51 protein-coding genes and 1 pseudogene (1 of these 52 only partly in view) are annotated in these 57,108 nt (G+C 57.8%); 16 read left to right on the forward strand and 36 right to left on the reverse strand.

The window, feature by feature from the left end; genetic code table 11:
• From DC3_RS09010 to DC3_RS09020, 3 genes and pseudogenes are all read left to right on the forward strand, one after another.
• Positions 1 to 259 (forward strand): annotated as a pseudogene (locus DC3_RS09010) (carbohydrate ABC transporter permease); the annotation flags it as partial.
• Entirely contained in the window at positions 256 to 1,293 is a 1,038-nt protein-coding gene (locus DC3_RS09015; protein WP_222594726.1) for a zinc-dependent alcohol dehydrogenase family protein, read from the forward strand. The pseudogene DC3_RS09010 and the gene DC3_RS09015, both read left to right, overlap by 4 nt.
• Positions 1,294 to 1,488: 195 nt before the next feature.
• The gene (locus tag DC3_RS09020; RefSeq protein WP_146884034.1) at positions 1,489 to 1,965 is read left to right on the forward strand and encodes a hypothetical protein; all 477 of its coding nucleotides are present in this window, start codon (positions 1,489 to 1,491) and stop codon (positions 1,963 to 1,965) included.
• Positions 1,966 to 2,000: 35 nt separating this feature from the next.
• Here DC3_RS09020 and DC3_RS09025 read toward each other — a convergent pair whose 3' ends face one another.
• The 4 genes from DC3_RS09025 to DC3_RS09040 all read right to left on the reverse strand — a co-directional run bounded on the left by DC3_RS09025 (position 2,001) and on the right by DC3_RS09040 (position 6,105).
• Positions 2,001 to 3,854 (reverse strand): ATP-binding protein, encoded by a 1,854-nt coding sequence (locus tag DC3_RS09025; RefSeq protein WP_146884035.1) that lies wholly within the window; start codon positions 3,852 to 3,854, stop codon positions 2,001 to 2,003.
• Between the two features lie 508 nt (positions 3,855 to 4,362).
• Positions 4,363 to 4,839: an SRPBCC family protein gene (locus DC3_RS09030; protein WP_146884036.1), complete on the reverse strand. Its 477-nt coding sequence runs from the start codon at positions 4,837 to 4,839 to the stop codon at positions 4,363 to 4,365.
• A gap of 442 nt (positions 4,840 to 5,281) precedes the next feature.
• The gene (locus DC3_RS09035; protein WP_146884037.1) at positions 5,282 to 5,770 is read right to left on the reverse strand and encodes an SRPBCC family protein; all 489 of its coding nucleotides are present in this window, start codon (positions 5,768 to 5,770) and stop codon (positions 5,282 to 5,284) included.
• A complete protein-coding gene (locus DC3_RS09040; protein WP_146884038.1) occupies positions 5,767 to 6,105 on the reverse strand; it encodes an ArsR/SmtB family transcription factor in 339 nt (112 codons plus the stop codon). The genes DC3_RS09035 and DC3_RS09040 overlap by 4 nt, the downstream gene beginning before the upstream one ends.
• A 165-nt stretch (positions 6,106 to 6,270) precedes the next feature.
• On the opposite strand from DC3_RS09040, the gene xth reads away from it, so the two are divergent.
• Positions 6,271 to 7,038: an exodeoxyribonuclease III gene (xth, locus tag DC3_RS09045; protein ID WP_146884039.1), complete on the forward strand. Its 768-nt coding sequence runs from the start codon at positions 6,271 to 6,273 to the stop codon at positions 7,036 to 7,038.
• 66 nt (positions 7,039 to 7,104) lie between these two features.
• Here xth and DC3_RS09050 read toward each other — a convergent pair whose 3' ends face one another.
• The 6 genes from DC3_RS09050 to DC3_RS09075 all read right to left on the reverse strand — a co-directional run bounded on the left by DC3_RS09050 (position 7,105) and on the right by DC3_RS09075 (position 11,969).
• Positions 7,105 to 7,650: a DUF305 domain-containing protein gene (locus DC3_RS09050; protein ID WP_146884040.1), complete on the reverse strand. Its 546-nt coding sequence runs from the start codon at positions 7,648 to 7,650 to the stop codon at positions 7,105 to 7,107.
• A gap of 74 nt (positions 7,651 to 7,724) precedes the next feature.
• Positions 7,725 to 9,113: a chromate efflux transporter gene (chrA, locus tag DC3_RS09055; protein ID WP_146884041.1), complete on the reverse strand. Its 1,389-nt coding sequence runs from the start codon at positions 9,111 to 9,113 to the stop codon at positions 7,725 to 7,727.
• Positions 9,110 to 10,009 (reverse strand): chromate resistance protein ChrB domain-containing protein, encoded by a 900-nt coding sequence (locus tag DC3_RS09060; RefSeq protein WP_146884042.1) that lies wholly within the window; start codon positions 10,007 to 10,009, stop codon positions 9,110 to 9,112. The genes chrA and DC3_RS09060 overlap by 4 nt, the downstream gene beginning before the upstream one ends.
• A gap of 185 nt (positions 10,010 to 10,194) precedes the next feature.
• Positions 10,195 to 10,662 carry a DUF6803 family protein gene (locus tag DC3_RS09065; RefSeq protein WP_146884043.1) on the reverse strand — a complete coding sequence of 156 codons (468 nt, stop codon included), beginning with the start codon at positions 10,660 to 10,662 and terminating at the stop codon, positions 10,195 to 10,197.
• 13 nt (positions 10,663 to 10,675) lie between these two features.
• A complete protein-coding gene (locus DC3_RS09070) occupies positions 10,676 to 11,191 on the reverse strand; it encodes a CueP family metal-binding protein (RefSeq protein ID WP_146884044.1) in 516 nt (171 codons plus the stop codon).
• 136 nt (positions 11,192 to 11,327) lie between these two features.
• Entirely contained in the window at positions 11,328 to 11,969 is a 642-nt protein-coding gene (locus DC3_RS09075; protein ID WP_146884045.1) for a hypothetical protein, read from the reverse strand.
• Between the two features lie 42 nt (positions 11,970 to 12,011).
• Between DC3_RS09075 and DC3_RS09080 the strand changes: the two genes are divergently transcribed.
• The gene (locus DC3_RS09080; protein WP_146884046.1) at positions 12,012 to 12,725 is read left to right on the forward strand and encodes an MBL fold metallo-hydrolase; all 714 of its coding nucleotides are present in this window, start codon (positions 12,012 to 12,014) and stop codon (positions 12,723 to 12,725) included.
• Between the two features lie 79 nt (positions 12,726 to 12,804).
• Here the strand turns inward: DC3_RS09080 and DC3_RS09085 are convergent, their stop codons facing one another.
• The 4 genes from DC3_RS09085 to DC3_RS09100 form a co-directional block, all read right to left on the reverse strand.
• On the reverse strand, positions 12,805 to 13,857 hold the full coding sequence (locus DC3_RS09085; RefSeq protein WP_146884047.1) for a glycoside hydrolase family 43 protein: 1,053 nt from the start codon (positions 13,855 to 13,857) through the stop codon (positions 12,805 to 12,807).
• Positions 13,858 to 13,945: 88 nt separating this feature from the next.
• Entirely contained in the window at positions 13,946 to 15,019 is a 1,074-nt protein-coding gene (locus DC3_RS09090) for a glycoside hydrolase family 43 protein (RefSeq protein ID WP_146884048.1), read from the reverse strand.
• Between the two features lie 101 nt (positions 15,020 to 15,120).
• Positions 15,121 to 15,339 (reverse strand): hypothetical protein, encoded by a 219-nt coding sequence (locus DC3_RS09095; protein ID WP_146884049.1) that lies wholly within the window; start codon positions 15,337 to 15,339, stop codon positions 15,121 to 15,123.
• Between the two features lie 84 nt (positions 15,340 to 15,423).
• Entirely contained in the window at positions 15,424 to 16,560 is a 1,137-nt protein-coding gene (locus tag DC3_RS09100) for a GGDEF domain-containing protein (RefSeq protein ID WP_146884050.1), read from the reverse strand.
• 343 nt (positions 16,561 to 16,903) lie between these two features.
• Between DC3_RS09100 and DC3_RS09105 the strand changes: the two genes are divergently transcribed.
• A complete protein-coding gene (locus tag DC3_RS09105) occupies positions 16,904 to 17,461 on the forward strand; it encodes a DUF2239 family protein (RefSeq protein ID WP_146884051.1) in 558 nt (185 codons plus the stop codon).
• A 223-nt stretch (positions 17,462 to 17,684) separates the two neighbouring features.
• Here DC3_RS09105 and DC3_RS09110 read toward each other — a convergent pair whose 3' ends face one another.
• The 4 genes from DC3_RS09110 to DC3_RS09125 form a co-directional block, all read right to left on the reverse strand.
• Positions 17,685 to 18,638 (reverse strand): DNA-processing protein DprA, encoded by a 954-nt coding sequence (locus tag DC3_RS09110; RefSeq protein ID WP_186815930.1) that lies wholly within the window; start codon positions 18,636 to 18,638, stop codon positions 17,685 to 17,687.
• Between the two features lie 40 nt (positions 18,639 to 18,678).
• Positions 18,679 to 23,607 carry a diguanylate cyclase domain-containing protein gene (locus DC3_RS09115; protein WP_146884053.1) on the reverse strand — a complete coding sequence of 1,643 codons (4,929 nt, stop codon included), beginning with the start codon at positions 23,605 to 23,607 and terminating at the stop codon, positions 18,679 to 18,681.
• A gap of 488 nt (positions 23,608 to 24,095) precedes the next feature.
• Complete coding sequence (locus tag DC3_RS09120) at positions 24,096 to 25,520, reverse strand: GAF domain-containing protein (RefSeq protein ID WP_146884054.1); 1,425 nt, start codon at positions 25,518 to 25,520, stop codon at positions 24,096 to 24,098.
• A 74-nt stretch (positions 25,521 to 25,594) separates the two neighbouring features.
• Entirely contained in the window at positions 25,595 to 26,341 is a 747-nt protein-coding gene (locus DC3_RS09125) for an AraC family transcriptional regulator (RefSeq protein WP_146884055.1), read from the reverse strand.
• A 94-nt stretch (positions 26,342 to 26,435) separates the two neighbouring features.
• On the opposite strand from DC3_RS09125, the gene DC3_RS09130 reads away from it, so the two are divergent.
• Positions 26,436 to 27,560: an NAD(P)/FAD-dependent oxidoreductase gene (locus DC3_RS09130; RefSeq protein WP_146884056.1), complete on the forward strand. Its 1,125-nt coding sequence runs from the start codon at positions 26,436 to 26,438 to the stop codon at positions 27,558 to 27,560.
• A gap of 210 nt (positions 27,561 to 27,770) precedes the next feature.
• On the opposite strand, the gene DC3_RS09135 is transcribed toward DC3_RS09130, so the two are convergent.
• Entirely contained in the window at positions 27,771 to 28,142 is a 372-nt protein-coding gene (locus tag DC3_RS09135) for a nuclear transport factor 2 family protein (protein ID WP_146884057.1), read from the reverse strand.
• Positions 28,143 to 28,270: 128 nt separating this feature from the next.
• Between DC3_RS09135 and DC3_RS09140 the strand changes: the two genes are divergently transcribed.
• Positions 28,271 to 29,062 (forward strand): helix-turn-helix domain-containing protein, encoded by a 792-nt coding sequence (locus DC3_RS09140; protein ID WP_222594727.1) that lies wholly within the window; start codon positions 28,271 to 28,273, stop codon positions 29,060 to 29,062.
• A 33-nt stretch (positions 29,063 to 29,095) separates the two neighbouring features.
• Here the strand turns inward: DC3_RS09140 and DC3_RS09145 are convergent, their stop codons facing one another.
• The gene (locus DC3_RS09145; RefSeq protein WP_222594728.1) at positions 29,096 to 29,488 is read right to left on the reverse strand and encodes a hypothetical protein; all 393 of its coding nucleotides are present in this window, start codon (positions 29,486 to 29,488) and stop codon (positions 29,096 to 29,098) included.
• 264 nt (positions 29,489 to 29,752) lie between these two features.
• Here DC3_RS09145 and DC3_RS09150 point away from each other — a divergent pair, with 264 nt between their 5' ends.
• Positions 29,753 to 30,508 (forward strand): DeoR/GlpR family DNA-binding transcription regulator, encoded by a 756-nt coding sequence (locus tag DC3_RS09150; RefSeq protein WP_146884058.1) that lies wholly within the window; start codon positions 29,753 to 29,755, stop codon positions 30,506 to 30,508.
• 97 nt (positions 30,509 to 30,605) lie between these two features.
• Positions 30,606 to 33,356: a PAS domain S-box protein gene (locus tag DC3_RS09155; protein WP_146884059.1), complete on the forward strand. Its 2,751-nt coding sequence runs from the start codon at positions 30,606 to 30,608 to the stop codon at positions 33,354 to 33,356.
• A 3-nt stretch (positions 33,357 to 33,359) separates the two neighbouring features.
• Here DC3_RS09155 and DC3_RS09160 read toward each other — a convergent pair whose 3' ends face one another.
• Complete coding sequence (locus tag DC3_RS09160) at positions 33,360 to 33,959, reverse strand: TetR/AcrR family transcriptional regulator (RefSeq protein ID WP_146884060.1); 600 nt, start codon at positions 33,957 to 33,959, stop codon at positions 33,360 to 33,362.
• Positions 33,960 to 34,292: 333 nt separating this feature from the next.
• Between DC3_RS09160 and DC3_RS09165 the strand changes: the two genes are divergently transcribed.
• Positions 34,293 to 34,889, forward strand: coding sequence for a dihydrofolate reductase family protein (locus DC3_RS09165; protein ID WP_186815931.1), 597 nt, complete (start codon positions 34,293 to 34,295; stop codon positions 34,887 to 34,889).
• On the opposite strand, the gene DC3_RS29950 is transcribed toward DC3_RS09165, so the two are convergent.
• Positions 34,881 to 35,966, reverse strand: a complete 1,086-nt coding sequence (locus DC3_RS29950) for a bifunctional transcriptional activator/DNA repair enzyme AdaA (protein ID WP_222594729.1) — start codon at positions 35,964 to 35,966, stop codon at positions 34,881 to 34,883. The genes DC3_RS09165 and DC3_RS29950 overlap by 9 nt on opposite strands.
• Before the next feature lie 187 nt (positions 35,967 to 36,153).
• Between DC3_RS29950 and DC3_RS09175 the strand changes: the two genes are divergently transcribed.
• A complete protein-coding gene (locus DC3_RS09175; RefSeq protein ID WP_146884062.1) occupies positions 36,154 to 38,982 on the forward strand; it encodes an AfsR/SARP family transcriptional regulator in 2,829 nt (942 codons plus the stop codon).
• 146 nt (positions 38,983 to 39,128) lie between these two features.
• On the opposite strand, the gene DC3_RS09180 is transcribed toward DC3_RS09175, so the two are convergent.
• From DC3_RS09180 to DC3_RS09190, 3 genes are all read right to left on the reverse strand, one after another.
• Complete coding sequence (locus tag DC3_RS09180; protein ID WP_246130614.1) at positions 39,129 to 41,450, reverse strand: carbohydrate-binding domain-containing protein; 2,322 nt, start codon at positions 41,448 to 41,450, stop codon at positions 39,129 to 39,131.
• Between the two features lie 196 nt (positions 41,451 to 41,646).
• Entirely contained in the window at positions 41,647 to 43,350 is a 1,704-nt protein-coding gene (locus DC3_RS09185; RefSeq protein WP_186815932.1) for a GGDEF domain-containing protein, read from the reverse strand.
• Positions 43,351 to 43,596: 246 nt separating this feature from the next.
• The gene (locus tag DC3_RS09190; RefSeq protein ID WP_146884064.1) at positions 43,597 to 44,892 is read right to left on the reverse strand and encodes a dicarboxylate/amino acid:cation symporter; all 1,296 of its coding nucleotides are present in this window, start codon (positions 44,890 to 44,892) and stop codon (positions 43,597 to 43,599) included.
• Between the two features lie 307 nt (positions 44,893 to 45,199).
• On the opposite strand from DC3_RS09190, the gene DC3_RS09195 reads away from it, so the two are divergent.
• The 3 genes from DC3_RS09195 (at position 45,200) to DC3_RS09205 (ending at position 47,815) form a co-directional block, all read left to right on the forward strand.
• Complete coding sequence (locus tag DC3_RS09195) at positions 45,200 to 46,753, forward strand: ATP-binding protein (RefSeq protein ID WP_186815933.1); 1,554 nt, start codon at positions 45,200 to 45,202, stop codon at positions 46,751 to 46,753.
• Positions 46,750 to 47,406 (forward strand): response regulator, encoded by a 657-nt coding sequence (locus DC3_RS09200; RefSeq protein ID WP_146884066.1) that lies wholly within the window; start codon positions 46,750 to 46,752, stop codon positions 47,404 to 47,406. The genes DC3_RS09195 and DC3_RS09200 overlap by 4 nt, the downstream gene beginning before the upstream one ends.
• 127 nt (positions 47,407 to 47,533) lie before the next feature.
• Positions 47,534 to 47,815, forward strand: coding sequence for a hypothetical protein (locus DC3_RS09205; protein ID WP_146884067.1), 282 nt, complete (start codon positions 47,534 to 47,536; stop codon positions 47,813 to 47,815).
• On the opposite strand, the gene DC3_RS09210 is transcribed toward DC3_RS09205, so the two are convergent.
• The 3 genes from DC3_RS09210 to DC3_RS09220 all read right to left on the reverse strand — a co-directional run bounded on the left by DC3_RS09210 (position 47,807) and on the right by DC3_RS09220 (position 49,884).
• Positions 47,807 to 48,418: a GNAT family N-acetyltransferase gene (locus DC3_RS09210; protein ID WP_146884068.1), complete on the reverse strand. Its 612-nt coding sequence runs from the start codon at positions 48,416 to 48,418 to the stop codon at positions 47,807 to 47,809. The two genes, DC3_RS09205 and DC3_RS09210, sit on opposite strands and share 9 nt — an antisense overlap.
• 69 nt (positions 48,419 to 48,487) lie before the next feature.
• Positions 48,488 to 49,192 (reverse strand): hypothetical protein, encoded by a 705-nt coding sequence (locus DC3_RS09215; RefSeq protein ID WP_146884069.1) that lies wholly within the window; start codon positions 49,190 to 49,192, stop codon positions 48,488 to 48,490.
• 20 nt (positions 49,193 to 49,212) lie between these two features.
• Positions 49,213 to 49,884, reverse strand: a complete 672-nt coding sequence (locus tag DC3_RS09220) for a hypothetical protein (RefSeq protein ID WP_146884070.1) — start codon at positions 49,882 to 49,884, stop codon at positions 49,213 to 49,215.
• A 114-nt stretch (positions 49,885 to 49,998) separates the two neighbouring features.
• On the opposite strand from DC3_RS09220, the gene DC3_RS09225 reads away from it, so the two are divergent.
• The gene (locus DC3_RS09225) at positions 49,999 to 50,187 is read left to right on the forward strand and encodes a hypothetical protein (RefSeq protein ID WP_146884071.1); all 189 of its coding nucleotides are present in this window, start codon (positions 49,999 to 50,001) and stop codon (positions 50,185 to 50,187) included.
• Positions 50,188 to 50,358: 171 nt separating this feature from the next.
• On the opposite strand, the gene DC3_RS09230 is transcribed toward DC3_RS09225, so the two are convergent.
• The 8 genes from DC3_RS09230 to DC3_RS09265 form a co-directional block, all read right to left on the reverse strand.
• Complete coding sequence (locus DC3_RS09230; RefSeq protein ID WP_146884072.1) at positions 50,359 to 51,279, reverse strand: hypothetical protein; 921 nt, start codon at positions 51,277 to 51,279, stop codon at positions 50,359 to 50,361.
• A 183-nt stretch (positions 51,280 to 51,462) separates the two neighbouring features.
• A complete protein-coding gene (locus DC3_RS09235; RefSeq protein ID WP_146884073.1) occupies positions 51,463 to 51,729 on the reverse strand; it encodes a hypothetical protein in 267 nt (88 codons plus the stop codon).
• Between the two features lie 61 nt (positions 51,730 to 51,790).
• The gene (locus DC3_RS09240; RefSeq protein ID WP_146884074.1) at positions 51,791 to 52,015 is read right to left on the reverse strand and encodes a hypothetical protein; all 225 of its coding nucleotides are present in this window, start codon (positions 52,013 to 52,015) and stop codon (positions 51,791 to 51,793) included.
• Positions 52,016 to 52,018: 3 nt separating this feature from the next.
• Positions 52,019 to 53,014: a LacI family DNA-binding transcriptional regulator gene (locus tag DC3_RS09245; RefSeq protein ID WP_186815934.1), complete on the reverse strand. Its 996-nt coding sequence runs from the start codon at positions 53,012 to 53,014 to the stop codon at positions 52,019 to 52,021.
• Between the two features lie 255 nt (positions 53,015 to 53,269).
• A complete protein-coding gene (locus DC3_RS09250) occupies positions 53,270 to 53,473 on the reverse strand; it encodes a hypothetical protein (RefSeq protein WP_146884076.1) in 204 nt (67 codons plus the stop codon).
• Between the two features lie 192 nt (positions 53,474 to 53,665).
• The gene (locus tag DC3_RS09255) at positions 53,666 to 54,544 is read right to left on the reverse strand and encodes a carbohydrate ABC transporter permease (RefSeq protein WP_222594730.1); all 879 of its coding nucleotides are present in this window, start codon (positions 54,542 to 54,544) and stop codon (positions 53,666 to 53,668) included.
• The gene (locus DC3_RS09260) at positions 54,544 to 55,527 is read right to left on the reverse strand and encodes a carbohydrate ABC transporter permease (protein WP_222594731.1); all 984 of its coding nucleotides are present in this window, start codon (positions 55,525 to 55,527) and stop codon (positions 54,544 to 54,546) included. Before DC3_RS09260 ends, DC3_RS09255 begins: the two co-directional genes overlap by 1 nt.
• Positions 55,528 to 55,821: 294 nt before the next feature.
• Positions 55,822 to 57,108, reverse strand: partial view of an ABC transporter substrate-binding protein gene (locus DC3_RS09265; protein ID WP_146884077.1) — the 3' portion only. It continues 39 nt past the right edge of the window; 1,287 of the gene's 1,326 nt are visible here — the last part of the coding sequence; its start codon lies off the right edge, out of view — the gene reads right to left on this strand; the stop codon is at positions 55,822 to 55,824.

Genomic DNA, 57,108 nt, shown 5'->3' on the forward strand with positions numbered 1-57,108 from the left:
GCTGGCCCTTCCAGGGATTGCCTCCACAGCGCTGTTGTGCGTGATTTTTGCCTGGAACGAGGTGTTCTTTGCCCTCAACCTCACTTCCAGCGACGCCTCTCCACTGTCGGTGTTCATCAGTTCGTTCAAGACATCTGAAGGTCTCTTCTGGGCCAAGATGTCTGCTGCAGCCACCCTCACCATAGCCCCCGTGATGATATTCGGCTGGTTCGCCCAGAAACAGCTGATTCGCGGTCTCACCTTTGGGGCCGTCAAATGACCTCAGACCATGGACGGACCATGCATGCTGCCCTGATCACTGCTCCCCACACCATCGAGTATCAGGAGGTGTCCATTCCAGAGCCTCAGGCAGGAGAGGTGCGCATTCGTGTGCATCTGGCAGGGGTGTGTGGAACAGATGCCCACCTGCTCGAAGGTCACTTTCAGGCGAAACTCCCCCTCATTCCCGGTCACGAAATTGTGGGTTACATTGATGCACTCGGATCAGGGGTGCGGGGTTTCACGGAAGGGCAACGGGTGGTGCTGGACCCGGACCTGAATTGTGGGACCTGCATCATGTGCCAGAAAGGCATGCGTCACCAGTGCCTGCACTACGAGGCCATCGGGGTGACCCGTGCTGGAGGGTTTGCAGAGTACGTGGTGGCCCCATCAAGTGTGGTGTATGACGCCAGTGACCTTGATCCTGAAATGGCGGTGTTCGCTGAACCGCTCGGTTGTGTGGCCTGGGGCATCACCCGACTCAGGCCCGAACCTGGCTCTACAGCCTTGCTTTATGGGGCTGGAGGGATCGGGCTCCTGCTGATGCAGGCGTTGCTGGCCTCTGGCGTCAGTGAGATCACTGTGGTGGACCCGCAAACTGCCCGCCTTGAACTTGCGCGAAAGCTGGGAGCAAAACATGTGCTGCAGGCCTCTGCAGAAACAGGTGGGCAACTCAGGGACCTGTACCCTCATGGGTTTGACGTGGTGACCGAGGCCACAGGCGTGCCGAGGGTGCAGCAGGGAATGATCGATCAGGCGATTGCCGGAGGGAAGATTCTGGTGTTCGGGGTGGCCCCCGAGGAGGCGAAGATTGAGGTGAGCCCTTACGACATCTTCAGAAAAGACCTCTCCATTCTGGGCAGTTTTTCGCTGAATGCCACGATTCCTCTGGCCTTGAAGTGGATGCGCAGTGGTCAGGTGAAAACCAGTGAACTGATCACCGACACCGTGCCCCTGGGTCAACTGCATGAGGCCATCAGGCAGAAGATCATCGCCTCTCCAGAGTCTATCAAGGCCACTGTGGCTTTGCTTTGAGAACGTTCACAAGTTTTTTTGAGGTGCAAATGGATTTTTTCTGGTTCTCCACCTTCAGGCTGGGACTGAATTCCTCATCGGAAGTGGTCCCGGCCTCTCCCCAAAATCAATTGAAAGCGCTTACAATTCTGGCTCAATCTTCCCCTTTGTTTGATTTCCACCACCTCCAGAAAATCCATCTCCTATCATCTTCGTATGTCCCTCCCGCCGGGTCGTCCTGGGCCCCAGAAACCTTTGCCCGAATTGAGAATCAAACGGGTTTTGCAGGTGTCACCCCTCGTGGTGGTGCTGGTGGTCTTTCTGGTGATTGCAGACGTGCTGGTGATGAAAGACGAGCTGGATCATGTGCTGTCTCCCAGAACGGTGCACCAGAGCACACTGGTGGATGCTCCTCCAGCTTTTCCCAGAGGAGCGTACAGGGTTCGGCCTGTGGTGGAAATCGCAGGACAGCAGATCACCCTGGACGCGGTGATGAAACCAGAAGACGTGCCTCCCATCGGAAAACAGCTGGAGGTGTCGTGCACAGCATCCATGCGTTGCCGTCCTGAAGGGTTCTGGTCACAGTATGGCTTTCTGATCAACTGGATTTTGCCCGGGCATCTGGTGATTCTGGGTTTGCTGGTCTGGCACTTGCGTTTCGGGGCATTCCGTGAAGTGAAGGTCGGTCTCTGAAACAGTCTTCAATCATGCTGCCTGGAAGGACACCTTTAATCATCCAGGGGACAGGCAGGCAACCTGACCCGCACAGTGGTTCCTTTGCCAGATTCACTTTCCAGCACGATCTGGCCTCCATGCTGTTCTACGATCCAGCGGGCAATCGGCAGCCCCAGACCGGTCCCTCCCGGATCTTTCCCCAGAGCAGAGTGGTCTGCTCTGAAGTAGCGTTCGAAGACCTTTGGAAGGTCCTCCTGACGGATGCCAATTCCGGTGTCTTTTACAACAAGTTCCACCTCATCGCCGTGGCACTCCAGCGTGAGGGTGACCGTCCCACCATCGGGGGTGTATTTCAGGGCATTGCCTGTGAGGATCACCAGAAGCTGTTTCAGGCGGTCCGGGTCGCCCAGAACCGTGCAGGAAGACACCTCGCCCACCTTCAATTCATGCTGGCCTTTGATGGACTCAAAGTCCCGCACGGTATCCAGCACCAGATGGTCAAAACGCAGCTCGGTTTCCAGCATCAGGAGGCCGTGCCCTGTGCGGGCCATGCTGAGCAGGTCGGTGACCAGGCGACCCAGGCGCACCGCCTCCCGGTAGCAGTCCTGGATGATCTCCCGTTTTTCCTCTGCAGGAATGTTGTCGTAACGCAACAACACCTCCAGGTTGCCCTGGATGCCTGCCAGTGGGGTTTTGATTTCATGGCTGGTGTCGGACACAAAACGGGTGTGCCCTTCGATGAGGCCCTGCAAACGCTGCTCGCTTTCTGCAAGCTGCAGCTCAGCCTGCTTGCGGTCGGTGATGTCCAGACCCACACTCAGGGCATGCAGAGGCTCTCCGTCTTCGGTCCACTCAAAGATGCTGGTGCGCACCAGAAACCAGCGCCAGCCTCCATCTTTGTGCCTGAGACGGTATTCATCTTCAATGCTTTCTCCTGGCTGGAGTGCTCTCACCTGCTGGGCCACTTCCATGATTCTGGGAAGGTCTTCTGGAGGGGCCATCGCCAGCACTTCATCCAGGGTCATGCGGTCCACTTCCTCACGGGTGTAGCCCAGAGCCGTGTACGTGTGACGGTTGGAAAACAGGGTGGTGTAATCCTGAATTTTCCGAATCTGGATGGTTGCAGGAATCTCATCGGTGAGGCGCTGCAGGAATGCCCGCTCCTGCTCAAGGTGCTTCTGGGCTTCTTTGAGTTCACGGATGTTGTCCGAGACAAAACCCGCCCCGAGCAACTGCTGTCCCTTGCTCCGCACGGGAAAATACCTGACCCGCCAGTGCACTGGAGGCCTTCCTGGCACAGGATGCTGGGACTCGAATTCCAGAGGAGGTGAGGGCTCGCCACGCTGAAAGACAGCATCAATGTGAGGCTGCACTTGGTGAAATGATCCCTGATACAGCGTGTTGAGGCTGCTCTGTTGCAGCTCGGCCCTGGAAAAAGGCAGATCTTCCAGCAGCCTGGAGTTGAGCAGGCGCACCCGGTAATCCTGATCGATCAATCCAAGGCCAACAGGGGCATTTTCCATCAGGGCTTCCAGATAGCCTTCCGTTTCTCTGAGTTCATGCAGAATGCCCATCCACGCTTCAAGCGTTTTGCTCTGGTGGATTGGCGTGACCTTCAGCTCGTGCCACACAGCCTCCTGCTTCATGATCAGGCGGAAAGTCAAGGTGAAGTCCGTTCCTGCGGCAATCCCCGCCCTGAAGTCCTCCAGCACACGTTTACGGTCCGGCTCTGGAATCAGGTGCTGCAACCTCTCCAGAGTGAAATCCTCCGTCTGGAAACAGGCACGGTACGCCTGATTGATGAGGAAGACCTCTCCAGAAGGGTTGGAAATCCAGGCTGGATCGGGGAGCACATCCAGCACCTTGTGGACCGACAGGTTTTGAAGCAGTTGCAATTCTCGATTCATCAGCCGTCCTGTGTCTTTACAGTTTACCGAAAAACCTGACTGGAACCACAGGAGATCTTACGCTGTGACAGGGTAAGCGCAAAGCCCGACCTTGCAGATGGTGTAGAGCACTCAGCTTTCAGCGGTCAGCGAGCAAGCCCCACTGAAGGGTGCTGTTCTGCTCAAGAAGCCATCAGCAAAAGAGGTCCTGATGCCAAAGCATCAGGCACATTGCAAGTATGCGCTGTACTGGAGGGTCAAATGTTGGTTCTGTCTGGATCAAGTGAAAGCGTGGTTGAGGTTTTTGCTGACGGCATTCAGCAAGGATATCGCCCCATCAGCGACTTTGCACTTACCCTGTACGCCGTGAAGGAGAGAGCAAAAAAATCAGCATTGGTGGTGAGATCACCCGCACACCAGAAAACAAAATGCCTTCAGGTGATCCAGGAGGCAACAGAACGTGGCCTCCTGCACCTGAGGTCCACGTCAACCATGCGCTCAGACGGCAGTATTGATGGATTGAACGGATTCAGTGCCCCACCTGTCGGGTGGAAGCATAAGCGCTGCTTTCACCCACAGGTTTTCTCTGTCCTTCCAGCAGGTCAAGTGTTCGCTGCATCTGCTGTCTGGCGGCATCACGCAGGATTTCCCGGTGCCCCCCCATCATCATCTTGGTGAGGAAAGTGCCAGACAGGGTGACGTCCTGCTCGAAATGCAAAACCTCCCCTTCCTGGCGCAAATCGCGCTTGACCAGCACTTCGGTTCCTCTGGCGTAAGAAATGCAGATCACCAGGCTTTCGAGCACCTGCAGTTTGATCACGGTAAAAGTGCGTCTGGTGCCATCCTGATACACCAGAGTGCCCGTGCCCCCCTGTTTGAAGGCCCCATCCAGGGTGACCTCCTGAAGGTTGGTGTCCCAGGCAGGCCAGTGTTTTGACTGGGTCCACAGGGTCCACAGGGCCTGTGCGGTGGTGTGGGTCTGGGCTTTGAAGGTGCAGATGTGCATGGCTCCTCCTTCCGGGGTGGTGACAGGTGCAGCTGAACACACCCACCTCTGGCAAGGCACGTGAATTCAGGGCTCACCATGAAAGAACCCAAAACAGAATTCTTTCGTTCTGGACTTTGTTGATCTCGTGCCCATAGTGTGTCACACTTCAGGACTTTTGTCCATGCACTTAAAGCCCATCCAGACACCCCTCAGGACCATTTTCAGAAGGTCTGGAGGTGTCATCAGGGTGCAAGGGCTTCCAGAAACTTTCAGGATGTCCTGAAAAACACCCTCAAAACTCTGAAAGACGATTCGAAAACGTTTCCAGCAATGTGGTGGTGACCTCCAGACTGAAAAAGTCGAAAAGCGACAGATTCGATCAAAATTCGTGAATCCCTCAGGGAAACACCCAATGGAAAATCAGGTCTTTGTTCAAGACCTGATTCCAGAGGGACAGCATTTATTTCTCTGCCAGGGCAACGTGCTCCAGAAAGTTCAGGGCTTTCTGCAGTCCTTTTTCCATGCCAGATTGCAGGTGCAGGTCTCTGGATTGCTGGGTGCGGTGTTCGATGTGCAAGGTGAGGAGGGTGCCCTGGGGGAGGTCTGTGAACACTGCCGTGTTCATGGACGCCTCTTCAGGCATGCCCTCATAGATTTCGGTGCTGGTGATGCGTTCATTGGGAACAATGTCCTGAAATTCACCATGAAAAGCGACTTCCATGCCGTGATGGGTGACCATCACATCACGCCACTGGCCTCCCACACGCAGGTCAATCTCTGCGATGGTCATTTCTCCGAGGTCTGAAGCCCACCAGCGCTTCACCAGCTCCGGGGTGGTCCAGGCCCGGTAGACCAGGTGCCTGGGGGCGTGAAAGGTCCGGACAGTCTGGATCTGTGTGGGGGCAGGAAGGGTGAGGATGGCGCTGTTTAACAAATGCACTCCGGTCATGAATGTTCCTCCTTTTTGAGCCCTTCCAGCACTTGCTCCAGGTGGTCCAGCCTGCGGGACCACAGCTGCTCGAAGGGCCTCAGCCAGTCATGGATGGGCTTCAAATTCTCGCTGTTGAGGTGGTAGACGCGTTGCCGTCCCTCTTCCCGCACGGTGATCAGGTCCACTTCTTTCAGGACCTTCAGGTGCTTGGACACCTGGGGCTGGTTCATACCCAGTCTGGATGCGAGTTCCGTGACGTTGAAGTCTCCGGTCATGAGCAGGTCCAGGATCTTCCTGCGCTGCGGTTCGGCCACAGCATTGAAAGGGTCTGAAGTGGTTGCTGCCCGGGCCATACACTTATTATATTCCTATATAGGAATATGTCAAGAGCAGAATGACATCTGCCCTGAAGGTGTTTCCAGTGGCTTTGCACCCGTTGCCAGAACAAAATCTGTGGAATGATCAGACATGCACCTCCATTCACACCCCATGTTGCTGGATTCTGAGAGGCCCACCAGATGAAACTTGCCACCTGGAACGTCAATTCCCTGAAAGTGCGTCTCCCGCAGGTGGAGCACTTTCTGGACACCCACAAACCTGATGTGCTGGCCCTGCAGGAAACCAAACTCACAGATGACCTGTTTCCACTCGAGGCCCTGCAGGAACAGGGGTACCATGCTGCATTCGCAGGCCAGAAAGCCTACAACGGGGTGGCGGTGCTGTCCCGCACACCTCTGGAAGACCTCCTGATCGGACTTCCCGGATTTGAAGACCCCCAGAAGCGGGTGCTTGCTGCCACCACCGCAGGCGTGAGGATCATCTGCCTGTATGTGCCCAACGGTCAGGCCGTCGGGACAGACAAATACCAGTACAAACTGGAGTGGATGAATGCCGCCCGAACGTGGCTTTCCGAAGAGGTGCAAAAACACCCCCTGGTGGCAGTGATGGGTGATTTCAATGTGGCCCCTGAAGACCGGGACGTGCACAGCCCAAAACGCTGGGAAGGCCAGGTGCTGGTCAGTGAACCTGAACGCACAGCCTTTCGGGCGCTGCTGGACGTGGGTTTGCAGGATGCCTTCAGGCTCTTTCCACAACCAGAGCGCACCTTCAGCTGGTGGAATTACGGGCGTCTGGCATTCTCCCGCAACTGGGGCCTGAGAATTGACCACGTGCTGGTGTCTCAAGATCTTGCTGCACGCTGCACCTCCTGCACCATTGACGCTGTTCCCAGAGCCCATGAAAGGCCCTCAGACCATGCACCTGTGCTTGCCACCTTTGATGTTTAAAGGGGACACCTCTGACAAACCCTGTTGAAAAAACCGCCCCTGCAACGGGGCGGCCTGTCTGGCAAATCAGTTCTTCAGCCATATTTTGAAGCTGTAGATCTCCCCTGCCTGCGCCACCACAATGTCCCGGGCAAGCTTCAGCACCGTTTCATTGTCACTGACTTCCAGAGCGATGTTGGCCATCAAGATGGCACTGGCGTGGTGAGGGATCATGCCTTCCACAAAAGCCCGGTCTGGGTCCTTCGCGGATTTCACCATGCCACCCATGCCAGACATGCTCTTTTTCATCATCTGTTGCATTTTGCTGTCTGGCCCACCAAGGGTTTTCAAGAGGGCCTGCATCTCCAGGATCTCTTTTTGCTGGTCCTCAACAATCGCCTCGGCCCATTTTTTCACCTGGGCGTCTTTGCTTTTTGGCAGCACGGCCTTTGCCATTGAAATGGCCTCCTGGTGGTGGGGAATCATCATGCTGACAAACGCCCGATCAAAGGCTTTGCCAGACCGTTTCTCCAGCCCGCCCATTTTCATGGTGCCCATGTTCATGTTGCTGTGGTCCATCTGTGCCATGGCTCCACCCAGCGCCAAAGCCAGCACGATCAGAAATCGTTTCATGCGCACCTCCTGCCTCTCAGGGTAGCCAGGGTGTGTGTAAATTCTGTAAAGCCCTCAAGGCCCTGCCGACACCCTCATGGCTTCAGGCCCAGCACGATGGTGAACAGGATGCCCAGTCCACAGGTCATCCCCAGGGTGAAAAAGGTGCTTTTCTTCAGGCGGAACAGAAGGACCCACGCCACCAGACTCAGGGCCAGGGTGGGCAAGCTCAGGGTGCCCCACACCGGAATCTCCAGCCTGAGCAGCCCCATGTGCCTTTCAACCACCTTTCCAAACAGCGTGTGCAATGCGAACCAGACCGACAGGTTGAGGATCACGCCCACCACCGCAGCGGTGATGGCAGTCAGTGCCCCTGAGAGCCGCTGGTTTCCCCTGAGTTTCTCAATGTAAGGGGCACCCAGGAAGATCCAAAGAAAGCATGGCACGTAGGTCACCCAGGTCACCAGCACCGAGGAGAGCACTGCCGCGCCCATCGGGCTCAGGGGTGCAGCTTCACGGTAAGCTCCCAGAAAGCCCACGAATTGCACCACCTGGATGAGAGGACCGGGGGTGGTTTCAGCAAAACCCAGTCCGGTGAGCATTTCGCCGGGGGCCAGCCAGCCGTACACCTCAACCGCCTGCTGCGCCACATAAGACAGGACCGCATAGGCACCCCCAAAGGTCACCACCGCCATTTTGCTGAAAAACACCATCTGGTCCACGAAGACCGATTGCCAGCTGAGGGTCAGTCCGACCACCAGCAGGGGAATGAACCAGATCAGCAGACCCAGGGTGGTCACCCGCAACGCCCGACCGGCACTGGGTTGCACGGCAGGAGCAGTCTCGCGGGTGATCACATACTGGCTTTCATCATCGTCGGTTTTTGCACTGCCGTGACCCCCACCCCCCTTGAACAGGTCTGGTCTGGTCTGACTGCCGGAATAGCCCAGTGCTCCTGCCAGCAAGATGATGTAAGGGAAAGGCACCTGGAAGAAGAAAATCAGCACGAAGGCAGCTGCAGCAATTCCGTACATCACATTGTTTTTTAATGCCCGTCTGGAGATGCGCGAGAGGGCTTCCAGCACAATGATCAGCACAGCGGCTTTCAGGCCGAAGAAGATCGCCCCGATGATGGTGGTGTCACTGTACAGAACGTAGATGACGCTCAGCAGCAAGATGGCCAGGAATCCGGGCAGCACAAAGAGGCTTCCGGCCACCAGCCCTCCACGGGTGCCGTGGAGCAGCCACCCGATGTACGTGGCGAGTTGCTGGGCTTCCGGTCCGGGAAGGAGCATGCAGTAATTCAGTGCATGGAGGAAACGCTCCTCGCTGATCCACTTCTTCTCTTCCACCAGGATTCTGTGCATCACCGCGATCTGTCCCGCAGGACCCCCGAAGCTCTGGGCGGCCACCCTGAGCCACACCGACACGGCTTCGCGGAAAGGCACCTGTGGATGGGCGGCATCAGGTCTGCCCCGGCTCATTGCAACACCTCCAGGCCAGCCATCTGCGCCTTGAAATGGGCCAGCAAAGCCGAGAGCACCTGTCCACCCTGCTCTGCCCGGTCATGGTCTGGAAGCCCCTGGGCAATGTAACCATTGAAAATGGCTTTCAACCCTTCGGCTTCCGGTGGGGTGACCCCTGCTTCTTCCACGTCCAGGGCGTGGATGATTTCTGCAAGTTTCAGCATCTCTGGAGAGGTTTCCTCAAAGCTGTGGACCAGCACCTCGAAGGTGCACAGGTCGGCAACATGGGTGAAGTCTGCATCCAGCAGGTCAAAGGTGATTTCTCCCTCCCTGGATTCGTCGCTGTAATGGATCACGGCATGGGGGTCCAGAAAGGTTCGGATGAACCAAGCGGAGGCAATGCGGTCCACAAAAATACCGGGCCTCGTGCGCCAGGTCCTGCCCTGAAAATCGGCTTTTTTCTTCAGTGGCAGCTGAACCCTGGGGTTGTGCTGTTCCCGGAGTTTCTGCAGGAGCCTGGCGGTTTTCTGTCCTTCGGGGCTGTTGAAGTGATCGCGGCTTTGGAGGTCCTGGAACCGTTTAAGCAGTCTGCGGAAATCCAGATCTGCAGGTGGGTTTTTCAGTTCATCTTGCAGTTTGAGGTAATCTCCTCTCATCTCCTGGTGAAACAACTGTTTCAGGTCCTCGTCACTGAAGCCCTGCAGTCGGTCGCTGTGGACCAGCAGCGTGTCCCCCCCGTCTTCTTTGACGGTCTGCAACAGCCACTGGAAACCTTCGAGACAGTCGGGGGTGTCGGGGAGGATGTGGGTGCCCTGGATGGGGCTGATGGCCCCGAGTTTTTTGATGCGCCGCCAGAGGGTGACGCGGCTTTTGTGGTCTCTGGGCAGGGTGTACTGGAAAATCAGCCAGTTCATGGATTCAGCGTAAAGGGTGTTTCCAGATCACGCAACAAGTATTACAACAATATACAGGAACATGGGCTTTCTGGAGTTTCGGACCTCCCAGGGCCAGCACACCCAACTTTGGGAGCTGGTGATCGGCTGACCCTGAATCAACAAAAAGTCCAGAGGATTGCCTCTGGACGCTGGGAGTCTTTGGTTTATGCCATCAGCAGGTGGGGACTGAGCATGCCAAAGATCATGGCAATGTGGGCCACCACCAGGAAAATCCCGACCATCACCGCATGGTTTTTGAGTTTCACCTGCTCCTCCTGGCCTCTGAGCACCAACCCGGAGTCAATGAGGGCCATGCCAACAAGGGGCACCACGCCCAGCAGGTAGAAACCCACAGCGATCACATCAAAGGGACCACGCCACAGACCCTGGGTGGTCAGGGGAACGACAGCGGTGCTGAAGAGATACACGAAGATCCCCAGGAAGTACACCCCAACAAACATGCTGGCATAACGGTTCCAGCGTTTGAGACCACCTGAAGTGTTGCGGGTGAAAAGCACATACAGTTCCGTGACCGCAATGAATTCTGCCAGGATCACCGGAATGGCCATGAAGAGGATCAGGTTCCACGGCTGGTTGCTGGCCAGCAGTTCCATGTAGTGGGTCATCGTCATGTTGTCCACAACATCACCTCAATTGCATGTTGGTGACACAGGTGTCACTTCCAGAGAAGGTTCTGAGCATTCCGGTGGCCGACTTGCCCTGGGCACTGAGGATGACGGTGAAGGTGCCGTCTCTGGGAAGCCAGACCTCCAGGAAACCATTGGCGTGGGTTCTGTAGGTGCGTTTGATGATGGTTTTGCTGTTCTGATCTTTGATGAGCACATCCACAGGCTGGTTTTGCATTTCTCCGGTGCAGCTGGACATGTAGTGCGTCTTGCAGGGGTGGGTTTGCTGGAGGTAGGGAGCGATGGCAATGACCATCTGGTTCTGTGGCAGTTTCACTTCAGCAACCTGTCCATCCGGGAAGGTGAACTGGATTTTCTCACTGGTCACGAAGCTTCTCACGCCAGTGGTGCTGGTGCGCCAGAGGTTGGCGAGTTTGAGGGCCTGCTGGGGGGTGGTGTTCTGGAGTTGTTGCGGGGTGGGTGCAGCAAGTGCAGAGAGGGCAAGGAAGGGGATCAGGGCGAGGAGGGGTTTCATGGCGTTCTCCTTTTGCTTTTTCCGGAGGTCCGGTTCGGCTCTCAGGGTAGCGAATCCGTGTGAAGCTTGTGTAAAGATTCACGACATGGCAGGATGACAGCCATTCTGCACAAACCCGGACCTCTGGTCCGAAAGGTCAAGACAGTGTGGGGGTCAGGGCAAGCCGCAACAGGTGTTGCTGCGGTCCCTGAAGCTGCTGGTACCTGTGCAACATCTCCAGCAGCTCATGCTGCAATCTCTTGGCGTCCTCTGGCGAAAGGGAAAGCACATGCCATTCGGTGAGGAGGGCTGGAGCCTCTTTTGCCTGCAACTGGTCGTGCAGGGCCTGATCTTCACCGTACAGGTCAATGTGCAACTGCCTCTGGCCAGTGATGCGCAAACTGTGCTGGTGCACGTCCGGGACATGCCGGGTGGTGGCCCGCACCAGGTGGTGGTTCAGCAGGTCCTCCCAGGGCCTCCCGAAGTGGGCCAGCAGTTCCTTAAGGGAGGCCTGAGAAATGTGCCTGAAAGGAACCAGAAAGGTGCCTGCAGTGGTCTGGTAACGTGGGATGGATCTGCCGTGCAGAACAAGATTTCCATGGACTTCAATGAGGCCGGCATCACGAAATTTTCTGGTCCAGTACATCATGTGGTGCACCGAGACCTGCAACTTCCGGGCGGCCTCGCTGGTGGTGCTGGCCTCAGAGAAAAAGGGCTGCAGGTGCCGCAGGCTGCGCGGATCGGTGAGCAGCTTCACCTGCACATCACCCGTGACGGTACGTAAAATCTGAGCGTCCATTTTACCCAGCTTAACCTTAGATTAAGTCAACGGAGGAACCGGATGAAACTCAACGACCACGTTTTTGCACTCCCCATCACATGGACGGCTGGCCCCATCACCCGAACCTTTCATCTGACGGCCCTGGTGGATGCCACTGGCGTGACCCTGGTGGACGCAGGATTGCCAGGAATGCTGCCAGAAGTGCGCCGTTCCCTGCAGGAAGTTGGACTGCAGCTGTCAGACCTTCGACAGGTGATCCTCACCCACAGTGACATCGACCATGCTGGTGGAGCACGGGAACTGGTGGAAGCGACAGGGGCTTCAGTGTGGGCTTCTGACCTGGAAGTCCCTTACCTTCAGGGTTCCCTGCCCGCCCTGAAACCCTTGCCCGTCCGGTTGCTGGAGCAACTGGACCCCAGAACCCGCCAGCGAATAGAAAAGGGAGCACCACCAGTTGAGGTGAACCGCACCCTGATGGATGGTGAATGGCTGCCCATTGCCGGTGGGGTGCAGGTTCTGTTCACCCCTGGGCACACCCCAGGGCACCTGAGTTTGTGGGCCGAAGGTGTGCTGGTTGCAGGGGACGCTGTGATGGTCAAAGGTGGGCAGGTGATGCTTCCAGAAAACACCCTCGATCCCATGGTGGCCCTTGCCTCTTTGCGTTCCCTCGGCCACCTGAATGTGCGTTCCCTCCTTGCCCACCATGGCGGGCTGTTGCGAGGGGAAGACCTGCTTGGAGGGTGGAGAGACCCTGGCCAGGAGGCACTGGCATGAGAATACCCATCCAGAGTTGAGCCTGCAAAAAAAGAATGCAAGGAAGCAAAAACTTCCTCGCATGTCATGTGGACCAGATTCAGGGTGCGCCGGGATCACCTGAGGGCAAAGGCAGATCGGTCCAGAGGGGAACGGCTTCTCCAAACACCGGCATGCCGCTCTGGTCCCAGGTGATCTTCTGGGCACGGGCCACGCGAGATTCACCACACTGCTGGCCCGGAGCAGGGTTGGCGTGGTACACCACCCAGTCTTCGGTGCCATCTGGAGACTTGAAAAATCCGTTGTGACCAGGGCCATACACCTGCCCGGCGTCATTGCGTTCCAGGACAGGCTCGGGCAGTTTGGTCCATGAAGCAGGATTCAAAAGGTCTGCATTTGCACTGGCCTTCAGGAGGCCCAGACTGTAATCATCGGTCCAGCATCCACTGCCTGAGAAAGCCAGAAAAATCTGGTCGTTGTGATAAAGCGCCACAGGTCCTTCGTTCACCGGGCCACCCATGCGCTCCCAGATGAAAGTCGGGGAGGAAATCTCCACCCGTTCGCTTTTCAGGGTCCAGGGGTTCGCCATTTCTGCGATGTACAGGTGCTGGGGTTTCTCGTGGGGCATGAAGTCTTCAGGGGTTCCGCTGTACACCAGATACAGGTGGTCTCTGGTTTGCACCACAGAAGCATCAATGGCCCAGAAGTCGTGTCTGGGATCGGCAATCTTGCCTTTGAAGGTGTAGGGTCCCATGGGGTCCTCAGTGGCACTCTCGGCAACGTACATGCGCTGATGGGCACAGCAGTCTTTCGGACCAGCGGTGTAATAGATGTACCAGCGCTTGCCTGAAGGACCCTCCAGCAGGTGGAACTCGGGAGCCCAGACGTGGCAGCAGGACGCTTCCCCTTCGGGCTGAAACACCACTTTCATCTCTGCCTGGTCCAGGGTGGCCAGGCTTCTGGATTTGCGGATCTGGATGTCTCGACCTGTGGTGTAGGTCATGTAATACCAGCCGTCATGAAAAACGATGTGTGGGTCTGCACCCGCAAACACCAGCAGCGGGTTCTGGAAGGTTTTGCCCTGGGCAGATGCGCCTCCAGAGACGACAAGCAGGATCAGGCAGAGCAGGCGAAAAAGCATGGAACGAAACATCTTCAGGACTTCCTTTCTTCAAAAAACGCAGGGGCAAAACAACACGAAAAGCCAGGGAGACAGCTGTCTCCCTGACCCGAATGGGGATTCACTCGAAGAATTTGAGGCTCCATCCGGTGTTGCTTTCACTGCCACGGGTGTAGGTGGTGTTGCCCCACCAGGCGAAACTGCCTGCGTACCAGTAGCGGGCGGCCCAGAAGTTGCTGGGGTTCTGGTTCATGGGCACCCCGTGGTACATCATCGGGAAGGTGGGTCCGGCGGGTGGACTGGTGTTCACATCTCCATCGAGCAGCACGAAGGAGTGGTGTCCAACCCCTTTGGCGTACAGGGTGGTGTTCCAGCCGGACATCATGGGTGCATGGGAGGAGAACAGGCATCCGTTGGATTTGAAGTAATCCCACACGTATGTGACGTTGCCGTTCAGTTTGAGCCTCAGGTCTGCCAGGCAGTAATTCACCCCCCAGCTTCCGTTCGCGGAGTACACGATGTGAAGCTGCCCAGACGGGTCCACGATGGGTTGAGGTCCTTCATTGACCCGGGTGGGGGGGTTCGGATCAACTTTCTCCCACCATTCTCTGGGCTGGGAGATGATGTGGCGGGGTCCGGTCACGGTGGTGGGACTGGACATGGTGGCGATGTAGATGTTCTGCTCGCCGTTGGTGTCCCCGGCCCATCCCGACCAGGTGAAGTACCACTGGTTTTTGTATTTGAAGGCCACCCCATCAATCGCCCATTTGTTGTCCGGCAAAGCCATCTGCACAGCTCCCGAATACCCGCTCTGTGGGGCGTTGGATTTGATGTAATACATGCGGTGGCCTGCCCCTGCCCCACCCGCGAAGTAGATGTAGTAGGTGCCCGTTGCAGGGTCCCGGATGATTTCGGGAGCCCAGATCTCGGGAAGGTTTGCCGGGTTTCCCCACACCTGCACCCTGGGGGCACTGCCAAGGTTCTGGATGCTGCTGGCGGCCCGCACGAAGATCAGGCGTCCATCGCTTTCCACCGAGTAATAGGTGCTGCCCACCCGGATCACGCTGGGGTCCGCATTGTTGATGGAGGTCTGGGCCTGGGAGGTCACTCCAGGAGCAGGTTGAATTGGGGTGGTGGTGCAGGCGGCAAGGGTGCAGAGGGCAAGTGACATCAGGGGCAGTTTGAGACTTTGCATGGGGGCTCCTTCAGGAAAGCAGTTGCTGGGGGGTGCAGCAGAACCTTTCCTGGCATGGGGAATGCAGATGAACTTTGACTTTTGGCTTCAGGTGAAGCATATCAGAAAAACTTGTTAATTGTCAATTTATCTTCAATAAAACCTGCTGCTTTCGCACTTCCTGGACTGTGTGGGATAAATTTCTGCAGCACAGCAAAAAACAGCGCACCAGAGCCCTGAAGGGCACTCAAGAACTGAAAATGCCGCAGCAAAGGGCAGGATTTGCAGGCCTTTCCAGCAACTTGGAGGCCACACAAACAGCAGATTTTCAGCAGCTCCAACAACAAATTTGATTAATGTCAAGTTTTTTTGCTGGTTTAACTTCAAAAAAGGGCCGGGATGTCCGGCCCAGAAGTGTGGATGCCTCAATTCAGGTCATGGCGCAACAGGTTCTCGTCCTCACTGGGCAACACCAGCCGGGCAGTGGCAGCCTCTTTGCGGGTTTCAGACTGACAGGTGCGGTTGCGGCCCTGTGATTTGGCCTGGTAAAGCAGTTCGTCTGCACGGGACAGGGCCACATGAAAACCCTCTCCTGCAGCCATTCTGACCAGCCCAGCACTGACGGTGACAGGCTCCGGCAGGTGTTTGTGCATCATCTCCACCCGTTCGGTGAAAGCGGCCCGGATGTCTTCCGCCCAGCGATAGGCCTGACGGTCCGTTTTGTTGCGCAACACCACCACGAACTCTTCCCCACCCATGCGGTAGGCCCGGTGCTGCAGCCCGAGACTTTCACGCAACACCGTTCCGAGGGTGCCCAGCACATCATCCCCCACCTGATGGCCGAAACGGTCGTTGATGGACTTGAAGCGGTCCACATCCAGCGTCAGAACATGGTTTCCCCCATAAAACTGCACGGTGTCATGCTCCAGGCCCCGGCGGTTGAGGAGCCCGGTGAGGGGATCGGTGAGCGAATCCTGGGCCACCACTTCATTGGCACGAAGTTGCATCTGGCGGGAGTCCAGCACCATCATGGCAAGGCAAAGGGTCAGGGAACAACCCAGATAAAACACCGGAAACACCTTCCACAACAGAGTGGGTCCTTCGGGCAACATCAGAATGCCTGCAACCACGGGCAAAAACAACACCCAGGGAAGCCACTTGATGCTCTGGATGCTCTGGTGACTGCGCACCGACCACGCCCAGGCCACAGTCAGCACCAGCAAAAGGCCACCCAGAGACACCATCGCAGGAAGCATCCCCACCCCTCCCAGGTACATGCGGTACAGGGCAGACGGAACGGCAGCCAGCAGGGCCTGTGCCGGACCGTAACGCAGACCAAGGAGGGCGATGGGAACCATGCGCAGGTCCAGGAGAAAACCTTCTTGCAACTCAATGGGGTAGCGCATCAGAACGAGGGCAATCAGGGTGGCCATGCCCAGTTCCAGCATCTGGTGCTGTGCAGGCTGATCTGCTGTCCTTGAGTTTTTGAGCAACAGGCTCCACCCGAAGGTCAGGCTGGTCAAAAGCGCCAGCTGAAAGATGATGTTGTCAAAAGTCCCCACAGCACACCTCCCACAAAGGTTGAAAAGCTCTCAGGTTCAGGGTACTGCGCAGGTTCTGTCTGTCTTCTTTTCATCAAGTGTTAAAACGCATTCACACACTTTGGAGCATGGAAAGACAGGCCAGGACAAAGCTCTCAGACCCATCCATCAAGTTCGGGACATTCATCAGGGGAGCCAGACGTACCATGATGTCACGAGAGCGCAGGTCAGTGCGGCACGCTGACCCGTCAAAAAACTTCTTCTTCTTCCTCTCCTTCTTGAAGATGGCCCCGGATGCAGACCGGGGCTGTTCTTTTGAGGTCTTCCGTTTGCATTTGGCAATTTACCCGGGTAAAATACAGGCATGGACCAGAACCCCACCTACACCGTCTTTCATGGCACCTCCCTGCTGCTCCAGGGACCCCTTTCCACTGTCTTGCAAGACCTCAAGAAGCAACAGGGCCAGCTTGACCCCCACCTTCCCGTGCTGATTTTTGAAGACCAGACCGGAAGGACCGTGGATTTCAACCTGCAAGACCCCATCCCCGGCCCTGCCCCTGAACCCAGACGCACGGGAGCAGGCAGGCCGAAACTGGGTGTGGTGGCCCGCGAAGTCACCCTGCTCCCCCGTCACTGGGAATGGCTGGAGCGACAACCCAGTGGAGCATCCGCCACCCTGCGGCGTCTGATCGACGAGGCCCGCAAAGCCCAACCGGACCGGGAACGCATCCAGCAGGCCCAGGCCGCCACAGACCGCTTCATGCATGCCATTGCCGGAGATTTGCCTGGATATCAGGAGGCTTCCCGTGCCCTCTATGCCTGCAATGCAGAACTCTTTCGTGAGCACATCAAAAACTGGCCTGCAGACATCCGGGAGCATGCTCTAAAACTCTCCGAAGGTGCTTTTTTGCAGGAAAGCTGAAACCCTTTTTCAGGCTCTGTCATAGATCAGGGTAAGCGCAATGCCATGCCATCTCATGGTGTGGAGCGATCAGCCATCAGCAAAAGAGGTCTTGATGCTTTCGCAACAGGCAACAGAAAGATGTGTACTGTCCTGGAGGACAAATCAGCAGTTTGGTCTGGCTGAGGTGAAAGCGAAGTTGTGTTTTGGTGCTGACGGCTGAACGCTGAGAGCTGACCGCTTCCTAAGGCTTCTGCATGGCCTCCTCGAACACCTGATAGTCGTCTTTGCTGTGCAGCAAGAGCACCTGTTCCAGCTCAGCCTGGGGCACCTCCAGCACCTGTGAGGCCTGCGGGTCCCGGGACAAAAGCAAACGGTTCACCTGTGTGACCGGATGCTGTTCCTGCAGGTCTTTCTGGCTCAGGGCCGGCACCGCAACAGGCCGGCCCAGGCGCAATGCAGAGCGCATGGGATGCAGGCTGGTGCCATCTGTACCACTCTGAACCACCAGCAAACCTCTGGAAAGGCCCGCCAGCATGCGGTCCCTGAGGGCCTGCTGGTGGTTGCGCAGCACAGTCCCTGGAGCAAATGGAGACATCAGTACCCCACCCTGCTTCAGCATCTGGTCTGAGAGCTGTTTCAGGGCTGGTGCAAATGGTTGATCCAGGCCCGCTGGCAGCAAAGCCATGGAGTATGCGCTGGCTTCTACAGCAGACTGCAGGGCAAGAGTGGCACACCCTGGCATCAGACCTGCCAAAATCCCAAATCCCTCTTCTGCAAAATGCCTGGAAATGCGCTGGGCCGTCAGTGCACCATGGGGGGTCGGAGAGCGGGTGCCGACCACACCAAGCCAGTGCAGGTCTCCTGGCAATTCACCCCTCACATAGAGCACCAGAGGGGCATCAGGGGTGGGTTTCAGGGTGGCGGGATACTCGGGGTCATCAAAACCAATGGCCGAGAGGTCCAGCCGTTTCAGGTTTTCTTCAATTTTGTTTGCTTCCTCCTGTGCCTGCTGCACCACAGCAGCATCGGACAGGGCCTGATAAAGCCGGGGGTCCAGAAATCCCACAGCTGTCAGGTCATGGACCTCCTGCAAGGATTTGTGCTGCAGAACCTTCTTCACGGTCTGCTGGCCCACTTTTGGCAGGGCCAGCAACGTCAGGATGTTGAGGGTGGACGGTGAGACGGGCCTGGACATGAATACATTGTGCACGCAAAGCCTGATCAAAACTGAGATCTCAGGCTTCTCCAGGCCCAGCATCCAGCACCCAGCGGTTTTTGCCCTGGCGTTTTGCCACGTACATGGCGTTGTCTGCCCGTTGCATCAGGGCTTCGGGGGTGTCTTCTTCGCGCCTGAGGCTGAGGCCCAGACTGGAGCGCAAGTGCAGCACCTCACCTTTGATGGTGACGGTGGGCTGGAACCCCTGCAGGATGCGGGAGGCCACCAGTTGCAGTTCCTCTGTGGAAATCACCGGTTCGAGCAGCACCACAAATTCATCTCCGCCCATGCGGGCCACCGTGTCGGTTTCCCGCACCACCTGAAGCAAACGGCTGGCCACCTCGATGAGAAGCTGGTCTCCAGCATCGTGCCCCAGGGTGTCATTGACCCCTTTGAAGCCGTCCAGGTCAAGGTAGACCATGCCCACCGAGCCGCCATGCCTGCGGCAGCGTGCAAAAGCTTTTTCAAGGCGGTCAGAGAGCAGTTTGCGATTCGGCAGGCCTGTGAGGGCGTCATGGTAGGCCATGTGCCTGATGGCCTCCTGGGATTTCTGCAGTTCCTGGTAGGCCATTTCCAGATCGTGGGTGCGTTCCTGCACGAGGTCTTCGAGGTGGCTGTACAGCCGGGCATGCTCAATGGAAATCGCCATCTGCGAAGAGAGCAGTTGCAGCACCTGCACCTGACGCTCTGTGAAGACATGGCTGGCGAGGTTGTTTTCCAGATACAACACACCTTTCACCTCGCCCTGGTGCAGGATGGGAGTGCACAGCATGGAGCGGGTCTCATGGGTCCTGAAGTGGAGCTCGGACTGGAAACGCTGGCTGGTGCGGGCATTGCCCTCCACCACTGTTTCTCGGGTCTGCAGCACGTACTGAATGACCGACAGAGGCAGGTCATGGATGGGTTCATGCATGAGAACCTGTGGCTGCTCCTGCCGGGCATCGTGGGTCGCCTCGATGAAGAACTGCTCCTGGTCTTTCAAAAGCAGCACCACCCGCTGTGCCCCTGCACTCTGGGTCACCGTGACCATCATCCTGTTCAGCAGGTTCTCCAGCACGATCTCGCTGGAAATCACCAGGGAGGCCTGCGTGAAGGCCAGCACATCCAGCCGGGAGGACTGGTGCTGTTCGGAGACGGTGGTGATGCTGGTCATGCGACTGGATGGGCGCAGCGCTGCATCCTGCACAAACAGCTGTGGATAAAGCCGTTCCAGTTGCAGGGCCTTGACCCTGGCACCCCATCTCCGGTAGGCCTGATGGGCCTCTTTGAGGTAGAGGTCTGCACTCGAACGGTTGCCCTGTGCCCGCAGAAATTCGGAGAAACGCTCCAGGGTGAGGGCAGTGTCCTTGTGGTTGACCGAGCCCTGCAGGCTGTTGAGGGCCTCCTCAAAGCGGTCTCTGGCTTCATGCATCTGGCCCTGTGCCCGGGCGAGTTCGGCGGCCACCAGCAGGGCCTGATGGCGGTAATTCATGGGGGCATGGTGGGACCAGGATTCCAGCATCTGCAGGTTTTCTCGCACCTGTTCAAGGTCAGCCGTTCTCTGTTCTGCAATGCGTGTGGGATGGAGGGCCAGCAGGATCAGGGCCTGCATCATGGTGTCCTCCACGTTCATCTGCACACCCATCGAAACGTTCTTCTGGCGGTACAGGTGGCAGATTTCGGTGTGCTTCAGGGCCGCCTCCAGATCACCACTGAGGTACTGCAGCACCGTCTGCAGGCTGTGGTACCGGTGCTCGACCGGAAGGTTTTTCATGGCGACGATGGCGTTTTCCATGTGTTGCTGGTAAATCAGGCTGCAGGATTCGAGCTGTTCGGTGTGGTCCCCGCGCATCAGTTCCACGAACATCTCCTGCATGCGGGTCATCAGGAGGGCGTGGGGTTTGGCCTTCACCACCTCCAGATGCTCCTGAATGCAGCGCTCCAGGTGCTCCAGATGATGCCCTGCATTGTAATGGGCATAATACATCGGCAGAATGGAAAACACTGTGTAGGTGGGATCTCCACTCTCACGAGCCAGATCCCTGGCTGCATCCAGAAAAGGAAGGCTGCTCAGGGGAGGTTGTTTCCAGTGACACAACAGGGTCCCGAAAACCTGTTTTGCACGGCTCAGGAAAAACGGGTGCCCATAGCGTTCAGCGAGGGCCAGAGACACCTGCATCATGCCCCAGGCGAGGTCGATGTTCCCACTCGAAACCAGCATCAGGGCGGTTCCGTAATACGCCACCACCGACTGCTGGCTGTTGCCATGCTGCAAGGTGAGCTTCAGCTGTTCCACCAGCACGAACATCATGAATGCTGGATGGCTGAAGTATCCCACCGTCACCAGGGTGGTGAGGAGCCGCATCTGGACCTGCAAGGCTGGATCATCTGGCATTTCACTCTGGGTGAGGAGGCCTGGCAAGCCCCTTTTCATCACCTCTCCCAGCAGTGGGCGCAGAGCAGCAATGCTGGCCTCCTGGAGTCCGGTTTCAGGCACCTGAATCCCAAACAGGCCCAGGGCCTGAATGCCCAGTTGAACACACTCGGGGTAGCGGTTCAGGTAGGTGAGGAGGTCGATCTTCGAGGCGTACACCTCTGCCAGATCCACCGGGTCTTTCACATGCTGGACCAGCGACTGGAAATGGATTTCTGCCCCTTCAGGGTCATGCAGCAGGAACCGGGCCTGCAGGGCTTCAAGGGTGAGGTCAAATGCAAGTTTGCCATTGTGGGTCCAGGCCACATCACCAAGGGCCAGAAGTCCGGCATCCAGAAAAGCCATGGCCGTGCGGTAAGCCGTGGAGGTGCGGGCTTTGCGGGCCGCCTGCAAACAGAGTTCAGCCACCTGAATGCGCTCTGTGGGGTCCTCGATCAGTGGGAGGCCCAGAATCAGGTGGTGCACCTGCTGAAACAATTCAGCATCTGTCTGCTCAGGGGTAACCTCAAAACTGCGTCCCAGCTGGAGGTGCAAGGCAGCCTGTTCATTTGACGGAATCTGCTGGTACACCTGCTGCAGGATGCGGTCATGGGTGAAGCGCACCTCTTCCCCGGTCAGGATCAGCAGTCCTGCATCCAGGGCAGGAAAAAGGGCCTGCATGGTGTGGTCTGCAGATTCCTGACGGAGCTTTGCCAGATGCCCGATCTCCACAGGCTGTCCGAGCACGGCAAGCCAGAACAGGGTCTGTCGGGTGGCTTCCGGGAATTCCTGGACCCTGCGGGAAAGCCGGTCCAGGGTGTTGTCCGTGGCGTGCTGCTGATTTGCTTTTTCCAGGTCCCACTGCCAGGTTCCCAGGTCATGGTCGAAATGCAGGACTTCATTTTCGATCAGGGCCTCAATGAATTCCAGCATGAAGAAGGGCATTCCAGCGGTCTTGTCTGCGACCACCTGCGCAAGAGAAGCCACGGCTTCCGCAGGCATGTTCAGGGTGTCTGCCAGGAAATGCTGCACATCAGGCAGGTCCAGAGGCTGCAACACCAACTCGGTGATCAGGGGGTGATCCTGCACGTACCCCAACAGGGTGTGCACAGGCAGATTGTTCTGGATTGCGGTGTCCTGATGTGCAGTCAGCAGCAGCACATGGTGGGTGTCTGCACTGGTGATCAGGTGATTGAGCACCCGCACAGAGAGGGGATCGGCCCACTGCAGGTCATCAAGCACCAGAACCAGTGGAGCGTCCTGCATGGCAAAACCCTGCAAGAGCCGGACGAAGGCGTCCATGAAGCGGTTCTCGTGCTCCTGAAAAGGCAGTTCTGGCACAGGAGGTTGAGGCCCCAGCAGCCATTCCAGCTCGGGAACCACAGGCAGCATCACCCCGACCAGGGGACCGAGGGCCTGTTGCAGGTTCAGGGTCCAGCGGGAACGCACCATGTCGCTTTCCGCCATCAGTTGCCGGATCAACTGCTGCACCGCCTGAATCAGGCCACTGGCTGGAACCTGTTGAAGGGGGCTGTACTTGCCAGCCACGAAATGCCCCTGCTGCTTGATGACCTGCCCCTGCAATTGAAGCAGCAGTTCGGATTTGCCCACCCCAGCGTCACCCGAAACCTGCACCCACTGGGAACCCCCGTGCCGCACCACCGACAGCAGTTGCTCCAGATGCCTGAGGTCAGGGTCTCTGCCATAGAGCTTCTGGGGAAACTGGTGCTGCTCCATGCGGTCAAAAGCACCCACAGGAGCATCTTTTGTTTCAGGGGACAGGGCACGCTGCAGGTCCTGAACCACACCGTAAGCACTCTGGTAACGGTCCTCGGGGTTCTTGCTCAGGAGTTTCAGGATCACCTGAGAGAGAAACCCAGGGAGCGCCGGGTTCAACTGATCTGGTGGGACTGGAGCCACTGCCATGTGCAGGTGCACCCACTCCACTGCATGGTCTGCCTGAAAAGGCAGGCGTCCAGTGAACATCCAGTACAGCACCACTCCAAGGGAATACAGATCTGAACGCTGGTCGATGCTGCGGTTCACCCGACCCGTCTGCTCCGGAGACATGAAAGGAAAAGACCCTTCCATCACGGCCAGTTCGGTGTTGCGGGTGCGGCCCCGGGCCAGTGGACTCGACAGCCCGAAATCGATCAGGTGAACCCTTCCATCTTCACCCACAATCACGTTGTGGTACCCCACATCCTTGTGGACAATCCCCTGCTGGTGCACCAGTCCAAGCTGGCGGGCAAGGCCTGCCGCAAGTTCCAGTTTGTGTTCCAGGGAGTGTTCGTGCTCAAAGTGGTCCTGCAGGGTTTCTCCTGGCACATATTCCAGGTACAGGGCAGGTTGCCCCTGGTATTCCCCGTAATCCAGGGCTTTGCGGAACCCCGCTTTTTCCATTCGGCGGGTCATTTCGAATTCTCGCTGCAAGAGGGCCAGTCCGGAGGTGCGTTGCTGACCGGTCAGCACCTTCACCACCACAGGCTGGTCCCGGGCCTCATCCCAGACCCGGTATATCACTGTGTTTCTGGAAGCGTAAAGAAGGGATTGCATTGGATGGAGCTGCACAGCCTGCACCTTTCAAGATCTGACCCCAAACTGGGCGGGAGAGGAAAGAGATGCACCTGTGTGCATCTGGCAGGAACAGCATATCGGGGAGATCCCAACACAAATCTTAAGGCCCGGGACAAATAAGTGCTGTAAGGCTTTGTGCAGTGTCAGGGTGGGGGCAAGGTCGGGGTAGGGGCAAGGTCGGGGTGGGGGCAGGGTCGCTGAGGGGATGTGGTCCCTGTAAAAAGCCGTCAGCCGTCAGCTTTCAGCATAAAAACACCTGTGTGCTTTCACTTCAGCCAGGTGAAACAGAAGTTTGACTTTCCACCACAGTGGAAATCCTGGCATTGATCTGCTTCCAAAGCGCCAGCAAACCTTGAGCTGATGGCTTCTTGAGCAGAACAGCACCCTTCAGTGGGGCTTGCTCGCTGACCACTGAAAGCTGATCGCTTCACTTCATCTGGCTTGATTTTGCCCACATTCTGAAGGCATCAGGCTTTGCCCAGCCGCTGCACCCGGTCCAAGAGTTCACGCTGGGACAGGGAAACCGAGACCTGATGGGCCACCGACATCACCAGTTGCACATCGTCTTCAGTGAAGTCTCTGTCGTGGATGCTGTTGCACACAGTGAGGGTTCCCAGCACCCTGGGGCTTTCCGGGTCGAGCAGTGGAGCCACAATGACTGCACCAATCTGCTGGCTGAGGCGACGCTCCCGCACAGAAGGGCTTTCCCTTTCATCCACGCCTTCTTTGGAGGAGAGGGCCGGTTTGCGTTCGCGCATCACCCAGCCTGAGAGTCCCGAGCGGAGTTCATGGATGTCCAGTTTCAGGGAGAGCTCGGGAGCAGAGCCTGCTGCCCCTGCCGCGTAAGCCACATCCTGACCGTTGGGGGTGAGGGTGAAGATCAGGCTCCAGCGCACCGAAAGAGCTTCTTGCACCATGCGGGCGATGTCTTCCAGAAGGCCCTGCCTGGAGCGGTTCTGGTGGATGGCCTGACTGACCCCGTACAGGGCGGTCAGGCGGCGCAGGTCCTCGCTGACCTTGCGGTGGAGGGCCAGGGTGTCCAGGGCAATGTTGAGGTGATTGACCACCGTCTGGAGCACCTGCAGGTCCCGGTGGGTGAGGGGTTCCCGCTGGCTCTCCACCATCAGGGCACCGTGGGCCAGTCTGGACCGTCCAAAGGGCACCCCGAGCACAGAGGCCTCTTCCCCATGCAGTTCGACCCCTGCTGGAAGCTGTGTGGCATTCAGGATGTGCAGTGCGTTTCCAGTGCGGATCACATGTGCAGCAGCACTGCTTTTCAGGTGCAGGAGGTCACTGAAGGGCTTTCCTCCCCTGCTGGGACCCAGCTTCAGGGTGTTTCCCTCTTCAAAAACCACATAGACCTGGGCATGGTCCATGATCTCAAAGGAGGCGTTCACCACCGTGGTGAAAATGCCTTCCAGGCTCACATTGCTGGCAAGCAGCACCTGCAGGCGTTTCAGCAGACCCAGTTCCTGTTCCAGTTGCTGGTTTTGCACCTGCAGGTGGGCCGGTGGGGCAGGTTCAAACTGGAACTGCACGCTGCACATCACATTTTCCTTGAGGGTGGAGGGGAGGATGGTGACGGCCACCCTGGCCCACTGCCAGCCTTCAAGCAATTCCACCTGCACCCGGTGCTGACTGGACTGCCCTTTTTTCAGGGCACTCTGGATCACCTGCCAGACGTCAAAAGTCTCACGGTTCTCGTCGGTGACCTGCAGGTGTTGCAACCAGAAAGGACTGTCTTCCAGGCCGCTCTGGCTGACGGTGGGCAGCCGGACCATGTTGTCGGAGAAGGCCTGGTTGTAGAGGATGCACTCTCCTTCATTGTCCAGCACCACCACCCAGCCGGGCATGCTGTTGATGAAGACTTTCAGCTGTTCAGGGTTGAACATGTCTTTATTCTAGAGGGTTTTTGTGCCATCTCCTGAGCCCGATCTAACAGACAGCCTGATTTTCTGCTGACCTTTCAGTGGGTCAGGGTCGCCCGGTACTGGGACGGGGTCAGTCCAACCACATTGCGAAACAGCCGTGTGAAGGCACTGTGGTCGGAGTAACCGCACTGGTGGGCCACTTCGGTGATGGTGAGGTGGGTGGTGCCCAGCAGCTGGGAGGCGGTTTCCAGGCGGATTTTCATCAGCATCTGTTTGGGGGTGAGTCCGAACACCTGACGGGTGGCCCGCTCCAGCTGGTCTTCGGACATCCCGGTGAAGAGGGCAAGGGTTGGAATGCGCAGGTCTTCGGCATGGTGTTTTTGCAGGTGGTCGCTCAGGACGGCAAGCCGGGCGTAAAGGCTGCTGCGCTCATCTGGCCTGGGCAGGGCCCTGGAAATCCCGGCCACCCCGATCACCTGCCCTTCTTTGTCCCTGAGGGGAAACTTGTGGGTGAGGCACCACCCCATCTGGGGTTCTGTGGGGTGCTGGCGTCTGGAATGCGGCAGGTGGTACATTTCCAGCCTGTCCCGGATGGGCGCACCATCCCTGATCACCTGGAGGTCCTGCTGGGTGTAATTGTCTCCGATGGGTCCAGGGAAGATCACCGAGGCCGTGTGTCCCAGCAGCTCCTTTTTGTGCTTTTTTCCGCTGCGGTGCATCAGGGTCTGGTTGACCATCACGTATTTTCCTGCACGGTCTTTGACAAAGAACATGGTGTCTGGGAGGGAATCAAACAGCTCCATCAGCACCTGAGCAGAAAAGCTTTCCAGCAACGCATCCACTTTCCCATTGTGCCAGATTCCACAAAAAACTGCGTGAAAAGATCAAGACGAAATCCACCGCTGGGCCGCATCATGAAGCATCAGAAAGGCCACCATGACCCACTTCACAGGAGATGTTGTTGTGATCGGAGCAGGCATCATCGGAGCCGCCTGCAGTTACCGCCTTGCCGAAGCAGGCTTTAAAGTCACCGTGCTGGAACAGGACAGTTCCCCTGCCACCGGGTCCACCGCCCGCAGTGCAGCAGGGGTGCGCGTGCAGTTTCAGGAGCGGGTGAACATCGAGCTCTCTCGAATCAGCATCGAAGAGTACCGCTGCATGAAAGACGCCGACCTGCGCGAGATCGGCTACCTGATGCTGGTGCCAGAAGAGCGCTGGGAAGCCCACGAAAAAGGAATTGCACTGCAGCAGTCTCTGGGACTTCCTGTGCAGGCCCTCAGTCCTCTGGAAGCACAACAGATTCTGCCCTTTGAAACACACGATCTTGTGGGCTGTTCTTATTGCCCCACAGACGGGGCCGTGGACCCCCACGGGATCACCTTTCATTACCTGAGGGAAGCCAGAAAACACGGGGCAACCCTGCATGTGGACACCCGGGTCACCGGGATCAGGCACCAGCAGGGCATCTGGACCCTCAGCACCTCAAAAGGCACGTTTCAGGCCCCGGTGGTGGTGAATGCCACCGGAGCGTGGGCCAGGGAGGTCGGTGAAATGTGCGGTCTGGACGTGCCGATCACCCCGGCAAGACGCATGGTGTTCTGCACCGGACCCCTGGAGGAAACGCACCATTTCCCGATGACCTTCGACCTGAAAAGTGGGGTCTGGCTGAGGTCAGAAGGCCAGCGGGTGATTTTTGGCAGGGCCAATCCCTCTGACAGCGGCTTTCGGACCACCCTTGACTGGGACTGGCTGGAACCCACCCTGGAAGCGGCTTTTGATCGTTTTCCATGGTTCGAGAAACTGCACCTGGACCGCAAGGCCAGCTGGTACGGTCACTATGAGATGACGCCGGACGGTCAGGCCATCCTGGGCCGCATGCCCGGAGTGGCAGGCTGGTTCAACGCCTGTGGTTTTTCCGGTCATGGGGTGATGCAGGCCGCAGCCACAGGTCGGGTGATTGCCCAGGAGGTGCTGGGGCAGGAGCTTCTGGTGAACATTGATCCCCTGCGCATTGACCGCTTTGCCCATGCAACACCCCTCAGGGAGGACATTCAGGTGTGAGCCCGCCCGCACCCTCCTCTCCTATGCAGGTGGCCGTGATTGACTGCTGTCGCATCCTTGTGGGTGCTCTGACCAGGTGTTCTCTGGCCCCAGGGAAGAACACCTGAAAACACCAGGGGATGGGACTTCCCCTGGTGGCGCAGCAGAGGTGGGTTGCTTGCAGGTGGGCTGCGCGACTGTGGGACCAGTCTGGGTCGCCCACCCTCCCGTTCAGCCTGCGGCCTGTGCAGGCACCCGATCCAGAAATCCGGTCACCGATTGCAGCAGACCCCCGGGAGAGAGCACAGCGAAGTCTGTGCCTTCGACCACCACTTCCTGGCCGTCAGGTCCCATGCCCCAGCGGAAACGGGCGTGGTTCTGGTGGGCATCCACGGCACCAAGCAGGGTGAAACGGAAACCAGGGTACTTCTGCTGCACGGCGGCAATCATCTGGTCGATCCCTTCGATGCCATTGCCCTGCATGAGGGGGTCCACATAGCGGGCGTCTGTGCTCCAGGTCTGCTGGATCAGGTTCAGGCGCTTTTCACTGTCGGTTTCATTCCAGGCTGCGATGTACTGTTCAATCAGGACTGTTGCATTCATGGGTGCCTCCTTGGGTGGACCGCCTCTGTTCTTGCGGTCACCTGAGGTCAGAATAGGTCCAGAAATGCACAGGGTCGATTACCTCCGGGGTCATGGCCTTCATGACCTGAATTCGTTACCATCAGGGCATGACGCAACCGATGGCAAGTGCCCAGGGGGTGGGAACCCTCCTGCGGGAATGGCGACAGAGACGCAGACTCAGCCAGATGGACCTGGCCCTTGAGGCAGACATTTCCACCCGGCACCTGAGTTTCGTGGAAACGGGACGCTCCCATCCGAGTCGGGAAATGGTCCTGCACCTCGCCACCCACCTGAACGTGCCCCTCAGGGAACAGAACCTGCTCCTGACGGCTGCGGGGTATGCCCCGGTGTTTCCAGAGCGTTCCCTGCAGGACCCTTCCCTTCAGGCGGCCCGTCAGGCGCTGGACCTCATTCTGCAGGGTCATGAGCCCTACCCTGCTTTGCTGGTGGATCGGCACTGGAACCTGCAGGCCATGAACCGGGCCATTCCTCCCCTGCTGGAAGGCCTCCCGGAGCACCTGCTGCAAGCTCCGGTGAATGTGCTGCGCCTGAGCCTGCACCCTGAAGGCCTCGCCCCAGGGATCGAAAACCTTGCTGAATGGCGGGCCCACCTGCTGGAGCGCCTGAAAAGGCAGGTGGACCTGACAGCAGATCCTGTGCTGATGGATCTGCTTGCAGAGCTTCAGGCTTATCCTGCCCCCAGAGGAATACGTGCACAGGTGACCTCTGACATTGCCATTCCTTTGCGCCTGCGCACCTCCCAGGGCGTGCTGTCCTTCCTGAGCACCACCACGGTTTTCGGAACGCCTGTCGAAGTGACCCTCTCAGAACTGGCCCTGGAAACCTTCTTTCCGGCAGATGCTTTTACTTTACAGGTGTTGCAGGGCCAGACTGTCTAGGAGGGTAAAAATACTCTTTCGGGCAATCTGGTTTCAGAGGTGCACAGTGTGTTCCTGACAACCCGGAACATCCTCCAGACGGTAATACACCGGAATCCCACGTTCAGTGGCAAGACGCACGTCATTGTCTGCACCCTTTGATTCGCCTTCGATGCGCAGCACAGCATGACAGAGCTGGATCAGGCGTCCGGCCACCGGATAGAGGATCTGATCGTAAAGATGGTCTCCCACTTCTTTTCCTCCGGCAGTGTGCCAGATGGGAAGGGCAACCCACTCTCCGATCATGGGGATGTGTCCGGCTTTGAAGAGGGGCCAGGAGGCTTCTTCGAGGCGGCGCAGGTTCTGGGCCATTTTTTCAGGGTCGTCTCCGGTGCCGCTGCGGTAGGGTCCGGCGATGAGGATGAGCATGGGGGCTGGTTGGTTCATGGGTTCCTCCCATCAGGAAATGAGATTGCACGAAACTGCACGCTTGAGTCTGAGGCACCCCAAGGACAGGTGAAGAAACCTGTGTGGCATCGTTCCTCACCTGCACTTTTAGAACCACAGTTGCCGAAAGGGAGATCAGCGCAGGATTGCGGGGTTGAGATCCTGCCATTCTGGCACCCATCTTCAAATTACATGCAGCTTCATGCAATGTCAAGGACTATCGTGCAGTTTCGTGCAAAGGTGTATACTTGAGCTGGTGAATCCGTGCTGACCACACAACGCAAGCAATTGATCCTTGGACGCCTCAAAGCAGACGGCCAGATTGTCGCCAAAACCCTCAGCCAGGAACTGGGACTCTCGGAAGACACCATCCGCAGGGACCTGCGGGAACTTGCTGCCGAAGGATTGCTGCAGAGGGTGCACGGGGGGGCACTTCCAGCCTCTCCCACCGTGGTGGACCTGCAGGCCAGAAAACAGATTTCCCAGGAAGCCAAGGCCGTCCTCGGAAAAGCCGCTGCAAACCTCATTCAATCGGGTCAGGTGGTGCTTCTGGACGGCGGAACCACCCATGTGCATCTGGTGCGGCACCTCCCTGCAGACCTGAAAGCCACGTTTGTGACCCACAGTCCGACCATTGCCGTGGAACTCGGGGAGCACACCTCCTGTGAAGTGGTCCTGCTGGGAGGCAGACTCTTCAGGCATTCGATGGTGGCCATGGGTGCAGCAACCCTGGAAGCCCTCTCCCACATCCGACCCGACCTGTTCTTCATGGGGGTGACCGGAGTGCATGCGCAAGAAGGCCTCAGCACCGGGGACCTGGAAGAAGCCCACCTCAAGCGGGCTCTCAGCCAGAGGGCTGCCGAGACCATCGTGCTGGCAGACAGCAAAAAAATCGGGGTGGCCTCACAGTATGTGATTGCACCTGTCCGTGAACTGGGCACACTGATCGTGGAGAAATCCCTTCCTGAAGAGGTGCTTTCACCTTTTGAAGGGCTGGGCATCACACTTTTGCGGGCCTGACCAGAAAGCAAGATTGCCCCTCGTCCCATGCACAGGTCAGGGGTAAAATGTGCGGTATTCCAGGAAGGAGCGAAAGACCCACGTCTTTCACAGCACCATGAACCAGCCGCACGACCCCCTGCATTCTTCAGATCCCCACCGTGCCCACCTGAATGCCATCATGGAAGCCCTGCTGCAGGTCACCACCCCCCAGCAGGTGGCCGAAGTGGTGGTTGAGCATGCCCTCACCGCCCTGCAGGCCAGTGCCTCCACCCTGTACCTGCTGCACGAGGATCACCTGGAAAACCTGCAATACCGGGGCGACACCAGTGGCCTGCTGGAAGAAGATTTTCGTGAGGTGCCCTTGACCGCACAGATTCCGGCCACTGCCGTGCTCAGGACCGGGGAAACCCTGATCCTGACCGCAGCAGAGCTGCTGGAACAGTATCCAGATTCACTCCTGTTGAAAACCCACCCACAGGCTGGACTGGTGCTCTTGCCCCTCCGGAGCCAGGATGAGACCATCGGGGTGCTGGGCCTGGTCTTTGAGCATGCCCTGCCTGAAAACCCGGTGGACATCCAGTTCATGAACCACCTGGCCTTCCACTGTGCGCAGGCCCTGGAACGCACCTGGCTGATCCGTCGGCTGCAAAGCAGCGAGGAGCGTTTCCGGTCCCTGCTGGAGGCCACCACCACCATGGTGTGGACCCGGGATGGTGAAGGCCGCTTCGTTCAGGAACAGCCCAGCTGGGAAGCGTTCACCGGACAGCCCTGGGAGGAATACCAGGGTCGGGGCTGGCAAAATGCCATTCACCCTGAAGACCGGGAAACAGCCCGGGAGAATTTCCTGAAAGGCATTGAAGGCAAAATACCCTACCAGAATGGGTACCGTTTGCGGCAGCATGACGGCTCGTACCGCTGGATGCAGGTCCATGCCGTTCCCGTGCTGGGTGAAGATGGGCAGGTCAAGGAATGGATGGGCTTTCACCGGGACATCACCGAGGAAAGGGAAGCCAGCCAGGCCGCCCTGGACAGTGAGGCCAGGCTGTTTGGCATCATCAGCACGGTCTCTGATGCAGTGATCACCACCGATGCCTCACGCAGGGTTCTGGTGTTCAACCATGCAGCAGAACGCATGTTTGGTCTCTCTGCCCGGGAAGCCACTGGAGAAAGCCTGGACCGTTTCATTCCACAGCGGTTCCGCCGGACCCATGCCCACCACATGGAGGCTTTTGGTCAGACGGGGGTCACTTCCCGCAGCATGCACAGCACACGCAGTGCCCTGCCCGCGCTTCGTGCAGATGGGACGGAATTTCTGGTCGAGGCCACCATCTCGCAGGTGGTGGTGGGAGGAGAGCGCCTCTTCACCGCAGTGGTCCGGGATGTCACCGAACAGATCCGCGTGGAAGGCCTGCTGCGGGAAAGCGAGGAACGCTTCCGGGCCACCTTCAGTCAGGCCGCAGTTGGGATTGCCCATGTGGGCCTGAGCGGAGAATGGCTGACCGTCAACCAGCGGCTCTGTGACATCGTCGGGTACAGCAATACAGAACTGATGGGTCTCACCTTTCAGGACATCACGCACCCCGAGGACCTCGACAAGGACCTGCACCTGCTGAACCTGCTGGTCAGTGGACGCATCCAGACCTACGACATGCAGAAACGCTACATCCGCAAGGATGGAACGCTGGTCTGGGTCAACCTGACCGTCTCTCTGGTCCGCACCCCTGAGGGAGATCCCCACTATTTCATTTCGGTGATTGAGGACATCTCCTCCATGAAAGACACCGAGCTTCAACTGGTGCAGGCCCGGGACGAACTTGAGGCCAGGGTGGAGGTGCGCACAGCCGAGCTGCAGACCCTCAGTGAACAGCTCTCCGAACGGGTGCAGGAACTGGAGGTGCGCAATCAGGAAACGCGCCTGCTGGGTGAAATGAGCGAGATGCTGCAGGCCTGCCTGAACCTCGAAGAGGCCCAGGAGGTGGTGGCCCAGCATGCAAGCCTGCTGATGCCCCATCTGAAAGGGGCCCTGTTTTCTTTCGGGGCCTCCCGCAATGTGCTGGAGGAGATGGTGCAATGGCATGGCGAATCCAGCAGCAGCACGGTGTTCACCCCCCATGAATGCTGGGGGCTGCGCAGAGGCAAGGCTTTCCTGAGTGAGCCCAGAGGCCGGGGGCTGCGCTGCTCGCATGTGCATGACAACGGTGCAGCCCTGTGTGTCCCACTGCTGGCTCAGGGTGAGACCGTGGGGTTGCTGCACCTCAGTGGTCCTGCTGAGATGTTCACGTCACGCAAACAGAGGCTGGCCCAGACCATCGCAGAAACCGTGGCCCTGGCGATTGTGAACCTGCGCCTGCGGGAAACGCTGCGCATGCAGTCCATCCGTGATCCTCTCACCGGACTGTTCAACCGCCGGTATCTGGAGGAGACCTTCACCAGAGAGGCCCGCCGTGCCCAGCGGCACCAGCACAGCATCGGCATGGTGATGCTGGATGTGGACCACTTCAAACGCTTCAATGACACCTACGGCCACGAGGCAGGAGACAGCCTGCTGGCCGACCTCGGGCGCGTGCTGCAATCCAGTGTGCGGGGTGAAGATGTGGCCTGCCGCTACGGGGGTGAGGAATTCACCCTGATGTTGCCAGGGGCAAGCCTGGAACAGACGGTTCAACGGGCAGAGCAGGTCAGGCAGGCCATCTCTGAACTGCAGGTTTCAGACCGGGGACAGATGCTGGGTGGGGTCACGGCCTCACTGGGCGTGGCCGCTTACCCACAGCACGGAGACCAGCTCCTGTCGGTGCTCAGGGCGGCAGATTTTGCCCTGTACCGGGCCAAACAGGAAGGCCGCAATCGGGTGATCCCGGCAGGTTGAACTTCAGGTCTGAACTGAAGGGTCCATCTCCAGATGGGGCGCAAGAATCCGGGTGACCAGAATGGGCACCAGTGCCAGGGTCTGCTCTTTTTGCTGGATGGGTACAGTCAGGAGGTCCAACAGCAGTCCATCAATGGCAAAGTGCAGCATGGCAATTTCTGCGGCGTCGCCTGGAAGGCGGGCCTGCCTGTGGAACATCAGGTCCAGCTGAAAATTGCGGGCCAGGGTCTCTTGCAGAATGCGAGCCAGTTCTGGTCGCCTTGCCGCTTCCAGGCGCAATTCAAAGAGGGCCAGCGTGAGGTCTTTGCTTCTGGTGGTGCGCAGCACGATGTCCTGGATGTAGTGGATGGCCGTTTCCAGGGTGGGCGGCAATGTCCCGACCTGCTCGAAGACTTCGTGAGGGGGGGCAAGCCGCTCGAAAATCCGGGAGGCCAGTGCCCCGAGCAGGGCTTCACGGCTGTTGAAATAGTTGGCGGTGGTGCCGGTGGGTACTGCTGCTTCGCGGTCCACGGCGCGGTGGGTGAGGCCACGGGCTCCTTCGCGGGCCAGCACCCGCAGTCCGGCGTCGGCAAGCAGATTTCTGCGTGAGGGATTGGCAGACACCCTGAGAGTCTAGCACAACCACTACAGATGTTGTACAATAGAACTACACTTGTAGTGGATGAATTGCAAAGTCATGCCATGTGGATGGCGTGGAGCAATCAGCGTTCAGCATTCAGCCATCAGCAAAAGAACCCTTGATGCTTTTGTAGAAGAGGGCTGCAAGGATTGCACTGAACAGGAGGTTAAAAACCTGTATTGCCTGGCTGAAGTGAAAGCACACCTGATTTTGGTGCTGACCGCTGATGGCTGATGGCTGACGGCTTTCTCAAGGAACACCGCCCCATCAGCGACTCTGCGCTTACGCTGACATCCACAGTGGTCAAGGAGGCCCACATGCGAAAACTGATTTACTACGTTGCCAGCTCCCTGGATGGATTCATTGCCGGCCCCGGAGACAACACAGAGGTTTTCTCTCTGCCAGAAAGCTACCTCAGGCACCTGATCGAACACTTCCCGGAAACCCTGCCCACCCATTTCCATGCTGCCATGGGCAGCGAAGCCACAGGAAAACGCTTTGACACCGTGGTCATGGGCCGCAAAACCTACGACCCCGCCCTGCAGGTGGGCATCACCAGTCCCTACCGTCACCTGCGCCAGTACGTGGTCAGCCGCAATCTGCCCGATTCCAGCGATCCCGAAGTCACCCTGGTGCGGGAAAACGTGGTGGGCCTCATCCAGCAGCTCAAGCAGGAGACCTCAGACAGACACATCTGGCTTGCAGGGGGGGGCAGCCTCGCAGGTCAACTTGCCGAAGAAATCGACGAGATCATCCTGAAACTCAACCCCATGGTGATCGGACAGGGCACCCCGGTTTTTGCAGGAGATTTCCCGTTGCAGCGGTTTGAACGCATCTCCTGTGATCCCCACCCGACTGGTCCTGTGTTGCTGCATTACCGTGCAGTGCGGGATGGACGCCACAATTTAAGCTGACACTGCACCTTCTGAGAACAGAGTGGGCTGCTCCAAGGCTTTCTTTTCAAGCTTCAGGAGGTGCTCCTTGCGGGGAATCCCACCCCCGTAACCGGTCAGGTCCCCTCCTGCACCCACAATCCGGTGGCAGGGCACCACGATGGCCAGACGGTTCTGTCCGTTGGCCCTGCCCACCGCCCGGGAAGCCAAAGGCTGACCCATCTGGCGGGCAAGTTCACCGTAAGTGCGGGTTTCACCGTGGGGCACGTCCAGAAGAGCCCTCCACACCTTCTGCTGAAAGTCCGTTCCCGGCATGTGCAGGGGAACCGTGAACCTCAGCAACTGTCCTGCAAAATAGGCCTGCAGTTCTGCATCCAGCCTGCTCAGGTGAGGATGGGCTCCGGGCAAGATGCTGTAACCGTAACGCCCCTTCAGTTCCTCCAGTTCAGCAGGCAGGGCAGGCCGATCTGTGAACTCCAGCAGCACCACACCCCGATCTTCGGCCAGGGCCAGCATCGGTCCCAGAGGGGTCAAGATTCTGGAGAACACCAGCACCCTGGCGTCCTTGCTTTTTCCGGGCTGCGTTCCCACATGGTGCTGAAAAGCATCTCTGAAGCCACTCAGGGACTGGTAGCCGTGGTCCAGGGCAGCAGCATCAATGCTCTCCCCCTGTTCCAGTTGCCCGAGGGCCTTACCCAGACGCCTGGCCCGGGCGTATGCATGAAAGGTCATGCCATAGTGGGTTTTGAACCAGCGACGCAGAAAAACAGGGTCCAGGCCACTCTGCTGCAACTCCGCATCACTCCAGCGTTTTTGAGGGGCCTTTTCCATCTCCTGCAGCAGGGTCTGAACTTCTGCGGGTGCGTCCCCTTTGAGTTGCAGGGGGGTGCAGCGCTTGCAGGGCCGATATCCAGCGGTCATGGCATCTTCTGCCTTTGCATAAAACTCCACATTCTCCGGTCTGGGCTTGCGGGCAGGGCAGGTGGGACGGCAGAAAATCCGGGTGGTCTTCACCGCCGTGAAAAACACACCCTCAAAAAGAGGATTGCTCTCCAGCATGGCCTGGACCATCACATGCCGTTCAGGAAGGGAAGTCATGCCCTGAGTCTACCCAGCCTCATGCAGGGTGTCCACCGAAAATTGAACAGGGAATTCGGAATTCGAATTGCACAAAAATTGCTGAAACACCCGGGTTGTCCAGATCTTGTGCTTCTGTTCTGCCGACCAGAAACTAGGCTGATGTCATTCCATCAGCCTGATTCACCTGACCCGGAGGGTCAAAGAGATGCCTGCTGCCACCATTCCACGAAAACTGCCCCGTGAGATCGAGCGACCCCACCTGCATGACCAGGTGGAAAACACACTGGCGAAATGGGTGGCTTTGATCGCTCCAGCAGGTTACGGCAAAACCACCTTTCTGGGCCAGATGGCCACCCGAAAAAGCACGCCGGTGGTGTGGATTTCTGCCGATGATCCTTTCCTGGACCTGCATGCCCTGATCAACACCCTGGAAATCCGCCTTCCGGGCAGCGGTCCAGCCCTCGCAGAAAGGCTTTCCGGGGTGACCCTCGTGATCGACCCCACCAACCATTTCCGCCCGGAGGTGTTTGCATATCTGGCACATCTGGTCCGGGAAGCCCCTGCTGATTTTCGCCTGTTCACCGCCGGGCCAGCGCTGCCTGAGCAGGACCTCCAGAACCTCCTGCAGGCCGGACAGTTGCTGGTCGTGAGGGCTGAGGATCTGGTTTTTTCGCTTCAGGAGTCCGTGGAGTTGCTGGCCCACCGGCCCCAGTTGCAAGATCCTGCTGGAATTCACAAAATGCTGGAGGGTTGCCCCATGCGGGTGTCTCTGGTGTCTTATGGAGCCACCCCGTCAAAAGACACCTCGGCCATGTTGACTGAAGTGCTCGAAAACCTGCCCGGAGACCTTGCCGCCTTTCTCCCCGGTCTTTCTGTTGTGCAGGTGTGGGAGGAGGGCACCCTTGCCCAGTTGATCCCGGAACTTGCTGCAGGGTGGACCGTCCGTCTTTTGCAGGCCGGGTTTCCCCTCACCCAGGAAATCCACGGCCCGATCCGTCCTCATCCTGTGCTGCAGCAGACCCTGAATGGCATTCTGAAAACGGACCCTGCCCTGCACCAGAGCCTGCACGACCGGGCTGCCCTGCTTGCGCTGGCCCGTGGGAATCTGTTCCAGGCCTTCAGGCATCAGGTGCAGGGTGGCAATCTCACGGCTGCTGCAGAACTCGCAGACCGCCTTGTTCCTGCATTGCAGGTGTCTGGACGCTGGAGCCTGATTGAAGAATTGCTCAGGCAACTTCCAGAGCAGATCCTTTCCCCTGCCCTGCGTCTTGCTCTGGCCCGCTGTCTCTCTGTCAGGGAAGTCACCCCTGAGGCGCACAGGCTTTACCTGCAGCTTTTTGAGAGGAATCAACTGGAATTCGAAGACCTGCTTTTGCTGGCAGGCCACCACCTGCAAAATGAAGAGGCCACCCACGCCCTGACCTTCGCCACCCACGCCCTGGAACGGGCCAGCACACCAGAGGAACGCTGTCCTGCCCTGAGGGTCAAAGCCCTGTCTGCTGCCCTGCTCGGTCAGGGGACCCCATTCATCCCGCAACTGAACCACGAAATGGAATCGGCCCGCAGGGACCAGCGACCTGAGGATGTTCTTGGGCTGCTGTACGCTCTGGGACAGCTGCAAACGCAAGACGGAATGTGGAAGGAGGCGCTGGGTTCCCTGGAAGAGGCCACCCGCCTTTCCAGGGACCTGAACCTTCCCCGGGCAACCTTCACCGTGGGTGGAGCGTGGGTCCGGGCCCTGTCTGCGACTGGCAGGAGCATGCAGGCCCTGAAGCTGCTTGATGAACTTCAGCGGCTCACAGAACAGGCCTTTCCCGGGCGCTTGGGCTGGATTCACGCACTCAGGGCAGTGGTGCACTGCGACCGCCACGATGTGAGCGAGGCCAGAAAAAGCATCAGCACAGGTCTGCTGCTCTGCAAGGAGGATCTGCCAGAACACCTCAGGACCCGGCGAATGCTGATTCATTTGCAGGGCTTCACCCACCACCAGCTGGGTGAAGCGCAGGCCCTGCAAACGCTGGTCCAGGAAACCCAGCCGGTGAATGAGGACCCTCCTGACCAGGAACACCTGCTTCTCAGGGCTTTGCTGAGCTGGAACCAGCAGGATGCAGAGGGTCTGGACCTCTGGAATGTCCTGCTTCAGGGCAGACTTCGCAGCCTCCCGATGGTTCAGCTGTACTGGGCTGCTGCCCGGACCCGGCAGGGTGAGGCCCTGGCGTCAGACCTCGACCCCCTGATGCAGACGCTGGAACACATGGAAACAGACGCCCTCCTCAGGGATGAAGCGTCTCACCTGCAGGAGGTGTATGGGATCTGGGTGTCGCGCCGCTGGCATGCCGAGCGTTTCCTGCCCCACCTGCAGCAGTCTCCCACCATGCAGGGCACGCACACCCTGCACCTGCAGACTTTTGGAGGGTTTGCGGCCCGGGTCCAGGGTCAGCCCATCCGAATTCCACTGAAAAAAGCCCAGGAGGTGCTGCTCTGGCTGGCCTGGCATGGTGCGTCCACCCTGCCGGAATTGATGGAGGGAATGTGGGGTGAACCCTGGGGGCAGAAGGAACGCAAGTACTTGCATGTGGCCCTGGCAGAACTGAGGAAAGCATTTGCGCAGGTGGTCCCGGACATCAACCCCATTTCATTTGATGGTCTGTGCTACCAGATCCATGAAAAACTGCAGGTGCGGCTGGATGTGCGGGAGTTTCTGTTCCTGCAGCACAGCACCGATCTGCAGCAGGTGCAGGAGATCCTTCTGAGGTTTTCAGGACGCTGGATGCCCGCACTGGACCGTCCCTGGACAGATGGGGTCAGGGAGCAGCTTCACTTCGCGGCCATGGATCTGGGGTTGAAGCTCGGTGAGGTGCACCAGACCAGCAACCCACTGCTGGCCCTCGCAGCTTACAAAAAGGTGCTGGAGCAAGATCCTCTCCACGAAGAAGCCCACCAGAAATGCGTGATGCTGCTTCGCCAGACCGGGCAACATCACGCGGCGCTTGAGGCCCAGCAGCAGTACGAGTACCTTCTCAGGCTGGACTGACCCGCTGCAGGTGGGTCAGGTGCAACCGCCAGAGTGGGTTGAAACCTCACCATGCTTCTCAGGGATTTTGCGGTGAACTGGAAGGGAACAACAAAGAAAACCAGTGGCTGAACCCACTGGTTTTCTTGAGGCAGACGGTTCAGGCTTCAGGGTTCGTTGGTGAAACGCACGTTGTCCAGGAACATCTTCCCGGCGTAATCGCTGTTCACATCGGCGACCACCAGGGTGATTTTGCCCAGAACAGTGTCTGCAGCAATCACCTTGTTGTCATTGATCTTGTCCAGATCGAATTTCCCTGCAATGCGGTACAGTCCATCGGCAGTTTTGGTCATGGCCCCCAGCGTGGTCAAGTCGATGTCGACGTTCTCGCTGGCCTGTGCCCAGTACCCCAGGCTCGGAGGACCAAAAGCCAGGTTGACGGAGAGGGTCCCTTTGCTGGCCCGATCTGGCTTCAGGTACAGGTCGAAAGCGAGGTACTTGTTGGCACCGCGGGTAAGGTTGGATTTCTCCAGCACCAGACGGGGAGCAGAGGCCCAGCCATCGGCAGGTTTCACATCAGGGTAGATGACATCCCAGGACAGGGCTTTTGACGCATTGGCGGTCTGGATCTTCAGTGCAGTTTTAACGCCAGATTCTCCGGCCCAGTCCCAGCCCTGGCGGGTGCTGTCTTCAAATGTGGAGGGCAGGGTGGCGGTGCCGATGGGATCATGTTCCACAGGGACCACCACACGGTCCCCAGAGAAGGTGATGTTGTCGATCCACACGGTGTCATTGGCTTCCTGGCTCTCGGTGCCAATGAAGAGGATCAGGTTCGAGAGCACATTGTCGGTCTCATCTTCGGCAATGAGTTTCAGGTTGGGAGCATCTTCGTCAGACAGGGTGACGGTGGCTTTGTACTTGCCATCTGCCTGTTTCACAAACTGGTCTGCGTTCACGATCACAGCACGCGCAGGGTTGGTCCAGCCATCCTTGCTGCTCTGGGGCACAGCGGCCACGGAGACTTTGGTGGGGGCAGGCACATACACATCCATGCTCATGCTCTTCGCACCCCGCAGGTTGGGATGCTGGCTGGTTCCATCTGCAGAGAAGCGCGCGTTGGCCCAGAAGTTGCCTGCTGAAACGTCATTGCTTCCGCTCAGGGGGCTGAGTTTCAGCATCTTGTTCTCTGCGCTGACCGTGATCCCTTTGACTCCACTGTCCGGGTTCAGGGCAAAACCCTGGGTGGTGTCGTTGTCAAAATTGAAGGCCACCTCAGTGAAGGCAGTGCGGTCAATGGGCTGGTATTTGGTCCCTTTGATGCGCGCCCGAACGTATTCCCCGGACAGGGTGAGCTCGCTGGGGGTCCACAGCCTGTCTGCCCCGGGATCAAGGCTGGTCTGGTTGGGGAACGGCAGGAAGGCTGCAGAAGTCTCGGCCTTGTTGGTGAGAGACCAGTTGACCCAGCTGATGTTGTGTTTGTTGAGGAACTGCAGCCAGACGTCGGCTTCTTTGAGGAAAGGTCCGTTGTTTCCGCTGGCCTCGCTGACCCCCCACTCGGTGGAGAACACGCCCACACCGTGCTCCAGGGCGTAACGGGCATTGCTCATCACGTTGCCCCGGTCTGCCAGGTTGGTGGAGGGCATGTGGGTGCCGGTGTAGAAGTGCACAGTGTAAAGGGTGGCACTGTCTTTGATGGGGTTGTCGGCAGCCAGATCCGGGCGCTGGCTCCAGTTGGGGGTCCCGACAATCACGATGTTCTTGTTGCCCAGGTCCCGCAGCATCTTGATGATGGGCTCTGCGTAGGACTTGATCTTCTTCCAGCCTTCAGCGTCATTGCTGACCCCTGGAGCCTGACCGGGGTTGGGTTCGTTGGCGACCTCGTAAATGATGTGCTTGTTGTTGGGGTACTTCTGGGCGATGGACTTGAAGAACTCCAGCGGTTTGGCATTGGTGTACACGTCTGCGTTGGGGTCGCCAGGGGCATGCACGTGCCAGTCCACAATCACGTACATGTCGTTGGCAATGGCAAAATCAATGCCTTCAATGACTTTTTGTTTCAGTTCGGGTTTGGTGGCGTATCCCCCTTCTCCGACGTACAGGGCCAGACGGAAGACATTGGACCCCCAGTCGTTGGCCAGGGCCTTGAAGGCATTGTCATTGACGATTTCCGGGTACCATTGCAGGCCGTGGGTGCTCATGCCACGAAGCTGGATGGGTTTGCCGCTGCTGTCTGCCAGCGTAACCATGCAGTCTTGCTGCACGAGTTGCAGGGCTCCGGCCTGTGAGGGTTTGCGGGCAGCTGTGGTCAGCAGGTCCGGGAAGGCTTTTTCACTTGCTGCAGGATCGTAGTCCCCTGCTGGAACGGTGGCTCCGGTGGTCTTGGGGGTGCAGTTGGGTGCAGGTGGCTGGAACAGATTACAGGAGCTGGTCAGCAGGGAGACCATCAGCAGCACACTGGCAGGCAGGACTTTTGAAGGGGTTGGCATCATGGGATTGAACCTCCTGAAGGTGCAACAAGGGCCCCTCAGGAGGACAGGTGTGGCCTTCAACGCCTGGAGGACCCTGAAAAAGCACTCCAGACACACTGCTGCCGTGTCTCCTGAAATATGGTCTCTGTTGCCTTCCAGAACATGGTAGGTTCAGGCGACCAATGGCGACCAATCGGGCTCCTGCAGGCAGCTGATGTCAGTTCTTCCGGTCTGGTGGCTGCACTTCTCCCACGGTGCGGTTGCGGCCCGAGTCTTTGGCCTGCAGCAGGTGATGATCGGCCTTTTCAATCCACTTCGTGGCGCAGCCTGATCCTTCGGGGATGCCCCCATAAACGCCAGCTGAAAAAGTCACATGCAGGTCGTCATGGAGGGGCCCTCTTTCCTTCAGAGAGGCACGCAGGCGTTCCAGCACCTCACCCACGCCCACCGGACAGAGCTGTGGGAACACCAGCAGGAATTCCTCTCCACCCCAGCGAAAGATCAGGTCGTGGCTGCGCAGTTGGCCCTGCAGGAACCGGGCAAACCCGACAAGCACCTGGTCCCCTGTGGCGTGTCCGTAGGTGTCGTTGATGCGTTTGAAACGGTCCAGATCCAGCATTGCCACCGTGATGGGGGTGTTTTCCATGGTGGATTGTTGAAAAATCCGGTCAAGTTCCTGCTCGGCAGACCGGCGGTTCAGCAGGTGGGTCAGGGGATCGGTGTTCACCTGCCGGGTGAAGACCCTCTGGTGATCGGCAAGGTACAGCAGATGCTCCATGGCATCGAGAGCAGCCTCTGCCTGTTCGGTGTCGTTGGGATCTGCCAGATGCAGTTGCACGGTGACCTCACCACTTTCAGGAAGGGTGAAATTCTGTTTCACAGGATGCCCACCCATCACCCCCCAGTGGAATTCCAGTCCACCCAGAATTCTTGCCCCGTAAAGTCCAGGGAGGTGCTGTTGCAGGGCAATCAGGGCCGTCTCCAATTCGGTGCGGGACGGCTGTCCACTGGCCAGTTGCTGCTGGTAGGGCACCAGCACGGCTTTGAGGGTGCTCAGGTGATGGCGGTAGCGCAGGTGGGAAAGCCTCTGGTGGTTCATGAAACTGACCACCATCCCCGTGAGGGCCGCAAAGGTCACGTAAAAGAACATCCAGGAGATCACCTGCATCAGCAGGGTCTGCGCGTCATCCAGACGCACCAGAAAACGCAGAGCAACAATCAGGAAAACAGCGAGCACCAGGGGTTTGACATCGGTTTTCCTGCTGGTGGCTTCCAGCAGAAGACCCAGGCCGGTGGTCAGGTACAGCAGCGCATAAGCAAGGTTGTCAATGCTGGTCATGGACCATGAGGCGTTGTTGCGCTGCAGGCCGTACAGCGTGTCAATCAGCACAAAACCGTGGAAAGCGATCAGCCAGACTGCACGTGAAAGGGGGGCTTTGCCTTCCAGAAAAGCCTGGGCTGCAGGTGCAGCAGCCAGCAGCAGCAGGCAGTCCAGCACAGGATAGAGTTTTGCAATGCTGTTGATGGGAGTGGCGAACAGCACCCACACGGCAAGACCCAGCATCGGCACCGTGAGAAACAGCACCAGACGGGGAGGCCGGGTGTTGCTGACCTTGCTGAACATGTAATACCAGACGAAGTAACCCAGGATGTACAGGGTGTCTGCGATGGGCAAGAGGACCTGTTTCTGGCCTTCCAGCACCCAGGAAGCCTCTCCCAGGCCCCAGAGGAGCATGCCGATTGCCCCTAAAGACCAGGGACGCGGAAGGCGCACACTGACCAGACCCAGAAGCAGTGCCGTGGCAGGCACAATCCAGGTGGCCTGGCTTTTCAGGCTCGCTGCAAACATCATGCCCAGCAAGACCATCAGCAGCAGGGTCCACAGGATGGTGTTCTGGTGGCGCTCGAAAAAATCATTCATAGACAGTGTGTTCCATGGCATCCCTCAGGCGACCTTCAATATGACCTCCGGGACTTCCCTGATCCCATCCTATATAACGCTGTTTCACAGGTGAAGGTATTGGAATTCCTTACTTTTTTTACACAATTGTGCACAGTTTTATTGACGTTGGTGTTCACTCTAACGTTTTCAGAGCAAAAGGGTTCCCAGCAGAAAACAGGCCTCCCATAACGGAAGCCTGTCTGTAGAAGGTGCTGGTCCGGATGTTCAGGTGTGCTTGATGTCCAGCGCTGGCTCATGATGGGTGTAGGGAATCTTGTCATCCAGAACGTCTTTTGCGCGTTCCAGGTCGATTTCATTCTCCCATTTGCTGATGACCAGGGTCGCCACACCGTTCCCAATAAAGTTCACGATGGCGCGGGCTTCGCTCATGAAACGGTCAATCCCGACAATCAGGGCAAGACCTGCAAGCGGAATGGCAGGAAGGCTGGTGAGGGTGGCGGCCAGGGTGATGAAACCGCTCCCGGTCACTCCAGCGGCACCTTTGCTGGTCAGAAGCAGCACGGCCAGCAGGGTCAGTTGATGGGTGAGGTCCAGGTGGGTGTTGGTGGCCTGGGCAATGAACACGGCGGCCATGGTCAGGTAGATGCTGGTCCCATCGAGGTTGAAGGAGTACCCGGTGGGCACCACCAGTCCAACCACGGACTTGGAGCATCCCAGGTGTTCCATTTTGCGCATCAGGCGGGGCAGGGCGCTCTCGCTGCTGCTTGTTCCCAGCACCAGAAGCAGTTCATCGCGGATGTATCGCAGGAACTTCATCAGGTTGAATCCGTACATGCGGGCCACCAGACCCAGCACCACAAAGACGAACACTGCACAGGTGAGGTAGAAAGACACCATCAGGAAACCAAGACTTGCCAGGCTGCCCACCCCGTATTTGCCGATGGTGAAGGCCATCGCTCCGAAGGCACCGATGGGGGCGAATTTCATGATGCTGTTGACCATCTTGAAGAAAATCTGCATCACATTTTCAAGCCAGCCCAGAAAGGCCTCACCGTATTTCCCCGCCTGGGTGATGGCAAAGCTGAACACAACCGCCAGGAACAGCACCTGCAGCATGTTCCCCTGCGCAAAAGCGTCAATGGGGTTGTTGGGGATGATGTTGATCAGGAAATCCGCAATGCTCTGGTGTGCGGTGTCGTTTTCGGTGTACTTGCTGATGCTGGAGGTGTCCAGGGTGGCGGCGTTGACATTCATGCCTGCTCCGGGTTTCAGCACATTCACCACCACCAGACCGATCAGCAGGGCGAAAGTGGTGATGACCTCGAAGTACAGGATGGCTTTGACGCCCACGCGGCCAACCTTCTTCACATCTTTCATGCCCGCAATACCAAGCACCACCGTACAGAAGACAATGGGGGTGATGACCATCTTCACCAGACGGACAAAAGCGTCTCCGAGCGGTTTGAGACTGGCCCCCAGGTTGGGGAGAAAGAAGCCGAGCAGAATGCCTAAAACAATGGCCAGAATCACCTGACCGTACAGGGTACGTATGAAGCGCATGGTTGCCTCCGTTCAAAGGTTGTGGATACCTGTGAGGATATTTGTCCCACCAGGAGGGAAAAATCACCTGTCTATACGAATTTTTGATGGGCAGGGACATCAAAGGCCAGAATCCTGCTGCAGTTCAACAAAACCTGAAGAGAGGCTTTGATCTGGCGCTGCGTCTTGTGTTCACCTCTGATCAACACAATGAACACAATGAACAAAAACCCTTGTCTTGCCCCTGCAAAACCCGTACAGTCCAGAAAGAACCCCGATGAATGTCCCCCTCTCCCCTGCCACACAAGTTGGCCCGCTGCTGGATGCGATGACTGCTCTGCGCACCCGTCAGACCGGAAGCATCCGCAGAAGGATGTTCTGGCTGCAACTGGTGCTGTTCATGGTGATTCTGGGCCTGCTGTTGATGCTGCAGAGCGTCCTGATGTACCGCTATGTGAAAGAGCAGTACGGAGAGCGCTCCCTGCTGGTCTCAGGAATGATCGCCAGTGATCCAAGGGTGGTTTCTGCATTGCAAAACCAGACTTCTGGTTTGCAAAAACTTGCCCTGGACTGGCAGAAAAACCTGCAGGCCGATTACGTGGTCATCACCAATCAAAACGGCATCCGCCTGACCCACCCCAACCCTGAGAACATCGGGAAACACATGGTGGGCGGGGACTACATTGAACCTCTGGAGCTCGGCAGGAGCATCATCGAGACCACCACAGGGACCCTGGGGGTGTCGATTCGAGCCAAAGTGCCCATCTTTTCAGAAGACCACCAGATCCTGGGACTGGCGAGTGTGGGGTTTCTGCTGCCCAAAATTCAGCTGGTTTCTCTGAAAGTCGGTCAGAGCCTGCTGCTGGGTGCAGGGGTGGCCGTGCTGCTGGCCCTGCTGGGGGCACACTGGATCAGTCACCGCATCAAACGCCTGATGTTTCAGCTGGAACCCGAACAGATTTCCCTGTTGCTCACCCAGCACCGCACCGTGCTGGAAGCCATGGAGGAAGGGGTTCTGGTGCTGCAAAACGGCAGGGTGGTGCTGTGGAACAGCCAGGCCCAGCAGCACCTCCCAGGGGTTCAGGCAGGTTTGCCCCTTCTGGCAGCGTGGCCCGAAGCAGACCGCTGGGCCGATCAGCAGGTGGCGCACCTTCCCCTTTCCCTGAACGGCACCCCCATGCTGGTGAACGTGCAACCGATGGCCGAAAACAGCGCCGTCCTGACCTTCCAGAACCGGGCAGAATTCATGCGGATGATCGAGAAACTCACCCGCGTTGAGGAATACAGTGGACTGCTGCGCGCCCAGACCCACGAGTTCAACAACCGCCTGCACACCATCTCTGGCCTGCTGCAACTCGGGCACCACCAGGAGGCCCTGCAGGTGATCCAGCAGGAAACACGCCTCAACCAGCAACACCTCAGCCGAATTTCCCAGATTTCTGTTCCGAAAGTGGCTGCTTTGCTGCTGGGCAAGGGGGAACGGGCACGGGAACTGGGGCTGGGATTTGAAGTGCACCCGGACAGCCTGCTTCCAGAACACTGGGCCGAGCAGGCAGACCTGATTGTTACGGTGCTCGGCAATTTGATCAACAACAGTTTTGAAGCCCTCTCAAATCAGGAAAGGGGCTCAGTGGGTGTGCTGATCGGTGAAGATCCAGATGGACTGCAAATCGAAGTGACCGACAACGGACCAGGCATTCCAGCAGAGCACCACGCCTGGATTTTTGAACAGGGGGCATCCACCCGTGGAAAAGAGCGAGGCATCGGGCTCTTTGAGGTGAAAAGACAGGTGGAAGCCCTCGGTGGCAACATCACCCACTTTCAGAGGGAAGGGCACACCGTCTTTCAGATGAATCTGCCCCATCTGCAGGAGAAAGCATGAACCGTGTTTTGCTGGTGGAAGATGACTTCTGGGTGGCCCGCATCCACCGGGAGATGGTCGAACAGCATCAGGCTTTCGTGGTGGTGGCCCACGCAGAGAACCTGAAACAGGCCACTGCTCTGTTGCAGTCCCTAGAACCTGATCTGATCCTGCTGGACGTGTACCTGCCGGATGGTCGAGGGCTGGACTGGCTGCAACAGTTGCGCCAGCAGGGGGTGCACACCGAGGTGATCCTGATCACCAGTGCCAACGACTCTGGCAGCGTGCAGCAAGGGCTTCATCTGGGGGTCACCGACTACCTGTTGAAGCCTTTTGAAAAAGCCCGACTGAATCAGGCACTGGGACGTTTCCTGATGCGGCAGCAGGGAAAAGAGCAGACCCATTTCAACCAGCACAAACTCGACCAGTTGATGCTCGGACAGCACGCCCTGACCCTCCCCAGAGGCATTGATGGTGTGACCCTGCAACGGGTGCGGGACCTGTTCACTCCCGAGGCTGCCCTGACCAGTGACGAGGTGGCCCGCTTCATTGGGACCAGCAGGATCACCGCCTGGAGGTATCTGGAGCACCTTCTGGAACAGGGTTTTCTGGAGGTGCATCCAGAATATGGCAATGTGGGCCGTCCCACCAAACGCTACCAGCGCAAGGGGTGAGCCACAGGGCTGAACTGCGGGGAAGTCCTGATTCTTTCCTGAGATGAATCATGTACAATGGATCAGGAATAACAGAAAACGGATCTCATTATTCAGTCACAACATAATCCGTTTCGGACAGGAACCCATGCGTCACCTTTCAGCCATTCACGACCCACAACTTGACCTTGCCCGATACCTGCAACTCGAAATGCACACCAGGGGAGACACCCTGAAAACCCTCTGCGAGACCCTGCAGATCGGACCAGAACCCCTCAAACAGGTGCTTGCAGGTCAACTTCCCCTCACAGCCGTCTGGATTTTCCGCCTTGCCCAGCACTGGGAGATTTCTGCAGGGCTCCTGTGGCACTGGCAGCAGGACATTCTGGCCTCAAAGCCTTTTTTCACTCCAGCACAGGCTTCAGATTGAAACGCCCGAGTTTGCCTCGATCCAGGCCGTCACCCTGGCTTCCAGACGGGCTTTCACTTCAGGCCATTCTTCCGGCAGCAAACTGAACATCACGCTGTCCCTGGCATATCCATCCGGACGCACCTGATACCGCCTGAGGGTGCCTTCCCGAACCGCACCAAGTTTTTCCATGGCCCGCAGGCTTCTGGCATTGCGGCTGTCCACCTTGAAGTGCACCCGGTTGGCCCCCAGAACCTCAAACGCCCTCTCCATCAGGAGCAATTTGGCCTCGGGGTTCACCGAGGTTCCCCGGAAAGGTGCGGTCAGCATGGTGCCAATTTCCATCCAGCGGTCTGCAGGGCGCACCTCACTGTAGGAAATGCGGCCTGCCACCTGACCCCCATGGGTCACCACCGCCCAGTTCACGCGGTTGGGCAGGGCAATGAGTTCTTTGAGGTACAGGGAAAGTGAGTCCAGCGTCAATTCTGCCGGACCCCCCCTGGAAAGGTACTGCCCGGTGTCCTCGTCCATGTGTTCCAGGATGCCGGGTGCATGATCTACAGTGAGCCGTTCCAGTCTCAGGGTGCGTCCAGTCAGGGTGGGGGCCTGCAACCATTGGGTCATGTCCACATGGTAAAGGGGGATCTGCTGCCTCTGGTCTTCTGCTGGCCCATCTGCCTAGAAGGGTGGTGGTCAGGTTCTGTCTTCCTGCTCTTCTTTGCTTTCTGGCTCAGGGTCTACGGGTGCAGGAACAGCTTTTTTCACGCCCCGGGTCACCAGATACCGGTGGCTCCTCTGGGACATCTCATCCATCGCCTCTTGCACCTCCGACAAGCCCTGGAAGCTTTGCAGGACCTTGCCCTGGACGTGTTTCTCAAAGGTTCTGAGCACCTGGGTGGCACTGGTATTCCTCAGAAAGATGCGGGAGACATGCGGGACCTGCATGAAAGGGGCCGTGGTGACGCTGTAACACTGTTTGTCCTGAGCAAAACCCAGCAAGGAGTACACTTCACGGTGGGACAGCTTTGAACCCGGCTGAAGCTGCGGTGCTCTGGCATAAGCCACAAATGCAATCCACTGTCTGTTCTGGTGCAGCAGGTAGGCCCCTGCCACAGAGGGATAAAGGGGGTTGTACATGAAAGAGAGAAGCTCAAACCCCATCTTCTCAAACTTGCTGCTGAGGCTTTGAACCCCCTGCTGGAACTCCTCGGGAATGTCCTCAAATGAAGCGAGGTCTTCTGCAACCGGATTGGGGGCAGGGTTTCCTTCGCTGGCGTTGATCATGCCGAATCTGGACAGGATGAACCCCATCACCCCGATCAGGGGGTTCGGGGCGTGGTCCAGCATTTCACGGAAGGTGAATTTGCTGAAGACAGGAACGTAATGGGACTCAGACATGGTTCTCTGATGGTACAGGATCAGGACTCCCGGTGGGGGGCCAGGGCCATCCGCAGAACGTAATTGGCCCCCTCTCCCCTGTCCTGGTGGCTGTATTTTTCAAGGAGCTCTTGCATGTCCTGCTGCAGGGCCTTGGCCTGTGCCCGGGTGAGGCTCAGCAGCCTCCAGTCGTCCCGCACTGCCGGGGCGTCCTGGCCACGGAAACGGGACATCAGGCCGGGAGAACCGTCCTGACCAGACCCCAGGGCCTGAACCACGTAAACCACCCCTTCATGCCGCATGAAACGCAGCCCCAGGTCCCGACCGTCTTCACGCTCTGCCTGATAAATCTGGTGGGCCAGCCCCTGAAACAGCTGGTCGCGCCAGGTGTTGTCTCTGGACACCATCAAATCCTCGAAGCTGTGGTGTGGGGCATATTTGAAGGGCACAAAAACATGGTCTGCCACCGAGCGGTACACCTTGAGGGGCTTTCCCCTTCGGGGGATTCTGCCCACGAGGCGGATCAGGCCCAGTTTCTCCATGTTTTCCACAGCCCGGTAGGCCTGCAATGTGGTGCATCCCAGAAGCTGGGTGAGCTCTTTGATGGTGCACTCCTGGGCCAGAAAAGGCTGGAAAAATCGTGTGCCCTCCGGGGAGACCAGAAAAGCGGCGGCAGCCTCATCCTGAATGGTCAGCCAGTCTTGTGGGGTCATGTTCAGGGCCTCCGTAGAACTTTCAGAATGGCATTGCCCTGAAAGTATACCTTCTCTACCCTGATGACAGAACCGATCTGCTCACAAGCACAAATCCGTCTGAAGAGGTGAACCATGAAACGTGCATTGGCTTTATTGTTCGTTGTGATGCTCCAGGCTGCCATTCCTGCTCAGGCCACCACCCCCCCAGAATCCCAGTCTCCGTGTCCCCAGGGTCCGGCTTCTTTCCCTGGCGAACCGGTCTCCCTTGAAGGTGGAGGCCCTGTGCTGGATGTGCGCCCATTGCCCATTTACCAGTGCTGATCCGTTTTGAGTTGATGCCGCCATTTTGATCTGGCGGCATTTTTTTTGACTGTGCCCATGCCAAAAAAATCTGGCCTGCTGAAAATCAGCAGGCCATTCGCAATTCCCCCACCTGGTGCAGTGTGGCGTCCTTACCCCAGGATCATCCACACTCACAGCATTGGATGCACTTCAGGGCAGATAAGTTCCCGAGTTCCACACTGCCGCCCCGTTGTGGTAGATCACCATGTTGGCATCGGTCTGCAGGGCGAAGAATGCTCCGGGTCTGCCGCCGGTGTTGGTGGTCCAGATCGCCCGGTTTGAGGTGTCGTACAGCACGAGGTTCCCGTCGTATTGCATCACCAGATTCTTGGCGGACTTGCCTGCGGTTCCCGCGTTCCACAGGGGCACACCTCCGGGAGCATACAGCACCAGATTGCCGTCCCATTGCAACGTCAGGGTGGCTTTGCCATTGCACACACTGATGCTCTGACCCGGAGTCATGACCCATCCGCCTCCTCTGTCCTGATTCACGCAGGCAGGGCTGCTGGTGACTTTGGAACGCTGGAACACGTAAGGCCCTGGTGCAGAAGCTTCATATTCCTTGATGGTCCAGCCTGCCCCTTTGCGCACCAGGGTCAGGTTGGTCTGCACGGCCTTGCCCCAGCCTCCATTTTCCTCCAGGGCCACAAAGCGGGTGCGTTCGGCATTCAGCCAGCCTTTGAAGAGCACCACATGTCCGGCATTGCCAATGCCCTGGTTGTTGATGGCGTCTCCGGGCTGCAACTGGTCCCTCAGGATGGTGACCGCGTAATTCTTGAGGGTGCTGGTCACGGCAGAAGTCCCGATGTCCCAGGCCATGCTGACAAACCCGGAGCAGTCCTGACGGTACCCCTGGTACCAGGCCCCCTGGTTGTAGGGAATCGCCTGATTCACCCAGTTCTGTGCCCGACTGACGATGGTGTTGCGGTCACTGATCGCCTGCTGCTGCACATCTCCTGTTTCCTGCACAGGAGCAACCTGGGGGTCCTGAGTCACACTGGGGGTGGTGCTGCAGCTCACTGCACCGAGCAGCATCAAACCCAGAAGGCCAATTTTCATTTGCTTGATCATGTTTTCCTCCTTCTGGCCACAGTTTTGCCCATTTGAGCTTTCAGTGCAGAATTGTCCTGAAAGTTGAAGGAGGTCTGCACACTCGACAGGAGAGGAGGGACCTCTCTGCCCTCTGAGATTTCAGAACACCCGCACTGAAAGTTCCGTTCTTTCTGTCCTGTGTTCTGAAGTCCAGTGACCAGCCTACCTTCTGGAAAATTTGCTGAAAAAGTCAAAAATCAGAATGGATGTTGCCACCAGCATCACTTCCAGAAAAAGATTTGCGAAAAAGTAATAGTTCACCACCCCGTCACCACTGTCTCCATTGTGCTTGTTCAAATAACTGAGCAAAAAGAGGTCCACCACCCACATGAAATACAGCCAGCCGCGCTGTTCGCTTGTGGGGATCTTCAAAAATGGGAGCAATGCTGCACCAATCAGGGTCGAAGCAAAAACCATCCACAATGCCATGTCCTGATTTAAGCACACATTCTGACCGATGCCCTCTGTGTCCTCCAGAAAACAACGAGCGTCACAAAAGCTCAAAGGATTTTTGCAGGGCCTCTCGAAACCGCTCAAGCCCTGCATCATCTGCAATCACCATGACCAGGTAAAGACGCCTGTCCTTCTGTTCCCGTTTGACATACACGTCCTCTCCCACATGCTGCTGAATCCACAGGGACAGCGTATCCGGGGTCCAGAGGCGCACCTCCTGAATGGGAACCTTCAGGCGCACATGGTGCATTCTCACGGTCATGGATCAGGTGGTTTCGCGCTGGATCACCTTGACAGGCAAAGTCACCTGCTGGGTGGGGCCTTCAGGGTGGTCAATGCGTTCCATCAGGAGTTTTGCAGCAATCCGGCCCGAATCATAAAGCGACTGGCTGATGGTGGTGAGGCCCAGGTAATCTGCAAACTCCATGTCATCGAAGCCCATCACGGCCACATCGTCTGGCACTTTCAGGCCCAGGGCTTTTGCAGCTTTGAGCACCCCGACGGCCTGATAATCGCTGTAGCAGAAAATGGCGTCTGGACGGTCCGGGAGTTGCAGCAGGTCCATGGCTTGCCGGGTGGCGTCTTTGACATCAAAAGTTCCCAGTGAGACATACTCATCTGGAAGTCCAATGCCTGCGGCTTCCAGAGCTTCACGGTAGCCTTTCAGACGCTGGCTGCTGAGGATGATGTTGGATTCCGCAAACTGCTGCTCTCCAATGAAGGCCAGTTTCTTGCGGCCTTTGGAGATCAGGTGCTCTGCGGCCAGACGGCCTCCCTTCTGGTTGTCCACCTCCACACTGGAGAAATCCGGGTGGTCGGTTTCGATCAGCACGGTGTGCAGGTTGCGGCCCAGCAGGCGGTCTGCGACCTGTTCACTTAAGGGAAGGGACATCACGATCAGGCCATCGAGGTGCCCGGTGATGGGCAGTTTTGCCAGGTGCTCCCCTTCACGCTGTGGGTCCTTCTGGTCGAAAATGGTGATTTTGTAGGGCTCCAGCCTGAGGGCATCGAGCACCCCGGCCAGCCTGTGGTTGAAAGAGGCATATTGTGTGAAGGTTCCCACCACGCCAATGGAACCGAAGCCCTTGCGCCCGTAGGTCACGGCCTCGGCCTTGGGAACAAAATTCATCTCGTGAATGACGGCCATCACCCGCTTGAAGGTTTCGGGCTTGACCCGTGCAGGGGCATTGAGAACGTTGGAGACGGTGGCAGCGCTGACTTTCGCTCTGGCCGCCACGTCGTAGATGGTGGGCCTGGACATACCCATACTGTACCTGAAATCTCTGGAAGGACCGAAAGGAGGGTGCGCTCAAAGGCGCTCTGGGGACGGGGTCGGTCTCGAAGGCAATCAGCAGTCAGCGGTCAGCTTTCAGCTCAAAAAACCCCGGTGTGCTTGATCAAGAGACGGCTCAACAACGAACATCCTGTCCAGTCCATACAGTCACAACACTCTGGCTTTTTGCCAGAGCCCACCATCTTCTTTTGCTGGCGGCTGATGGCTGAAAGCTGACCGCTCTCAGGCCACCCTGGGGGCAAAGTTGCAGGTCGCTTCAGCAATCACGTACAGCGGCAGTTCTGGATGGGCACTGGTGCTCACGGTGGCCACGGCACAGATGCCTTGTGCGGTGAGGCCCAGCATCTTCAGCTGTCTTTCGGTGGCAAGGTGGACAGGAACGTGGGCCAGCAGGGGGTAATGGGGCAGGGTCTGGGCGTCAGTCACGGCAGGACACTCCTTGAGGATGGGGCAGGGTTCTTGGAAGGCACTTCTGGCCCTGTCAGGACCGTAGATTGATTCCAGTATGCCTGCCTGCCCTTGAAGTGTCAACAGCTTTTATTAAACCAGTTGAAGTTTGATTCAAGTCCAAAAGAAAACCGCTCCCACAGGAGGAGCGGTGACCTCTGGTTTTCTGGTTCAACCCTTGACTGAACCCGCCAAAATGCCCTGCACAAAATAGCGTTGCATGCTGAAAAACAGGAGGAGCGGCAGGGACATGGAGATGAATGCCGCAGCCGTGAGCAGTTGCCAGCCATCCCCATACTGTCCGACCAGATTGGAAATCGCCACCGGGAGCACCGCCACCGAAGGAGAGCCGCCCAGGAAGATCAGGGCCACCAGAAGGTCATTCCACACCCACATGAACTGGAAAATGGCCAGTGAAGCCAGAGCAGGCACAGCGGTGGGCAGGGCCAGCCGCATGAAGGCCACCAGTGGAGAGGCCCCATCCAGATACGCAGACTCGAACATCTCTTTTGGAAGGGCACTGAAGAAATTGCGCATCAGGAAAATCGAGAAAGGCAGGCCATAAGCGGTGTGTGCCAGCCACACCGCCGGGAAGGTTCCGGTCAGGTGGGTGAGGGTCATCAGCTTCAGGGTGGGACCCAGAGACATCTGGATGGGCACCACCGAGAGGGCCACCAGCACCGTGAAAAGCAGGTTGCTGCCTTTAAAGGGCATCCAGGAGAATGCATAAGCCGCCAGCGAGGCCAGTGCAATGGTGAGCACTGTGGTCGGGACGGTGAGGTACAGGCTGTTCACGAAGGCCATTCCCAGGTTGTTTCCGGCCAGCACCGCCTCATAATTGGCGAGGTTCAGCTCGGCAAAGTTGAAACTCCACCAGCCCGTGTTGGCGATTTTGTCCTGTGGCCTGAAAGAACTGATCAGCAGGGCCAGGGTGGGCAGCATCCAGATCACCGAGGTGATCAGCAGAACCACGTAAGTGGGGAGGCTCCGCAGCACAGCGGCAGACATCAGGGGATTTTGCGGCGGAGCCACTTTCTTCTCGACGATCATCAGCGGTTCTCCTGGGCGTGGAAGCGGCGCACGTTCTGCACCATGAAAGGAAGGATGAACACCAGCAGGATCACCGCGAGGGTGCTGGCCATGCCCAGATCGCGGCTGCTGTAGAGCTGTTTGTAGATCTGGTTGGCGATCACGTCCGTGCCGTAGTTGCCAGCCGTCATCACATAAACAATGTCGAACATCTTCAGGGCGTTGATAACCATGGTGGTGGCAACAACCGAGATGGTCGGGGCAAGAAGCGGAACGGTAACTTTGCGGAACACCTGCCATTCACTGGCCCCATCCACCCGGGCGGCCTCATGCACCTCTTCTGGAAGGCCGCGCAATCCGGCATTGAGGATCACCAGACAGAACCCCGTGAACATCCACACCCCCACCACAATCAGGGCGATGTTGTTTCCGGGTTGCTGCAACAACCAGGTGACAGGAGGCTGCTGAAACAGGCCCGTCATCAGGGCATTCAGGGTGCCAATCTGGGGGCTGCCTTCGGGGCGGTAGGCATACATGAAGCGCCAGATCACCCCTGTGGCGACAAAGGAAATTGCCATCGGCATGAAGAGGATGGTCTTGACTGGACCACCAAAGCGCACCCGGTTGACCAGCACGGCAAGCGCAAGTCCAATGCCAACGGTGAATCCAGTGAAGAAGATGATCCAGTAGAGGTTGTTCAGCATCGAGCCACGCATCTGTGTATCAGTAAAGGCCCGGATGTAATTCTGCAATCCCACAAAGGGACCGCTGAGCTGGTCTCCGCTGACCTTCTGAAAGCTGAGCACCACCGACTGCAACACAGGCCACAGCACAATCACCAGCAGCAAAAGCAGGGCAGGGGCCATCCACACCCAGGGGCGAAGGGCAGGCTGGGTACGGCGTGGCAATCGGGCAAGGAGGGCCTCCGTGAGCTGCAGGTACAGCCAGATTCCCGCCAGGATCAGGGCGGGCATCACGAAAGCATAAGTCAGTTTTTCCCACATGGTTCAGGTCGCTCCTTCAAGTAAACAGGGGGGGAGTGCAAAGTCGCTGCAGCAAGCCGTCAGCCCTCAGCGGTCAGCACCAAAACGCAGGTGCGTCCATTTCTGCCACATAAACCAGAGGTTTGATTGTTCAGCACAATGGAAATCTTTTTGTGGCCTGTTGCAAAAGCATCAAGACCTCTTTTGCTGATGGCTGAACGCTGATCGCTCCATGCCATACGCATGGCTGGACTTTGCTCTTGCCCTGTTGAAGTCAAGACCAGGGTGAGGTCTTCCCCACCCTGGCTCAGGATTTCAGTACGCCGCTTTGCGGGTCTGTTCGAGCTCACCCAGAATCTGGTCGAGTCTGGAGGGGTTTTGCACGTAGTCCAGGATGGATTTCCAGAAGGCCTTGTTCATCTGGTCGGGCATCAGGTCGGAGGCATCAAAACGCACGGATTTTGCGCCGTTGAGGGTTTTCTGGAAGCCCACCGCCAGTTTGTTGGGCAGCACCGAGAGGGGCACCCGCTTGTTGGGGGAGAGTTTTCCTCCCAGGCTGGGCCAGATGGCCTGGGCTTCCGGGGTGGCGAGGTATTTGATCAGGGCTGTGGTCTGGGGGGTCTTTCTGAACACACCCAGCATGTCCCCACTGACCTCGATGGTTCCGGCGTACTGGGGGTTGATGTCCGGGAAGGAGAAGAAGTTGTAGTCGGTGATGGCCTTGACCCCGGGGGTGTTCTTCTCAAAGAAAGAGGGAATGAAGGAGGCCTGATGGTGCAGGAAGCATCTGGGGTTGTTCCCGAACATGGGGGTGGCCGCATCTCCGAAGTTGGTGGAGAGGACGTTGGGTGACCCGCCATACACCATTTTTGCGTCTCCTGCCACCTTGCCGAAGGTCTGGAAGGCGGCTTTCACTTCTGCAGAGGTCCAGGGGAGCTTGCCCTGATACCACTGGTCGTAGACTTTCGGGCCGCTCTGTCTCAGGAGGATGTTCTCGATCCAGTCGGTGCCCACCCAGCCTGAAGCTGCACCGGATTCCACACCCAGACACCAGGGGGCCGTGCCAGAAGCAGCAGTTTTGCTGGTCCAGGCTGCCAGTTCATCCCAGTTTTTGGGATTTTTGGGGCCTTTGTAGGTTCTGGCGTTGTACCAGACCAGACCTTTCACATCGGCATTGACAAAGAGCCCGTAGGTTTTGTTTTTGTACCCACCGAGGTCCAGGAAGCCCGCACCGAAGTTGCGTTCCAGGGTCGAGGTGCCAACGATGCCGTCCAGGTCAATGAGTTTTCCCGCTTCTGCCCACTCTTGCAGCAGGCTGATGGAGGGAACCACAGCCACGTCTGGCGCGTTTCCACCCTGCACCCGGGTGGTCAGCACGGCGTTGATGTCACGGGTGGCCTCGTACTCGACTTTGATTCCAGTGGCATCGGTGAAGGGCTTGAGGGCCTTCAGGAAGTTGTCCTGCTCCACGCCCGTCCACACGGCGAACACCGACACAGTGCCGCCCAGTTTCTGGTTTTTGACGATGGACTTCGCCACATTGAAGGCTTTCTGTTCCACGCCAGTTGCACCATAAGCTGTGCCAGCGAGCAGAGAACCAAG

The sequence above is a fragment of the Deinococcus cellulosilyticus NBRC 106333 = KACC 11606 genome, from assembly GCF_007990775.1.
Classification (GTDB): domain Bacteria; phylum Deinococcota; class Deinococci; order Deinococcales; family Deinococcaceae; genus Deinococcus_C; species Deinococcus_C cellulosilyticus.

Coding starts and splice junctions, on each gene's coding strand:
- DC3_RS09210 (WP_146884068.1), bottom strand. CDS start 48,418: ATGACCCAATGGTTGCAGGCCCCCACCCTGACTGGACGCACCCTGAGA.
- DC3_RS09090 (WP_146884048.1), bottom strand. CDS start 15,019: ATGCAAAGTCTCAAACTGCCCCTGATGTCACTTGCCCTCTGCACCCTT.
- DC3_RS09145 (WP_222594728.1), bottom strand. CDS start 29,488: ATGAACCAACCAGCCCCCATGCTCATCCTCATCGCCGGACCCTACCGC.
- DC3_RS09075 (WP_146884045.1), bottom strand. CDS start 11,969: ATGGACGCTCAGATTTTACGTACCGTCACGGGTGATGTGCAGGTGAAG.
- DC3_RS09260 (WP_222594731.1), bottom strand. CDS start 55,527: ATGTGGGAAAAACTGACTTATGCTTTCGTGATGCCCGCCCTGATCCTG.
- DC3_RS09195 (WP_186815933.1), top strand. CDS start 45,200: ATGACTGCTCTGCGCACCCGTCAGACCGGAAGCATCCGCAGAAGGATG.
- DC3_RS09080 (WP_146884046.1), top strand. CDS start 12,012: ATGAAACTCAACGACCACGTTTTTGCACTCCCCATCACATGGACGGCT.
- DC3_RS09185 (WP_186815932.1), bottom strand. CDS start 43,350: ATGAATGATTTTTTCGAGCGCCACCAGAACACCATCCTGTGGACCCTG.
- xth (WP_146884039.1), top strand. CDS start 6,271: ATGAAACTTGCCACCTGGAACGTCAATTCCCTGAAAGTGCGTCTCCCG.
- DC3_RS09115 (WP_146884053.1), bottom strand. CDS start 23,607: ATGCAATCCCTTCTTTACGCTTCCAGAAACACAGTGATATACCGGGTC.
- DC3_RS09020 (WP_146884034.1), top strand. CDS start 1,489: ATGTCCCTCCCGCCGGGTCGTCCTGGGCCCCAGAAACCTTTGCCCGAA.
- DC3_RS09060 (WP_146884042.1), bottom strand. CDS start 10,009: ATGAACTGGCTGATTTTCCAGTACACCCTGCCCAGAGACCACAAAAGC.
- DC3_RS09205 (WP_146884067.1), top strand. CDS start 47,534: ATGCGTCACCTTTCAGCCATTCACGACCCACAACTTGACCTTGCCCGA.
- DC3_RS09130 (WP_146884056.1), top strand. CDS start 26,436: ATGACCCACTTCACAGGAGATGTTGTTGTGATCGGAGCAGGCATCATC.
- DC3_RS29950 (WP_222594729.1), bottom strand. CDS start 35,966: ATGACTTCCCTTCCTGAACGGCATGTGATGGTCCAGGCCATGCTGGAG.
- DC3_RS09120 (WP_146884054.1), bottom strand. CDS start 25,520: ATGTTCAACCCTGAACAGCTGAAAGTCTTCATCAACAGCATGCCCGGC.
- DC3_RS09230 (WP_146884072.1), bottom strand. CDS start 51,279: ATGATCAAGCAAATGAAAATTGGCCTTCTGGGTTTGATGCTGCTCGGT.
- DC3_RS09140 (WP_222594727.1), top strand. CDS start 28,271: ATGACGCAACCGATGGCAAGTGCCCAGGGGGTGGGAACCCTCCTGCGG.
- DC3_RS09235 (WP_146884073.1), bottom strand. CDS start 51,729: ATGGCATTGTGGATGGTTTTTGCTTCGACCCTGATTGGTGCAGCATTG.
- DC3_RS09175 (WP_146884062.1), top strand. CDS start 36,154: ATGCCTGCTGCCACCATTCCACGAAAACTGCCCCGTGAGATCGAGCGA.
- DC3_RS09245 (WP_186815934.1), bottom strand. CDS start 53,014: ATGTCCAGGCCCACCATCTACGACGTGGCGGCCAGAGCGAAAGTCAGC.
- DC3_RS09040 (WP_146884038.1), bottom strand. CDS start 6,105: ATGGCCCGGGCAGCAACCACTTCAGACCCTTTCAATGCTGTGGCCGAA.
- DC3_RS09035 (WP_146884037.1), bottom strand. CDS start 5,770: ATGACCGGAGTGCATTTGTTAAACAGCGCCATCCTCACCCTTCCTGCC.
- DC3_RS09070 (WP_146884044.1), bottom strand. CDS start 11,191: ATGAAACCCCTCCTCGCCCTGATCCCCTTCCTTGCCCTCTCTGCACTT.
- DC3_RS09065 (WP_146884043.1), bottom strand. CDS start 10,662: ATGACGATGACCCACTACATGGAACTGCTGGCCAGCAACCAGCCGTGG.
- DC3_RS09190 (WP_146884064.1), bottom strand. CDS start 44,892: ATGCGCTTCATACGTACCCTGTACGGTCAGGTGATTCTGGCCATTGTT.
- DC3_RS09165 (WP_186815931.1), top strand. CDS start 34,293: ATGCGAAAACTGATTTACTACGTTGCCAGCTCCCTGGATGGATTCATT.
- DC3_RS09030 (WP_146884036.1), bottom strand. CDS start 4,839: ATGCACATCTGCACCTTCAAAGCCCAGACCCACACCACCGCACAGGCC.
- DC3_RS09200 (WP_146884066.1), top strand. CDS start 46,750: ATGAACCGTGTTTTGCTGGTGGAAGATGACTTCTGGGTGGCCCGCATC.
- DC3_RS09155 (WP_146884059.1), top strand. CDS start 30,606: ATGAACCAGCCGCACGACCCCCTGCATTCTTCAGATCCCCACCGTGCC.
- DC3_RS09050 (WP_146884040.1), bottom strand. CDS start 7,650: ATGAAACGATTTCTGATCGTGCTGGCTTTGGCGCTGGGTGGAGCCATG.
- DC3_RS09025 (WP_146884035.1), bottom strand. CDS start 3,854: ATGAATCGAGAATTGCAACTGCTTCAAAACCTGTCGGTCCACAAGGTG.
- DC3_RS09180 (WP_246130614.1), bottom strand. CDS start 41,450: ATGATGCCAACCCCTTCAAAAGTCCTGCCTGCCAGTGTGCTGCTGATG.
- DC3_RS09085 (WP_146884047.1), bottom strand. CDS start 13,857: ATGTTTCGTTCCATGCTTTTTCGCCTGCTCTGCCTGATCCTGCTTGTC.
- DC3_RS09225 (WP_146884071.1), top strand. CDS start 49,999: ATGAAACGTGCATTGGCTTTATTGTTCGTTGTGATGCTCCAGGCTGCC.
- chrA (WP_146884041.1), bottom strand. CDS start 9,113: ATGAGCCGGGGCAGACCTGATGCCGCCCATCCACAGGTGCCTTTCCGC.
- DC3_RS09135 (WP_146884057.1), bottom strand. CDS start 28,142: ATGAATGCAACAGTCCTGATTGAACAGTACATCGCAGCCTGGAATGAA.
- DC3_RS09255 (WP_222594730.1), bottom strand. CDS start 54,544: ATGATCGTCGAGAAGAAAGTGGCTCCGCCGCAAAATCCCCTGATGTCT.
- DC3_RS09220 (WP_146884070.1), bottom strand. CDS start 49,884: ATGACCCCACAAGACTGGCTGACCATTCAGGATGAGGCTGCCGCCGCT.
- DC3_RS09240 (WP_146884074.1), bottom strand. CDS start 52,015: ATGACCGTGAGAATGCACCATGTGCGCCTGAAGGTTCCCATTCAGGAG.
- DC3_RS09105 (WP_146884051.1), top strand. CDS start 16,904: ATGGACCAGAACCCCACCTACACCGTCTTTCATGGCACCTCCCTGCTG.
- DC3_RS09110 (WP_186815930.1), bottom strand. CDS start 18,638: ATGTCCAGGCCCGTCTCACCGTCCACCCTCAACATCCTGACGTTGCTG.
- DC3_RS09015 (WP_222594726.1), top strand. CDS start 256: ATGACCTCAGACCATGGACGGACCATGCATGCTGCCCTGATCACTGCT.
- DC3_RS09215 (WP_146884069.1), bottom strand. CDS start 49,192: ATGTCTGAGTCCCATTACGTTCCTGTCTTCAGCAAATTCACCTTCCGT.